This window comes from Micromonospora sp. NPDC049171, from assembly GCF_040648275.1.
In the GTDB taxonomy this organism is placed as follows: Bacteria; Actinomycetota; Actinomycetes; order Mycobacteriales; family Micromonosporaceae; genus Micromonospora.
Genome location: NZ_JBEZDJ010000001.1, coordinates 173,015 through 230,685, shown reverse-complemented (window position 1 = coordinate 230,685; position 57,671 = coordinate 173,015). Strand labels below are relative to the sequence as shown.

Here is a 57,671-nt window from a genome sequence, read left to right as displayed (position 1 = left end):
TTCACCGCGTCCTGGGCGCCGAGCGCGCGCATCAGGTCGGCCAGTTCGGCGATCGTGAAGCCGGCGCTGGCCGGGGCACGGCCGGCCAGGGCGACCAGGTAGACCGTCCTGCCGTCGGGGCTGACACCGGCGGAGCTGCGTACCGCGGCGGTCTTGGTGTCCAGGCCGGCCAGCGGCGCACCGTCGCGCAGGATCGGCGCGCCACCGACCGCGAAGGTCAGCTTGGGCTTGCCGGCGGACTCCAGCTTCTCGCGAACCTGCACCCGGTCGCCGACGGCGAGGTCGTCGAGCGTGTCGGCGCCGCCCTCGCGCCCGACCAGCACCTGGGTGTCGGCGGGGATCGCGCCCGCACCGGGGGTCCGGCCCACCGCCGTCACCACACCGTCGCGGATGGTCACCTCGTAGGTGTGGGTGCTGCACGGGTCGTTGCGGCTGGTGTCGGTGCCGCAGGTCGACCGGACCCGGGAGGCGGCACCCCAGTCGGAGGTGAACAGGCCGACGCCGTCGACCGGCAGCGCGTACTGGTTGAGGCCGCTGAGGGCGATCGTGCCCTTCCGGCTGCGCACCTCGCCGTCCAGGCTCAGGGTGTCGACGCGCGCCTTGCCGTTCACGCCCACGCCGAAGACGTCCCGGGTCGAGGTGCCGGGAGCGAGGCCGGGGCCGAAACGCTGCGCGGTGGGTACCGCGAACTTCAGCTCCTCGCCGTCGTCGATCTCCGGACCGGATGACGAGTAGGTGGGGGTTACGCCGGTGTGGGTCTCGCTGTTGTTGAAGAAGTCCCCGTTGACGCCGGCGACGGCGCCCTGGTCGTTCGTCATCGAGGAGACGACCTGGCGCTGCGCGACAGCGGCGGGGTGCAGCAGGTCCAGGGAGACCTTGTTCTTCTTCAGGTCGGCCGTGAGCAGGTAGCCGACGGTGACGCCCCGGGGCGTGCTCACCTGGAACGAGCCGTAGGTGACACCTGGGGCGAGCTGTTCGGTCGAGGTGACGGTGATCGGGGTGTCCGTCACGGACCCGGACGTCGCCGCGATGGCGGCCTGGGCGGCGCCGGGCGTCGCTACGAGTGTGCTCAGTCCCGCGGCGAGCAGCAGTGCCAGACTCGGGCGGACCAACGTCGATGGCCTCATCGCCGCTCCTTTCGTGATTCGGTCCCTGGCTCGCGCCGGGATGGTCGCGCCGGTTCCGCTGTCGACCGGACCAGCGTTGATCTTCCCGACGAGCCGATCACGTGCAGGTGAACACGGCGGACGATCCCGGTGAACCACCCGCACCCTCTTGATCAACGGTTGTGCGGGCCTGAGCTGCTCAGACTCCGAGTCGGCGGTCCACCCCGGGTGTGCTCGGCGCCCGGACCGCACGGAACGTGGTATGCCGCCGCAACCGGAAGCCGAGCGACTCGTACAGCCGGATCGCCGTGGTGTTGCTGGCCGCCGCGTGCAGGAAGGGTCGCTCACCCCGAGCGCGGATGCCGGCCGCGACGGCCCGCACCAGTCGGGTTGCCAGGCCCTGACCGCGGACCTCCGGTGCGGTGCACACCGCGCTGATCTCGGTCCAGCCCGGCGGGTGCAGGCGCTCGCCCGCCATCGCCACCAGCGCGCCGCCTCGCCGGATGCCGAGGTAGGTGCCGAGCTCGACGGTCCGGGGCAGGAACGGGCCCGGTTCGGTGCGGGCGATCAGAGCGAACATCTCCGGTAGGTCGGCAGCGGTGAGTCGCACCGCCTCCGAGTCGTCGGCCGCGTCGACCCCGACGTCGACCATCTGCACCCCGGCGATGGTGGCGTCGACCGCCCAGCCGTCGGGCAGGGGTGCGGTGGTCCCGGTCACCGCGACCACCGCGCCCGGCCCGACAAGCGTGGCGAGGTCGGCCCAGACACCGGGATCGTCATCCACACTGACGCAGGCGAACGGCGCGACGTCCGTCTGGTAACGGGCGGCCCGGCCGTGGATCTCGGCGAACCGCCGGTGTGGGCCGGTCAACGCGGCCCACACCGGGTTGTCCAGGGCTTCGTCGGTGTACGTGTCTGTCACTTGCCCTCGCTTGGCAGGCCCGGCGGGTTGATCTCCGACTTGGTGGTCGTCTCGTCGCCGAGGTTCCACCGGGCCAGGATCTTGCCGTAGTCGCCGGAACGGATCAGTTCGTCGATCGCGGCGGCGAGCGCGCCGACCAGGCCGCTGCCCTTCTTCGTGGTCAACGCGATCTTCCCTTGCAGCGCGGCGCCGGCACCCGAGTAGGTCCCGATGATCTCGGTCTCACCGGCGACCGCCACGTGATAGGCGACGCTGGGGTTCGGGCCGAGGTACGCGTCGATCTGCCCGGAGGCCAACGCCAGGTGGGTGGCCTGGTTGGTCTGGTAGTACTTGATGTCCACAGGTGCCAGACCCTGCCGCTTCGCCTCGGCGCTCCACTCGACGAGGATCTTCTCCTGGTTGGTGCCGGAGCCCACCGCGATTCGCTTGCCGGCGACGTCCCTGGGCCCGGCCGCCTTCCAACCCGCGCCCTTCTTCGCCTCGAACGCGAGGTTGTCCAACCGGTACGTGGCGAAGTCGTACTTCTGCTTCCGTTCCTCGGTGACCGTGATGTTGGAGGCGCCAACGGCGTACTTGCCGCTGTCCAGACCGACGAAGAGGTTCTCCCAGGAGGTGTTCTCCAGACGCGGTTCCAGGCCGAGGATCCCGGCCACGGCCACCGCGATGTCGGGTTCGTTGCCGATCAGAGTCTTGTTGTCGGTGGCGGTGAAAGCCAACGGTGGCGAGCCGGCACCCGCGGCGCCGACCCCGATGGCGAGCGTGCCGCCGGCGCGGATGTCCGCCGGCAGGAGCGCGGCGACGGCGTCGACCTTCGCGGGGACGATCCGCTTCTGGTCCGGGCTGTCGTTCACGGTGCCGGGGGTGGCGGCCGTCGCCCGGGGAGTCTCTTCCGGAGCGGCGCAGGCGGCGAGGCCCAGGGCGAGCACGGCGGCGAGCAGGAGGGGGCGGGTGCGCATGGTGCGTCTCCTCAGATCAGGACCTTGGACAGGAAGGTTCTGGTGCGTTCGTGGGTGGGTTTGTCGAGCACCTGCGCGGGCGGCCCCTTCTCGACGACACGTCCGGCGTCCACGAACACGACAGCGTCGGCGACCTCCCTGGCGAAGCCGATCTCGTGGGTGACGACGATCATCGTGGTGCCGGATCGGGCCAGCGCGCGGAGCACGTCGAGGACCTCACCGACCAACTCGGGGTCGAGCGCGGAGGTGGGCTCGTCGAAGAGGATGAGCTTCGGGTCCAGCGCCAGCGCACGGGCGATCGCCACCCGCTGTTGCTGGCCCCCGGAGAGTTGCCGTGGGTAGGCGTCCACCTTGTCGGCCAGCCCGACCCGGTCGAGCAACTCCCGGGCGTGGGTGAAGGCAGCCGCCCGCCGTCGGCGTCGCGTGGCCAGCGGCGCCTCGGCGACGTTGTCGAGGGCGGTCAGGTGCGGAAACAGGTTGAAGTTCTGGAACACGAAACCGATGTCGGCGCGTTGCCGCAGGATCTGACGTTCGCTGAGCTCGTACAGCCGGTCGCCGACCTCGCGGTAGCCGATGAGCTGACCGTCCACCCGGATCGTGCCTCGGTCCACCTTCTCCAGGTGGTTGATCGCCCGCAGGAGAGTGGACTTGCCCGAACCCGACGGCCCGAGGACCACCGTCACGCTGCCGGTCTGCACCGTGAGGTCGATGCCGCGCAACACCTCGTGCGTGCCGAACGTCTTGTGGACGTCACGCACGTCCACCATGACCGTCACCGCGTCACCGTCCGGCGCAGGACGACGCGCAGGCGTTGCAGCGGCGTCGGGGGCAGGGTCCGCAGCGCACCCCGGGCGAAGTGCCGCTCGACGTAGAACTGGAGGATCGACAGCAGCGCGGTGAGCACGACGTACCAGACGGTGGCCACCATGAGCAGGGGCACCACTCTGCCGTTTCGGCCGTAGACCACCTGGACCTGGTAGAAGATCTCACCGATCGCCAGCACGTAGACCACTGACGTGCTCTTCAGGAGGTTGATCAGTTCGTTGGCGGCGTTGGGCAGGATCGCCCGCATCGCCTGCGGCAGCACGATGCGGCGGAACTGGCGGTGCCGAGGTATGCCCAGCGCGGCGGCGGCCTCCAGTTGACCCTGGTCGACCGAGAGGATGCCGGCGCGGACGATCTCCGCCGCGTAGGCCGACTGGTGCAGGGTGAGGCCGAGCAGCGCGGCACCGAACGGTCCGATCAGGTTCGCCGTCTGCACCTGGTAGAAGCCCGGCCCGAACGGCACACCGAGTTGCAGTGTGTCGTAGAGGTAGCCGAGGTTCGCCCAGAACAGCAGCTGCACGATCAGCGGCACCGAACGGAACACCCAGATGTAGGTCCAGCTGACCGCCTGGAGGACGGGGCTGCGCGACAGCCGCATGGCGGCCAGCGCGATCCCGGCGAGGAAACCCAGCGCCGCGCCGGCCACCGTGAGTTCGATGGTGGTCAGCAGCGCGCGGAGCACCGACCGTTCGAGGAAGTAGCCGGCGAACGTCGGCCAGTCCCAGCCCGGGTTGGTGACGAGCCCGTGGGTGAACTGGGCCGCAAGCACCAGCGCGACGACGGAGGCGACCCAACGCCACGGATGGCGGGCCGGCACCACTGTCAAGGTGGGCGGGTCTGTCCTGATGGGGGCTGCGGCAGGCGCGGACAGGAGACTCACGGGCACCTCCGGGTCACGGTTGCCCATGACCATAGGGACGACCGGTTAACCACTCATCCCTATCTGAAAAATAGGTTATTACGCTGGACCCGACCGGCCGGCCTGTCGATCGACGATGTGCGACAGCCAAAAACTTTTGTGCACTTCCTACAACTGAGGGACTGTTGGTTCGGTGGTTGCGCCATAGCGCTGGCCGCCGCCAGACGGAAGGGTGATCACTGCTGGGAGCCGTCGTCTCGCGGCACGCAGTTCGAGGTCTAGTTAAGGGGTCAGTCGGGTGTTCAACCGTGTCGCCATCGTCAACCGAGGTGAAGCCGCCATGCGGCTCATCCACGCGGTCCGCGAGCTGGCTGCGGAAACCGGCAGACAGCTCGAAACCGTCGCTCTCTACACCGACGTCGACCGCACCGCCACCTTCGTCCGCGAAGCGGACATCGCCTACGATCTCGGTCCGGCATCCGCTCGCCCGTACCTCAACCTGGCGGTGCTGGAGCGTGCCCTGACCGAGACCGGCGCCGACGCCGCGTGGGTCGGCTGGGGTTTCGTCGCCGAGGATCCGGCGTTCGCCGAGCTGTGCGAGAAGATCGGCGTCACGTTCGTCGGGCCGAGCCCGGACGCCATGCGCCAACTCGGCGACAAGATCGGCTCCAAGCTGATCGCGGAGCAGGTCGGCGTGCCGGTCGCGCCGTGGAGCCGCGGCGCCGTCGAGACCCTGGACGCCGCCCGGGCGGCGGCGGCCGAGATCGGCTACCCGCTGATGTTGAAGGCGACCGCGGGTGGCGGCGGGCGCGGCATCCGCGTGGTCCGCAGCGAGGCCGAGCTGGTCGACGCGTACGAGCGGACCAGCCAGGAGGCGGCGCGGGCGTTCGGCAGCGGCATCGTGTTCCTGGAGCGGCTGGTCACCGGCGCTCGGCACGTCGAGGTCCAGGTGATCGCCGACGGGCAGGGCACGGCGTGGGCGCTCGGCGTCCGCGACTGCTCGGTGCAGCGACGCAACCAGAAGGTCATCGAGGAGTCGGCGTCGCCGGTGCTCGACCCGGCGCAGGCTGCCGAGCTCAAGACGTCGGCCGAGCGACTGGCCATCGCGGTCGGCTACCGGGGCGCGGCGACCGTCGAGTTCCTGTACCACCCCGGCGACCGGCTGTTCGCGTTCCTCGAGGTCAACACCCGCCTCCAGGTCGAGCACCCGATCACCGAGCTGACCACCGGGTTCGACCTGGTCAAGGCGCAGCTGCATGTCGCGTCGGGCGGGCGGCTGGAGGGTGCGCCACCGGCCGAGCGGGGGCACGCCATCGAGGCGCGGCTCAACGCCGAGGACCCCGACCGTGACTTCGCGCCGTCGCCGGGGCGTATCGCGCGGCTGGACCTGCCCAGCGGCCCCGGCATCCGGGTGGACACCGGCGTCAGCGAGGGCGACACCATCCCGGCCGACTTCGACTCGATGATCGCGAAGATCATCGCGTACGGCCGCGATCGTGACGAGGCGCTCGGCAAGCTGCGTCGGGCGATGGCGAACACCACGGTGATCATCGAGGGTGGCGCGACGAACAAGAGCTTCGTGCTCGACCTGCTCGACCAGCCCGAGGTGATCGACGCCAGCGCGGACACCGGCTGGATCGACCGCGTCCGCGGCGAGGGCCGGCTCGTCACGCACCGGCACTCCGCTGTCGCGCTGGCCGCCGCCGCCATCGAGGCGTACGAGGAGGACGAACGCATCGAGCGGCAGCGGCTGCTGTCCACGGCGTCCGGTGGACGCCCGCAGGTACAGCACGCCAGCGGCCGCCCGTTGGACCTCAAGTTGCGCGGCGTCGGCTACCGCACGCGCGTGGCCCGGGTCGGCGCGCACCGGTTCCGCGTCGGCATCGAGGTGGGCCCCGTGGTGCGCACCGCCGACGTCGAACTGGACCGCTTCGACCGGCACACCGGCCAGATCGTCGTCAACGGCATCCGCTACCGCCTGCTCACCGGCACGTACGGGCCGACCCACCTGGTCGAGGTGGACGGGGTCACGCACCGGGTCAGCCGCGACGAGGGTGGCGTCCTGCGTTCCCCGATGCCCGCGCTCGTCGTCGCCACGCCGCTGGAGATCGGCGCCGAGGTCGAGGCGGGCGCACCCGTGCTGGTGCTGGAAGCGATGAAGATGGAGACGGTGCTGCGGGCGCCGTTCAAGGCGCGGCTGAAGGAGTGCGCCGTCTCGGTGGGCAGCCAGGTGGAGGCGGGTGCGCCGTTGCTGCGCCTGGAGCCGCTCGCGGACGAGGCCGGCGAGACCGCGGCCGACCCGACCGCCGAGGCCGTCGAACTGGACCTGCCCACCGCCGCCGAGGACGTGCCGGCGTACGAGCGCAGCAGGCGCGGTCAGGAGGACCTGCGCGGCCTGCTGCTCGGCTTCGACGTCGACCCGCACGACGAACGGCGGGTGCTCGACGACTACCTCACCGCCCGACGGGCCGCCACCGAGGCCGGTCCGCGATCCTCGGGCGCGGCGACCAGCCGGCGGCCCCTGGCCGCCGAGCTCGACCTCATCGAGGTGTTCGCCGACCTCGCCGAGTTGAGTCGCAACCGGCCGACCGGCGAGGACGGCGGCGCCGCGTACGTGCACAGCGCCCGCGAGTACTTCCACACCTACCTGCAGAGCCTCGACGTCGAGCGGGCCGGGGTGCCGGACGCCTTCCAGACCAAGCTCGCCAAGGCGCTCGGCCACTACGGTGTCACCGACCTGGAGCGCTCCCCCGCCCTCGAAGCGGCGGTCTTCCGGATCTTCCTCGCCCAGCAACGCGCGTCCGCCGACGCCACGGTCATCGCGACGCTGCTGCGCGCCTGGCTGCGGGAGACCCCGCCGGACGAGGCGCTGCGCGAGCCCGCCGGTCTCGCCTTGGAACGGCTGATCGCCGCGACGCAGGTCCGCTTCCCCGCGATCGCGGACCTCGCCCGTGGCGTGGTGTTCGCCTGGTTCGCCCAGCCACTGCTGCGCCGCAACCGCGCCCGCGTCTACGCCGGGGTCCGTGGGCACCTGCGGCACCTGGACGCCCACCCGGACGCCGCGGACCGCGCCGAGCGCGTCGCCGAGATGGTCCGCAGCACCGAACCGCTGGTCCGGCTGCTCGGCCAGCGGCTCGTCCGTGACCACCTCGACAACGCGGTGATGCTGGAGGTGCTGACCCGGCGGTACTACGGCAACAGGGCGCTCACCAGCGTACGCACGCACCAGGTTGCGGGCTGCACGTTCGTCGTCGCCGAGCGTGCCGACTCCAGTGTCGTCTCCGCCGCGGTGCGCTTCGACGCGTTGGGCAGCGCGCTGCGCGGGTTGGCCGAACTGTCCGCCGACGAGGACTCCGTCGACGCCGACATCTATCTCGGCTGGGAGAACCAACCGGAGGACTTCGACGCGATGGCGGCGGCGCTGGCCGAGGTCATCGCCGCGCACCCGCTGCCGCCCCAGGTGCGTCGGGTCACCACCACCGTCGCGGGGCGCGGCGGGGCGGTCATGCACCACCACTTCACCTTCCGCCCGTCGGGCACCCAGCTCGCCGAGGACCGGCTGATCCGCGGCCTGCACCCGTACATCGCGCAGCGGATGCAGTTGGAGCGGCTGCACAAGTTCGACCTGACCCGACTGCCGGCGACGGACGAGGAGGTCTACCTCTTCCAGTGTGTGGCGCGGGACAACCGGGCGGATGACCGCCTCGTCGCGTTCGCGCAGGTGCGTGACCTGACCGAGCTTCGCGAGCAGGACGGCCGCCTGGTGGCGCTGCCGACGACCGAGGACGCCATCGCCGCCTGCCTCGACTCGATCCGCCGCGCCCAGTCGCGGCGACCGTCGAAGACCCGCTTCCACACCAACCGGATCGTGGTCTACGTGTGGCCGCCGAGCGAGCTGACCCGCGAGGAGATGGAGATGATCGCCGGGCGCGTCCGCCCGACGACCGTGGGTGCCGGCCTGGAGGAGATCCTGTTCATCGCGCGGCAGCGCGACCGCCGGACCGGCGAGCTGGCCAAGATCGCCGTACGGATCACGTTCGACGCCGCGGGCGGCGCGGAGCTGGCCGTCGGTGAGCCGCCGGTCGAGCCGATCGAGCCGCTGGACGAGTACCGGCTCAAGGTGCTGCGGGCCAGCAGCCGCAACACCGTGTACCCGTACGAGCTGACCGGCCGGCTCGGTGCCTTCGTCGAGCACGACCTCGACGCCGACCACGCGTTGGTGCCGGTGGACCGGCCGAAGGGGCGCAACAGCGCCGCCATCGTCGCCGGGGTGGTCACGACCCCCACCGAGCGGCACCCGCAGGGCGTCACCCGGGTGGTGCTGCTCGGCGACCCGACGAAGTCCCTGGGCGCCCTGTCCGAGCCCGAGTGCCGTCGCGTGATCGCCGCTCTGGACCTCGCGGAGCGGATGAACGTGCCGCTGGAGTGGTGGGCGCTGTCCGCCGGTGCCCGGATCTCGATGACCTCCGGCACGGAGAACATGGACTGGGTGGCCGCGGCGCTCAAGCGGATCGTCGAGTTCACCCAGGCCGGCGGTGAGATCAACATCGTAGTCGCGGGCATCAACGTCGGCGCGCAGCCGTACTGGAACGCCGAGGCCACGATGCTCATGCACACCAAGGGCATCCTGGTGATGACACCCGACTCGGCGATGGTGCTCACCGGCAAGCAGTCGCTCGACTTCTCCGGCGGCGTGTCCGCCGAGGACAACTTCGGTATCGGCGGCTACGACCGGGTGATGGGTCCGAACGGGCAGGCGCAGTACTGGGCGCCGAACCTGACGGCCGCCCGGGACGTGGTGATGTCGCACTACGACCACACGTACGTCGCGCCCGGCGAGGCGGCGCCCCGGCGGGCGGTCACCACCGACCCCGCCGACCGCGACATCTCCGGCTTCCCGCACAACGTGGCGGGCAGCGCCTTCGGCACCGTCGGGGAGATTTTCTCCGTCGAACACAACCCGGACCGCAAGAAGCCGTTCGACATCCGTACGGTGATGCGTGCCCTGGCCGACCAGGACCACCCGGTGCTGGAGCGGTGGGCGGGCATGGCGGACGCGGACACGGCGGTCGTGCAGGACATCCACCTCGGCGGCATCCCGGTCTGCCTGCTCGGCATCGAGTCCCGGTCGGTGCCCCGGCACGGCTTCCCGCCCACCGACGGCCCGGACACCTACACGGCGGGCACGCTGTTCCCCCGCTCGTCGAAGAAGGCCGCGCGGGCGATCAACGCGGCCAGCGGCAACCGGCCCCTCGTCGTACTGGCGAACCTGTCCGGCTTCGACGGCTCACCGGAGTCGATGCGCAAGCTGCAACTGGAGTACGGCGCCGAGATCGGCCGGGCGATCGTCAACTTCCGGGGGCCCATCGTCTTCTGCGTGATCTCGCGCTACCACGGCGGTGCGTTCGTGGTGTTCTCGAAGGCGCTGAACCCGAACATGACGGTGCTCGCGCTGGAGGGCTCGTTCGCCTCGGTGCTCGGCGGTGCCCCCGCCGCCGCGGTGGTGTTCTCCGCCGACGTCAACGCCCGCACGGCGGCCGACCCCCGGGTGCGGGACCTGGAAGCCCGTGCCGCGGCCGCCGCCGGCACCGAACGCGCCGCGCTGACCGCCGAACTCGACGAGCTGCGCTCGTCGGTGCGCGCCGAGAAGGTCGGCGAGGTGGCGACGGAGTTCGACCGGGTGCACAACATCCAACGCGCCGTCGAGGTCGGCTCGGTGGACGCCGTCATCCGCGCCGCCGAGCTGCGTCCGCGCATCATCGAGGCCATCGAGGCCCGCCTGGGGTAACGCCAGGGTGGTGGGGGAAATGCTCCACCACAGACACACCGCGGCGGTCCCGCCGATTGCACCCGGGTCAGGTGCAATCGGCGGCCGCCCCCGGGTGTGTCTGTGGTGGAGGATCCCCGACCGCAGGAGGTGCCGTGCGAGGCGACCAGCCGGATGACCGTGCCGCCTTCGACCGGTTCTTCCAGACCTGTTACGGCCGGATCAGCGCGCAGGTCCACGCCTATCTCGGCGACCGGGCCGAGGCCGAGGACGTGAGCCAGGAGGCGTTCCTGCGGGCCTGGCAGAAGTGGCGCGACATCTCCTCGTACGACGATCCGGTGGCGTGGGTGCGCCGGGTGGCCTGGAACCTCGCCACCAACCGGCTGCGCCGGCTCACCGTCGCGGCCCGCGCGTTACGCCGCCAGCCCATCGTGGCGCCCGTGCCGGCGGTGCAGCCGGACCACGTGGCACTTGTCGCCGCCCTGCGTACGCTGCCAGAGCGGCAGCGCCGGGTGATCGTGCTGCATTACATCGCCGACCTGCCGACCGCCGAGATAGCCGCCAGCCTCGGCGTGCCGCAGGGCACCGTGGTGTCGTGGCTGCACCGCGGCCGGGCGAAACTGGCGGAGCATCTGAGCGAAACGTCGAGCGGAGAGGCGGTCGCGTCGTGACACCCCCGGAGCCGGATCCCGGTCGAGACGACGTCACCGGTTTCGTGCTGCGGTCGTACGCCGACAGCGGCCATCTGTCGTTCGCCGCGCCATCGGCCGACGTGATCGTGCGCCGGGCCCGGCGTCGCACCAGGACGAAGGTCGCGCTGTCCTTCGCCGCGGTGGTGGCGGTCGCCGCCGGGAGCATCGCGACGATCACGAGGCTCGGTCCCGATCCGGACCGGGACCCACCGATCATCGGGCCCACGCCGACACCGTCGGTGAGCGTCTCCCCCACGCCGGCGGCACCGCCGACGCCGCCGACGACGTCGCCCTCGACTCCACCCGACCGGCGGACCCCGTCGCGGTCGGGGTCACCGACCGGCACTCCGAGCGCGACCGGCAGCGCTCCGACGCCGCTGGGCGTGCGCGGCGTCGACTGGGTGAACGCCACGATCACCATGACGGCATCGACGGGCGACGAGTGCCTGACCGGCAGGATCCGATTCGTCGACGGCAGGGGCGGCCAGCCGGGCGACGCTCCGCACATCTCCATCTCCTCCGCGTACGACGAGGGCGCCGCGACGTACGGTGACCTGAACGGCGACGGCCGCGACGAGGCGGTGGTGTACGGGTCCTGTCTGGCCGGCGCCGGCGACGAGGACGCCTCCGGTCAGGTGCTGGTCGTGACCGGGCGCACCGGTCAACTGGTCGGCAGTTGGGTCGGGCCGGTGGCCGAGGTGGTCAACGACGTGCGGGTCACCGGCGGGCGACTGGTCATCTCCTCGACCAAGAAGTACGCCGAGCCCGAGGTGCCGGTGGATCGCACCTACCGCTGGACGGGGACCCGTTACGCGCAGAGCTGAGCCCTCGACAGAGCGCCGAGGAGCGCGGCGGTATCCGCCCTCAGCCGGTTCGCTGCTCGCGGGTCGGGCCACCCTCGGCCTGCCAGGCGGCGACGAGATCCTCGCGGGCCCGGGCCACCCGGGAGCGGATGGTGCCGACCGGGCAACCGCAGACGTCCGCCGCCTCGGCGTAGGACAGGCCGAGCACCTGCGTGGCGACGAACGCCTCGCGACGCTCCGGGCTCAGGCCGGCGATCACCTGCTGGAGGGTGACGCCCTCGTCGGCGCCGGCGGTGATCGCACCGGCGGCCTCGGCCGCCGCCTGCCAGTCCGTCACCGAGGCCAACCGTGGCCGGGCGACCGCCGTCCGGACGTGATCCACGGCAACGCGTCGCGCGATGGTGAACACCCAGGTACGCGCCGACGACCGGCCGGCGAAGCCGGGCAGGTTGCGAAACGCCCGCAGGAACGTCTCCTGGGTCAGGTCGTCGGCCTCACCCGGCCCGGCCAGGTGCGACAGGAACCGCCGGACCTGATCCTGCAGGGCCCGGACGAACGCGGTGGCGGCCTGCCGGTCGCCCCGGCCCGCCTCCTGCGCCCACCGGGTCACCTGATCGTCGTCAGCGGCGCCGTTGCGCACAGACCACCGTCCTGGGTGCCACGGGCGCTCCTCCATGCCGAGTTGCCGTCGTCGGATCGCGCCGCTCAGCCGCGCACTCTGGTGGTCGGTGGCCGGCCCGGGAAAGTTCCCGGAACCTGATCGCACCTGTGCGAAAAAGGCGTGCGTACCTAACAATTAGCTGACATGCGGCGACCAAGCTGGCGCGCATGCACAAAGCGAATGTGAAGATCACCGGTTTGGCGGTTCTGCTGTTGTCGCTCGCGGCCTGCGGCGACGACCCGAAGGCGTCGGAGCCGCAGGTGGCCGCGCTCCCGGGCGCGACCACGTCGGCGAGTGCCGGCCCGGCCGCGTCGAGCAACGCCGCCGACCGCCAGCTCCCCCTCGGCGCGACCAAGCAGGAGGTCGACCGCCGCTACGAGGCCTACTACGCCTGTTGGACGCAGCACGGTGTGCCGTCGGCGCCGGCGCAGGGCGGAAACGGTGGTCCGCTGCTCAGCTACAAGATGGACGAGAAGAAGTATCAGCCGGCCGTGGACGCGTGCGCCGACAAGGAGCCGCTGGGCCCGCCGGAGCTCGACCCGCACCAGAACCCGAACTTCGCCGACGACCTGCGCGAGAAACTGCAGTGCGTCCGGGACCAGGGCCTGTCGATGGAGATCCGGCAGGGAGGCACGGACAACGCCAACATCTGGGTCGCGCCGGAGACCAAGGCCAACCTGGAGAAGGCGAACAGCGACGCGGGGCTGGAGATCCAGCGTCAGTGCGAGATCTCGGCCTTCACGCAGAGGTAGCCGACCGTGCAGACGAAACCCCTCATCATCACCATCACGTGCGGCGTGCTCGCGCTGGGCGGCGTGGCCTACGCCGTCCACGCCAGCGCCGGCGACGACTCTCCAGCCGCGCAGCCGGCCGCGGCCAGGGTGGCCACGGCCGAGGTGGTCCGGACCGACCTCTCCGACTACTGGGCCGAGAGCGGCACGGTCGGCTATCGCAAGCAGCGCACGCTGCGGGGTGTCGCGCCCGGGGTGCTCACCTGGTTGCCCCAGTCCGGCAGCACCATCGCCCGCGGCGACATCATGTACCGCTCCGGTGACCGCCCGGTGATCCTCTTCTACGGGTCGTCGCCGATGTTCCGCGACATCAGCGTGGTCGGCATGGTCGGCCGCGACGTCAAGGTGCTGGCCGACAACCTTCGGGCGCTCGGCTACCGGATCGGGTCCCAACCCGCACCGGGGACCCGGGTGACCGTCCAGGGCGGGCCACCACCGGCCGCGAACGACCCGGGTACGAACGACCAGGGTACGAACGGCGAGGCCACGAACGGAGGGGCCAACAAGCCGGGTTCGCCGCCGGCAGCCGCCGGCACCGGGGCGTACCAGACCGTCGTGACCAGCCAGGACGCCGTCTTCACCCGGTCACTCAAGGACGCCGTGAAGCGCTGGCAGACGGCCAAGGGGGTACGTCCGGCAACCGGCACCGTGACACTCGGCGACATTCTGGTGCTGCCCGGTGCGGTGCGGGTCGGCACGGCCGCGGCCCAACTCGGCGACGACGCCACCGGCAACCTGATGGCGATCAGCGATCAGGCCAAGGCGGTCACCGTCGAGATCGACGCCAGCCGGGCCGACGACCTCCGTGCCGGGCAGAAGGTGCAGATCACCCTTCCGGACAGCGCACACACCAGCGGCACCATCACCTCGGTGAGCAGCAACGTCCAGGCCGCCCAGTCCGACGGCGACAACCCGGGCTCGGAGGGCCCGAAGGTGCAGGTCGTCATCGCGGTGGACGACGCCTCGACGATCCAGAACATCAGCTCTGCCACCGTCGAGGTCCGGTTCACCGGCACCACCGAGCGCGACGTACTCGCCGTCCCGGTCGGCGCACTGCTCGCGCTCAGCGGTGGCGGTTACGGCGTACAGATCTCCGACGGCGCCCTGACCGCGGTGAAGGTGGGCCTGTTCGCCGACGGCATGGTGCAGATCAGCGGTACCGGCATCACCGCCGGCACCAGGGTGGTGACGACGTCGTGACCCCGGTGTTGGAGATCGACGGTGCCACCCGGCGCTACGGCGCGGACGTGACGGCGCTGCGCGACGTCTCGTTGCGGATCGACACGGGCGAGTTCGTGGCCATCCTGGGCCCGTCCGGGTCGGGAAAGTCCACCCTGCTCAACATCATGGGCACGCTGGACCGGCCCACCGAGGGTCGGGTACTGATCGGCGGGCGGGATGTCACCACCATGTCCGACCGGCACCTGTCCAGCCTGCGTGGCCGGTGGCTGGGTTTCGTGTTCCAGCAGTTCCACCTCACCGACGGGCTGACCGCGACCGAGAACGTCGCGACCGGTCTGCTCTACGCCGGCGTCCACCGCCGGCACCGCCGGGCGCTGGCCCTGGCGGCACTGGAACGGGTCGGTCTGGCCCACCGCGCCGACCACCACCCGCAGGCACTCTCGGGCGGTGAACGCCAACGGGTGGCGATCGCCCGGGCGCTCGTCAACCGGCCCGCGCTGGTGTTGGCCGACGAGCCGACCGGGGCGCTCGACGTGGCCACCGGCTCGGCCGTGCTGGACCTGCTGACCGAGCTGAACCGGGACGGGACCACGATCGCGCTGATCACCCACGATCACGAGGTGGCCGCCCGGGTGCCCCGACAGCTCCGCATCCTGGACGGCCGCCTGGTGTCCGACTCCGCGGCGGGCGGTGGGTCGGCATGAGGCGTACCCGGCAAGAGGCGAGGGTGGACCGGGACGCCGCACCGGTCCGACTGGCCCCGGCCGACCTGGTCGGCCTGGGTCTGCTCGGCATCCGGACGCGCACGGCGCGGGCCGCCCTGTCGGCGCTCGGCATCGCCATCGGCATCGCCACCCTGATCCTGGTCACCGGGATCCCGGCGTCGAGCCAGCGGGCACTGGAGGAGAAACTGGCCGCCCTGGGCACCAACCGACTACAGGTCACACCGGCGCCCAACCGCGAGCCACCGGTCCAGCTGCCCGTCGAGTCGGTGGACATGGTGTCCCGGATCGCGCCGGTGACGGTGGCGAGCGCGACCGCCGACTTCGGGCTGAACGTCGCCCGTTCCGACCGGACCGGCGCCGGCGACTACAACGCCATCGCGGTCGTCGCCACCAGGACGAACCTGCTCGCGGCGATCGACGGCCGGGTACGCTCCGGCCGGTTCCTGGATCCCGCGATGGAACGCCTGCCGACGGTGGTCCTCGGCTCGGTCGCCGCCCAGCGGCTCGGCTTCGCCACGGTCGACCTCTCCCAGCCGCTCCAGGTCCACCTCGGCGGGCAGCGGTTCAGCGTGATCGGCATCCTCGACCCGGTGCCCCTCGCACCCGAGATCGACCGCTCCGCGATGATCGGCTGGGAGGCGGCCAACCGCTGGCTGCGCTTCGACGGGCACCCGACCCGGATCTATGTGCAGACCACCGACGCCCAGGTGGTGGCGGTACGCCAGGTGCTGGCCGCCACGGCCAATCCGGAGCATCCCAGCGACGTGCAGGTCAGTCGTCCCTCGGACGGGCTCGCCGCCAAGCAGGCCGTGCGGCAGACCTTCAGCTCGCTGCTGCTCGGGCTGGCCGGGATCGCGTTGCTCGTGGGCGGCATCGGGGTGGCCAACACGATGTACATCTCGGTGCTGGAGCGACGCCGCGAGATCGGCCTGCGTCGGGCCCTGGGCGCCAACCGGGGCCAGGTACGCATCCAGTTCGTGACCGAGTCGATCGTGCTGTCGGCGCTCGGCGGAGTGGCCGGAGTGCTGGCCGGCGCGGTGGCCGTCGCCGGTTATGCCACCCTCCAGCACTGGCCGGTGACCATCCCACCGACGGCGGCCGCCGTCGGGCTGGGCGGTGCGCTGATCATCGGGGTGTTGGCCGGGGTCTACCCGGCGATGCGGGCGGCCTCGCTCGACCCCACCGAGTCGCTGTCCAGTGTCTGAGCAGTCGTTAGGAATCTGTCAGGTCGGGCCTGGAACCGGTTCGGTGCCGCAGCGCCGGCCTATCATCGCCGGCATGTGTGCGATGGTCTTGGTCGCTGACGACGATCCGCGGCACGCGGAGGGGATCCGCCGCTATCTCGTGGCTGCCGGCCACGAGACGATCGTGGTGCACGACGGGCGGGCGGCGCTGGACGCCGCCCGCCGGGCCCGGCCCGACCTGCTGATCCTGGACGTGATGATGCCGGGGTTGGACGGCTTACAGGTGTGCCGCACGGTGCGGCAGGAGTCGGACGTCCTGGTGCTCATGCTCACCGCGCGCAGCGCCGAGAGTGACCTGCTGCTCGGCCTGGAACTGGGCGCCGACGACTATCTGACCAAACCGTTCAGCCCCCGGGAGTTGGTGGCCCGCACCCGTACCCTGCTGCGCCGCGCGCCCCGGGGCGCGCCCGAGCCCACCGACCGGGGCATCCGGCAGATCGGTCGGATCGGCGTCGATCCGGTCGGGCACCACGTGACCGTCGACGGCGAGCGGATCGAGTGCACCCGTGGCGAGTTCGCCATCCTGGCCGCGATGTCCGAGCAACCGGACCGGGTCTTCACCCGAGCGCAGCTGCTGCACCACACCCGTGGCCTCGACCGCAGCTCGACCGAGCGCACCATCGACGTCCACATGATGAACCTGCGCCGCAAGATCGAGACCGACCCGAGACGACCCCGGCAGTTGCTCACCGTGCACGGGGTGGGCTACAAGTTGGCGCTGGGTCCGACACCGTGAGCGGGGACCAGGTGCCGCTGCGGCACAGCCTGGTGACCCGGCTGTTGGTCGCCGCCGTGGTGATCGCGCTGGCCGCGATCTCGGCCACCGCCTGGCTGGCGGCGACGACCACCACCCGCGCGATCAACTACGAGCAGGGCGGCGCGGTCGCCGACCAGAAGGCCGTCTACCAGGCGCTGCTCGGTTACGCGGCCACCCACCACGACTGGTCCGGGGCTGCCGCCCTGGTGCGATCGCGCGCCGCCGAGCTGGACCGCCGCATCACGCTCACCACCGACGACCACCGGGTCATCCTCGACTCGCAGACCGGGCCGGCGCTGCGGAACACCAGCCCCGCGGCCGTGGTGGATCCGCTCCAGGTCGACCTGGGCCTGACCGGCGGCGACGAGCACATCGACGAGCGGGCCGTCGGGCCCTACGTCGTGCCGACCGAAGACCGGTACGTGCTCAGCGAGGTGGCCAAGAACAGCCTGGCCTGCTTCCACAAGGTGGGCTACGACGGGGTCATCGAGGTCGCGACAACCGGCCGCCCGAGCGTCGTGCTCACCAACGTCCGCGCCGAGGCCGAGCGGCCCCTGACCCGGTCCGTGACCGAGAGCTGCGGGTTCGCGCTCGACAGCCTGGTCAGCGCAGCCGAGAAGAAGGCACTCCAGACGCTGACCACCCTGACCGCCCACTGCCTCAACCTCGGCGACCGCACCTCCGAGCTGCGCATCACGCCGACCTTCGATGCCTATCTGGGCGAATCGGCGGTCGTCCGGACCGCGCACGAGAAGACCGAGGTGAAGCCACCGTCGCTGCTCGAACCGGCCGGGCCGGTCGGCGTCGTGCGGGGCTGCGTCGAATCGGCGCGCAGAACCCAACTCCGGCCGTACGTGGCGCCCCGCGCGCTGCTGTTCGTCACCGCCCCCGGCACCGGCGACACCACGCTGCGCCTGTCCGGCGGCAGCATCGGGCGAATCGTGGCGGTCACCGGCGCGGTCCTGCTCGCCACCGTCGCGGCGACCGTGCTCGTCGGCCGGCGCCTGGTGCGGCCACTGCGCACCCTCACCGACGCGGCCGATCAGCGCACGCCCGCCCCGGTGTCCGGCCGCGACGAGATCGGCCGGTTGGCGCGCGCCCTCAACGACTCCACGCAACGCCGGGATCGGGCCGAGGCGCAACGCCGCACCATGGTCAACGACGTGGCACACGAGCTGCGTACGCCACTGAGCAACATCCGCACCTGGCTGGAGGCGGCGCAGGACGACCTGGCCCCGACCGACGCCCAGCTGCTGGCGCTGCTGCACGAGGAGGCGCTGCTGCTCCAGCACATCATCGACGACCTTGGCGACCTGGCCGCCGCCGACGCGGGCACGCTGCGCATCGACCCGGAACCGACCTACCTGCGGGACGTGCTCACGCAGGTGGTCGACAGCCACCGGGGCAGCGCGCTCGCGGCCGGGGTGCGCCTGGAACTCAGCGTCGTGTCCGACCCGGTGGTGCGGGCCGATCAGGTACGCCTACGACAGGTGGTCGGCAACCTGATCTCGAACGCCATCCGGTACACCCCGCCCGGCGGCTCGGTCACGGTCGGCGCGGACGGCACCACCATCTCCGTTCGGGACACCGGCAGCGGCATCGCCCCGGCCGACCTGCCGAAGATCTTCGACCGTTTCTGGCGGGCCGACGAGTCGCGCAGCCGGGTGACCGGCGGCAGCGGCCTCGGCCTGGCGATCGCGCGCCACCTGACCGAGGCACACGGCGGCACGATCGAGGTGCGGAGCGAGGTGGGCCGGGGCACGCACTTCACCATCCGACTGCCGGGCCCGACGACCACCAGGTGAGCGGAGCACGCGAGAGGGAGCGTTGACGCCAGCAGGCGCCTCCCTTTTCCCCGCACGCAACGCCGCGCGTTCAGCTCGGTGGACCATCCGGCGGCCGGCGTTTCCGGGTGGAGTGGGACCGGCCACCCTCGCGGAGTCGGGTGGCCTCGCGCAGCGCCACTTCGCGGCCGGTGTGGGCGAAGTCGGTCAACAGGCGCAGCTGGTCGTCGGTGAATCCGGCGATGCGCTCGGTCAGGTAGGTGGCCATCGGCTGGTAGAGCGCGGCCAGTTCGTCGGCCCGGTCGGGCCTGGCGTGCACGGTGATCCGGCGGCGGTCGTGCGGATCGTGCTCGCGGCGGACGAGTCGCTGCGCCTCCATCCGGTCGAGCATCTTGCTCACCGCACCGGTGGTCATGCCCATCCGTTCGGCGAGCTGAGTGGGTGTGACGGCGAGACCCGCGCTGACGAGGTTGAGGCAGTGCAGGTCGTTGACCGGTACGCCGAGCTGGTCGGCCACCGCCGACTGGAACAGCGCGGTGGCACTGACGAACTGCGGGATCTCCACCCAGGCAGCCGCCACGAGCGCCTCGTGCCCCGTTGACATGCCCACCTCTCCCCAGATAGCTTCCCAAAGAAGTAACTTCCTTGAGAAGTTACTTCTTTGGTGGGATGACCCCGCGGAAAGCCTAGAACAGGAGCGAGTGGACGTGACTCACGCACTGATCATCGGCGGTGGTGTCGCGGGTCCGACCGCCGCCATCGCACTACGGAAAGTCGGAATCGACGCCACCGTCTACGAGGCGTACGCCACCACGGCTCACGACGTGGGTGCCAGCATGGGCATCTCCCTCAACGGTCTCGACGCGCTACGCACCCTCGACGCGCACACCGTCGTCCGCGACGCCGGCTTCCCGGTGCCCCGCGGCGTCATGTGGCTCGGCAACGGCAGACGCCTTGGCGAGGGACACACCGGCACACCGCTGCCCGACGGGACGCTCCCGATCGTCATCGGACGCCACGACCTCTACGCCGCGCTGCGTCACGAGGCCCTGCGGCGCGGCGTGCCCATCCACCACGGCAAGCGCCTCGCCCACACCGAACACCGCGGTGACCAGGTCGCCGCGGTGTTCACCGACGGCACGGAAGCTGTCGGCGACCTGCTCATCGGCGCCGACGGCATCGGCTCGACGACCCGGCGCTTCGTAGCCCCACACGCACCACGACCTCGGGTACGTCGGGCTCATCGGCACGGGCGGGATCACCCGCGAGGTCACACCGCAAACCGAGCCCGGCGTGATGAACATGGTCTTTGGCAGGCGGGCGTTCTTCGCCTCCATGGCCAGCCCCGACGGCAGCGTCTGGTGGTTCGCCAATCTCCCCCGGGCCGACGAACCCACCGCAGCCGACCTCGCCGCGACCTCCGGCTCGCAGTGGCGCCAGCGGTTGCTGGAGGTCTTCGCCGGGGACAGGTCGCCGGCGGTGCCGCTCATCCGCGCGACACCGCCGGACTCCACGTGGTTTCCCCTGCACGACATGCGTGCCCCGAAGCGGTGGCACCGCGGACGCGTCGTCCTCATCGGTGACGCCGCGCACGTGAGCTCACCCAGCTCCGGTCAGGGCGCGTCGATGGCCTTCGAGGACGCCGTGCAGCTGGCCCGCTGCCTGCGGGACCGGGACGATCCGCCGGCGGCGTTCCACGCGTACCAACGGTTGCGGGCCGAACGCGTCAGCAAGGTGCTGGCGGGAGCCAGACAGGTCAACCGCAGCAAGGCGGCCACCGGCATGAGTCGAGTCCTGCGCGACGTGACGTTCCCCCTGTTCATGAGGAAGTTCAGCACCCCCGAGGCGTTTGCCTGGCTGTACGACCACCGCATCGACTTCCACCGGCCGACAGACGATCAGCCGGCCACCGTCAGCGGACCACCCCGATACCGGTAAACGACCTGTCGTACTCGGTGAACGACCGGTTGTTGTGCGGCGCGTAGATCCAGGTCCGCAGCGAGTTGGCAGCGGTGTCGACCTCGACCAGGCGGACCGGGTTGGTGGAGTTGGAGTGGAACGTCTGGAGGAACGAGTAGATCTTGTTGCCGTTGACCCCGGTGTCGACCCGGTTGCCGGCGATGCCGGTGTGCCCGGAGAAGACGAACCGGATGTTGGCGTACCGCTTGACCAGGTTGTCGAAGAGATACTGCGGGCTGGTCTCGCCGTAGCCGGCGCTCTGCTCGATGCTGCCGTTGCCGTCGATGTAGTCATGGGTGACCACTATGACGTTGTGCCGGGGGTTGGCGGCGACAACGCTTCTGGCCCAGTTCACGGCCGCGACCCGGGGCCACAGCTCCAGGGTCAGCACCAGCCACTGCGCGCCGCCGGCCTCGAAGGTCGAGTAGGAGTTGTCGACCTTGCCAGCCTCGAACTGCCCCTTGGCCGCGCGGTACTGGCTGACGGTGAAGTACCTGTTGAACACGCTGGTGTCGCGGATGAGTTCGCGGGTGCGGGCGGGGTCGCGGGCGGAGCCGCCGGGACCGGGCGCCTGGGTGTCGTGGTTGCCGACGGCCAGGGCGTACGGGATGGCGGCATTCTCGATCGGACGCATCGCGTTGCGGGCGAGGACGTACTGCGCGTGGTCCGCGGTGTCCCAGTTGACCACGTCACCGGAGGACGTCACGAAGCGCAGGTCCAGCGCGGACCGGTTCTGCACCAGCCAGTTCGTGCGGTTGAGGAAGCGGGTGTCGCTGCTGTTGAGCACCTCCTGCTGGGTGTCCGGCAGGACGGCGAAGCTGAACTTCGTGTCGGTGGCGTCGGCGGTCTCCAGCACCCGCCCGGAGCCGCTGACGCTCGTGGTGGCGTAACGGGAACTGCCCCACGTCCACGCGTGCGTTCCGGCGGCGTGCGCCGCGCCGCCGACGAATGTTCCCCCCGGCACGGCGAGTGCCACCGCCGCGGCCATCGCCCCGAACCTTGCCCTCGATCTTCTGATACGCACCGCTGGTCCTCTCCTGCCGACATAGGCCCAAGAACTGGACATTCGCAGCCTAGAGAGGATCGGGACGACACTGGTAAATGCGGTGAGACCTTCCTGAGTACCCGGGCCGCATTTTCCGTCACGCACGGGTCAACCTCGCGGAGGTCGCGCCCGCCGCCCGGGGAGGCGACCGGCTCCGCCCGGTCGTGCCCGCCCTAGCGCGGGCCGCCGCGTCGACCCGCGCCGGCCGTGGAGGGCCGGTGGGCGATGCGGGGAGCCCGCACCGCCGAGGAGGTGCCGGACCCCGGGCGGAAGTCCCGGGCCGCGCTTGCCACCATCTCGTCGGGATCGCGGGTGAGCGCCTGCCGGATGTGCGCCGGCACGATCTCGCTCGTCGCCATGGCCAGGCGGACCTGGACCGAGCGGTCGTCGAGCAGCAGCGCCAGGTCGGCCTCGCCCAGCTCGACCGCACGCACCAGCGCGGCACGGACGTCGACCACCGGGTCCGCGGCGAGCGCGCTGCGCTGCGCGGCGGTGGTCCGCGGGTTGCGGGCCAACCCCTTGCGTACGCGTGCGGTGCGATCGCCCAGCAGGGCGGTGATCGCGCCCGGGTCGTGGGTATGGGTGGCGAGTCGTTCGCGTACCTCGGGTGAGACGTCGTCGACGAGCCTGGCGGCCAGCTCCGGTTCCAGGTCCCGGCGCTCGGCGAGGAGACCGCGAAGCTCCTTGTCGGATGCCTCGGACATGGCTCGGCGGACCGACTCGTCACAGGCCGGGTTGCTGGCGACCGCCCACCGGATCCACCGGTCGGCGTCCTTGACCAGACGCATCAGGTTGGCGATCGAGGCCGAGGGGTTCCTCGCCACGGCCTCCCGGACCTGACGATCATGGTCGCGGGTCAGCGGGCGCAGTGCCTGCGCGGGCGCGTCGGCCCGAGCGGCGACCGCCTTGCGGACCACGGCCGACGGGTCGGACGCCAGGTCGATGAGGGTCATCTGCGGCGTGCTGGGGTCCTGTGCGAGAGCGAGCCGTGCGTCAGCGTCGCCACCGATCGGACGGTGGTCGGTGACGTCGGACCCGCTGTGACGGTCGGGCTCGCCGACGTCCTGCTGTTTCCCCATGGGCGTAATCATGTCACGGGCCGCCGGCCACCCTCAGGAGACGACCGCTCCTGGCCCGGCGGGGGCGGGTGCGGGGGCGACCCGGGCGGGTACCCGCAGGCCGGACATGCCGCCATCCACCGGGAGCGACGACCCGTTCACCGACCCGGTGGCGGGCGACGCCAGGTAGACGACGGCGGCGGCCACCTCGTCGGCGGTCACCAGGCGGCCTGTCGGCTGGCGGGACGCGAGGTGTCGTTTCTCCGCCGTCGGATCGTCCGCACCGGCGAGCAGGCGGGCCACCCAGGGCGTGTCCACGGTGCCGGGGGCGACACAGTTGACCCGGACTCCCTCCGCCACCAGGTCGGCGGCCATGGCGAGGGTGAGGGCGTGCACGGCGCCCTTCGACGCCGAGTACAGGGCGCGTTGGGGCAGGCCGACGGTCGCCGCGATCGAGGAGATGTTGACGATCGCCGCGGCCGACGACCGGCGCAGGTACGGCAGTGCGACGGCACTCGTGCGGGCCACCCCGGAGACGTTGACGTCGAGCACCCGGCTCCACACCTCGTCGTCGTCGTCCTCCACCGTGCCCACGGCGGAGATGGCGGCGTTGTTGACCAGGATGTCGATGCCGCCGAACCGCTCGGCGACCGAGGCGACGGCCGCACCGAGGGAGGACCGGTCGGCCACGTCCGCCCGGACGCCGTGGACGCGAGGATCCTCGGGGAGAGCCGACAGGTCCAGGTCCAGTACGCCCACCCGGGCGCCGGCGGCCACGAACGCCCGCACACAGGCGTGGCCGATCCCCGAGCCACCTCCGGTCACCACCGCCACGAGACCGTCACACCGCATCCTTCTCTCCCCTCTTGAGCAGTCCTCCGAGTCGACGCACCGTCGTCAGGCGCTGCGCAGCGTGTTGCGCTGCCGGCCGAGGCTGTCGATCTCGACCTCCATCACGTCACCGGCGGCCAGGTACGGGAACCGGCCGGAGAGCGCCACACCCTGCGGGGTGCCGGTGTTGATGACGTCGCCCGGGTCCAGGACCGTGTACTGGGACAGGTGCCAGACCAGGTACGCCACGTCGAAGATCATGTCTTTCGTGCTGGAGTCCTGGCGGGGCTCGCCGTTGACCCAGGAGCGCAGCCGCAGCGCCTGCGGGTCGTCGATCTCGTCGGCGGTGACCAGCCACGGGCCGAGCGGTTGGAACGTCTCGCAGGACTTGCCCTTCGACCACTGGCCACCGGAGACGGCGAGCTGGAAGTCGCGCTCGGAGACGTCGTTGGACAGCACGTACCCGGCAATGTGCGCGGCGGCGTCGGCCGGCGAGGCGAGGTAGCGGGCCCGACGGCCGATCACCACCGCCAGCTCCACCTCCCAGTCGGTCTTCGTGGAGCCACGCGGGATCAGGACGTCGTCGTGGGGGCCGACCACGGTGTTGGGCGCCTTGTAGAAGATGATCGGGGCGGTCGGTGGCTCGGCGCCCGACTCGGCGGCGTGCGCGGCGTAGTTCTGCCCGACGCAGAGGACCACACCGGGACGGGCGATCGGCGCGCCGACCCGCTGACCGGTGACGTCGATCTCGGGCAGGTCGGCGGCCTCGCGGACGCGCCGGACGCCGTCTCCGGCGAGGAACTCCGCGTCGATGTCGGCGGTCAGCGACGAGAGGTCGAAGTGCCGCCCGTCGACGTACAGGACGGGGCGTTCCCGGCCGACGGGGCCGACGCGCATGAATCTCACGAACCATCCTCCGGTGCCTGGTGGCGGCAGAGCCGTTTCCGATAGGATCTTGTTCGCCAGTGTGTACTCGCTCACACCAATACAGTCAAGGCGGGTCGACGCCGCCATGCGGATTGCCCTCTTCATCACCTGCGTCAACGACCTCGCCTATCCGGCCACCGGCATCGCGGTCACCCGCGTCCTGCGGCGGCTCGGCCACACCGTCGACTTCCCCACCGGCCAGACCTGTTGCGGGCAGATGCACGCCAACACCGGTTATCGGGCCGAGGCGATGCCGATGGTGCGCCACTTTGTCGACGTCTTCGACACCTACGACGCCGTCGTCGTGCCGTCCGGGTCGTGCACCGCGATGATCCGCGACCAGTACCCGCGGTTGCACCCGCCCGCCACATCGGTGGCCGGCCGCACCTACGAGCTGTCCGAGTTGCTCGTCGACGTCCTCGGCGTCACCGACGTCGGTGCCGAGTTCCCGGAAACGGTGACCTACCACCCCACCTGTCACGGCCTGCGGCTGCTGCGGCTGGGTGACCGGCCGCTGCGACTGCTGCGCGAGGTACGCGGCATCCGGCTGGTCGAGCTCGGCGACGCCGAGGAGTGCTGCGGTTTCGGCGGCACCTTCGCCCTGAAGAACCCGGACGTCTCCACCGCGATGCTCACCGACAAGTGCGCCCGGGTCGGCGAGACCGGGGCCCGGGTGCTCGCCGCCGCCGACAACTCCTGCCTGGCGCACATCGGCGGTGGCCTCGCCCGGCACCGGTCGGGCGTGCGGGCCCTGCACTACGCCGAGATCCTCGCCGCGACGGGAGCCACCTCGTGACGCGCCCGGTCGCACCGGCCACCGGAGCCGGGCGGATCCGCACCCCGCTGCCCTTCCCCACCGCGGCGAAGCCCGCCGTCGCCGACACGCAACTGCGGGCCAACCTGCACCGGGCCACCCGCACGATTCGTGGCAAGCGCGCCCGGGTGGTCGACGAGGTGCCCGACTGGGAGGCTCTGCGCGACGCCGGCTCGGCGATCAAGGCGGACGTCCAACGGCGGCTGCCGGAGCTGCTGGAGCAGTTCGAGGCGTCCGCCACCGCTGCCGGCGCCACCGTGCACTGGGCCCGGGACGCGGCCGAGGCCTGCCGGATCGTGGTCGAGCTGACCCGGGCCGCCGGGGCCGACGAGGTCGTGAAGGTCAAGTCGATGGCGACCCAGGAGATCGAGCTCAACGAGGCCCTGGAGACGGCCGGGATCGCCGCGTACGAGACCGACCTGGCGGAGCTGATCGTGCAGTTCGGCGAGGACACCCCCTCGCACATCCTGGTGCCGGCGATCCACTACAACCGGACGCAGATCCGGGAGATCTTCCTCCGTCGCATGCCGGACGCGCCGGCCGACCTCAGCGACGAGCCGGCCGCCCTGGCCGAGGCGGCCCGCGCGCACCTGCGACGGCGGTTCCTCTCGGCCCGGGTCGCCGTGTCCGGGGCCAACTTCGCCATCGCCGACACCGGCACGCTCGTGGTGGTGGAGTCCGAGGGCAACGGGCGGATGTGCCTCACCCTGCCGGAGACGCTGATCAGCGTCGTGGGCGTGGAGAAGCTGCTGCCGACCTTCACCGACCTGGAGGTCTTCCTGCAACTGCTGCCGCGCTCCTCGACCGGCGAGCGGATGAACCCGTACACCTCGATGTGGACGGGCGTCACCTCCGGTGACGGCCCGCAGGACGTCCACGTCGTGCTCGTCGACAACGGGCGGTCCGCGGTGCTGGCCGACCCGGTCGGGCGGCCGGCGCTGTCCTGCATCCGCTGCTCCGCGTGCCTCAACGTCTGCCCGGTGTACGAGCGGGCCGGCGGGCACGCGTACGGCTCGGTGTATCCGGGGCCGATCGGCGCGATCCTGTCGCCCCAACTGACCGGTGTGGCCGACAACGCCTCGCTGCCGTACGCGTCCACGCTCTGCGGCGCCTGCTACGACGTCTGCCCGGTGAAGATCAACATCCCGGAGATCCTGGTCCACCTCCGCCAGCAGGCCCCGCATCCACTGGCGGAACGAGCCACCATGCGCGTCCTGTCCTGGGTGATGCGCAGCCCTCGACGCTGGGCCGCCGCCCTGCGCCTGGCCCGCACCGGCGCGGGCCCGCTCGGCGCGTACCGGGAGCGGCGCACCGGTGCCCGGACGCTGCGCCGGCTGCCCTGGCCCGCCTCGGCGTGGACCCGCTCACGGGACCTGCCGCTGCCCGCGCCGCAGACCTTCCGGGAATGGTGGGACCAGCAGTGACCGCCCGTGACGAGATCCTGGCGCGACTGCGGACGGCCCTGGCCGACAACCCGCCCCCGGTGGCGGTGCCCCGCCGATACCGCCGGGCCGACCACCGCACCGACCTGGTCGAGGTCCTCGTCGACCGTCTGGTGGACTACCGGGCGACAGTCCACCGTGGGCTCGACGCCCTGGCCGGGCTGCTGGCCGAGGTCGACCGGCTCGCCGTCCCCACCGACGTCCCCGCCGACTGGCTGGCCGGCCACACCGGGCAGCTACACCGCGACGCTCCCCCGCTGACACCGGCCGAGCTCGACACGATGGACGCGGTCCTGACCGGTTGTGCCGTGGCGGTCGCCGACACCGGCACCATCATCCTCGACGCCGGCCCGACGCAGGGGCGGCGCGCGCTCACCCTGGTGCCCGACCGGCACCTCTGCGTCGTCCGCGCCGACCAGGTCGTGGGCCTGCTGCCGGAGGCGCTGACCCGACTGGACCCGCGCGCGCCCCAGACCTGGATCTCCGGCCCGTCCGCGACGAGCGACATCGAGCTGAACCGGGTGGAGGGGGTGCACGGCCCACGCCGACTGGAGGTCGTCCTGGTCGGCGGCGCCTCAGGGGCGTGACGCCACGGCCCGCAGTCGTCGCCGTCGCCGCGACACCAGCAGCACCCCGGCCGCGACCACCAGTGCCCCGCCGACGAGAGCCGCGGCCCCGATCCCCGGCAGGCCCGGCGGGACGGCGGTGGCGCTGCCACGGCGGGTGCGGACCACGGCCGGCGTGCCGTCGAGAATCCAGTCGTGCGAGTCCTCCCCCGCGCCGTACACCGCGCGTTGTCCGTCCGGGCCGGTGGCCGCCGCACGGTACGCGGGGTTGAGGTCGGTCAGCGTCCGCACCGCGACGGTGACCGTGTGGACCGGCCCGGGGCAGGTGTAGTCGATTGTGGCACCGGCCCGGGCCAGGGCTGTCGACTCGGCGAGCACGCCGAGGCAGCGACGCTCGCCGTCGGCCACGGTGATCTGCTTGAGCAGGTACGCGGAGAACCGCTCCGACGACGCGATCACCGCGGGGTCGGTCGTTCGGTAGTCGACCGCGCCGTCGAGCAGCACGCGGTCGGGCGGCAGCAGGCCGAGCGAGACGCCGAGCAGCGTCAGGTCGTCGGGTCCGCCGACGCGCCACCGTACCCGGACGACCTCTGGCCGCTGGTCGTCGCGCGCGACGGACACGGTCTGCGGGTCACCGGACGGGTGCCCGGACGCCGGGGCCGGCACGGCCAGGACCGCCGCGGCGACGGCGAGCACCGCCAGCGGGAGGGCTGTCGCCGCGCCGCGTCGACGACGTCTGGGCAGGGGCACGAAACGCTCCGGGATAGCGGCGGCAGGGATCGGGCCCACCGTGTCGAACGCCCGGAAACGGGCAGCTCCGGGCGGGTGTTCGGCACCAGGCCGCGACGTGAACAACAGTTGGTGATCGCCATGAGGCGCGACCTTGGTAGGTGCCAACCCCGCCATCACGGTCCGCGCCGCCCAGGGGCGGCAGGGTCAACCGACGTCGAGGGGGACCCGCCGAGCGCGGGAGTCGGGGCGGCCAGCGAGGATGCCGGCGAGGATCTCCGCGCCGTCGACGACCCGCGGGCCGGGGCGGTTGAAGTAGGCAGGCCCGTCGACCACCCACACCTGCCCCTGGCGAACCGCGGGCAGGTCCGCCCAGCCCGGTTGCGTCGCCGCCACCGACACCTCGACGAAGGTGCGCTCCGGCGTGAACCCGCACGGCCCGAACACCACCACCTCGGGAGCGAGGTCGGCGACCACCGACCACCGGTGCGGGGTGCTGTGCGCGCCCGGCCCGAGCAGCAGCGACCGCCCACCCGCGTAGGCGATCTGCTCCGGCACCCAGTGCCCGCCAGGCATCAACGGGTCGAGCCACTCGACGAACAGCACCGTCGGCGCGCCGGTCACCGGTCCCGGCAACGCGGCGAGGCGACGGCCGCCGTCGGCGCGGATCTCCGCCGCCCTGCCCTCGGTGCCGGTCAGCGCGGCCACGGCATCGACCGTGTCCAGGATGCCGTCGATGGTCCGCGCCTCCAGGGACACCACCCTGGTGTCGAGATCGATCAGACGCACCGCGTCGTTGACCCGCTCGTAGGAGACCGCGCACACATCGCACAGATCCTGGGTCAGGATCAGATCCGGCTTCAGGTCCTCCAGCATGGCGACGTCGAGCTGGTACAGCGACGATCCCCGGTGCGCGTCACCGGCGATCGCCGCCGAGATCTCCCGGCTCGTCAGAGCCTCGGGCAGGGAGGTCGCGGTCACCGCCGGGATGTCGGCCAGGGCCCCCGGCGGCCAGTCACACTCATGGGTACGCCCGACCAGATGCCCGGTCAGGCCAAGCATGGCCACGATGTCCGTGGCCGCCGGCAGCAGGGAGACGATGCGCACAACCGCCTGCCTACCAGGCACGACCGAGCCACGTCCACTCCCCTTCGAAACCATGGCGGCGATCAGCGGCTGCCGACAGCCTGGTCGAGCAGATCGGTGGGAGCCCGCACGATCAACCCGGGTCTGTCAGAGAATCAGTTCACGACCTCCTGGTTGTGCTGTCCAGGGAGGCTGGCCGAGGTTGTGTGACGACACGGTTTGAGGTCACCTGGCGGGCGCGCGGTCGACGGCAGAGGCGGATGCGGATCGACGGCATCGGTCAGGCGAGGAAACGGTGCAGCACGTTTGTCAGGGCGTCGGGGTTTTCCTCGGCGACATGGTGTCCGGACCGGATCGGTTCGCCGCGTAGGTCCGCGACCCAGGGCCGCCAGACGGCGAGTGGGTCACGATAGAGATCTTCCATGTCGTCACGGGTCGACCACAGGAACAACGTCGGACAACGGACGGTACGCCCGGCACGCCGGTCGGCCTCCTCATGCTCCCGGTCCACGCCGAGGCCGGCGCGGTAGTCCTCCAACATTGCCCGCACGGTCGCTTGATCGTGGATGGCCTCCCGCAGCTCCCGGTAGTTCTCGGCCCCCATCCGCTCCGGGTCGGCACTGTCGTACCAGGCGTCGGGATCGGCCATGATGGCACGCTCCGGCTTCTCTGGCTGGGCGAAGAAGAACCAGTGGTACCAGTCCCGAGCGAACCTCGCGTCGCATCGGGCGAGGGCCTCGCTGATGGGTACGCCGTCCATGACCACCAGCCGGCTGACCGCGTCGGCGTGATCGAGCGCCAGGCGCAACGCCACATAACAACCGCGGTCGTGCCCGACAGCGGCGAACCTCGGATGGCCGAGCGCGTTCATCAGACGGAGCATGTCCCCGGCCACCGCGCGCTTGGACTGCTGGGAGTGGTCGGGGCGGATCCGCGCCTTTCCGGACTGTCCGTAGCCACGCATGTCCGGGCAGACCACCGTGAAGCCGAGATCCACCAGTCGCGGCGCGACCCGGTGCCACGTCGATCCGGTACGCGGATGCCCGTGGACGAGCAGGACCGGTGGACCCTGTCCGGCGTACCGGACCCGCAGCTCCACTTCACCGACGTCGACCCGCTCGTCTGTGAAAACTTCGAACATGCGCAGGAGGTACCCCAGCGTCTCCTGCCTGCAACCTCCGCTCATCGGCAGGGCCGTCTCGGGCGGTGAGCGTAAGACGGTTGCGGATTTGAGCGAGGGACAGGAACGGCGCGGTCACGTTCACACCACGGCCCTGGACAGCGTCGACGAGTTGGGCGGCCAGGTAGATGGCCAGGGAAACCGGGGCTCGTTCGTACTCGGCTCGCAACTCCCGGCGGCGCCGGCGCCCTCGCTGAGCGGCCGGCGGGGTCCAAGAAGTCAGCCATAATCTGGGGAGTGAGATTGCTGCATGCGGTGTGGAACATTGTTGCGCCACTGGTCGGGCTCGCGCTTGTGATCGCCCTCGCAGTTGATGCTCGCAGGCGTCACCTTGCGCGAGCCGCTGTGGACGCACGGCCTTGGCCAGATCTGCCCAGGGGCACAATGCCGGTCGAGATGCCTCAATTGGGTCAGGAAGTCACGAGTGCAACGGTCATCCGGATCATGAAACACGCGGGCGAGCTGGTGCAGATTGGTGACGTGGTAGCGGAAGTGTCGACCGACAAGGTCGATACAGAAATCCCGGCAACAGTCGCCGGACTGATCGTGGCTGTGTTCGTTGGCGAGGGCGATGTGGTTCGGGTTGGATATCCGCTGCTCGCCGTGACCCCGTCAGCGGTGGCCAGACAGCAGATGTAGTCCTGAGGCCCCGCCGCCCCAACCCGCTGACCGGCGAGGAGATCATCCGGCTGCGAGGTGCCCGCCCGGCCGGACCACCCCACAACTCGCCACCGGACCCACCGGGGTGCAGCGGCGGGCCACCAACAGCGGAGTCGTCATGGTCGTCGGCCAGAAGATCGCCCTCGGCCGCGTGCACGCCGGCAAGACCGTCACCATCGACGTCACCGACACCACCCTCACGGTCGAATGCGACGATGGCCCCCGCACGTTCCGGCGGACCAACGACCAACCGGTCCGCAGCATCAAAGCCCACCGACCACGCAAGACCGACCATCTCCCGGTCGGATTCTGATCTTCAAAGAGGGGTGGCGTGGACCGCTTCGAGGGCCACTGCTGGCTGGACTGGTGGGCCAACACCTCCACCCTTCTCGGCAGTGTCGAAGTAGCCGTCGTGATCACCGCCAGCGACGCCGGCTAGGAGCAGACGCTCGATCACCGCTCGCTGAGGCTCGGTGAGCGGGCATCGCGTCTGGATCGGGAGCATTGCCTGTCAGCACACGCCCATAGCCGCGCATGGCGCCTGTGCAATGCGTCGTGTCCTCGGAATCCTTGACCTCGAGGTGACAGCCAAGCCCATCTGAGCAGCCATTACGCGTCGCTGAACTCAATTCGGACATCGCGCGACGTCCGTGGTAGTCCACGAGGGTGCGACTCTATCGTCAACCAGGAAGTCACTCGCCCGATCCGGGCTGACCAGGGTTGCTGCGGTCAGCCTGCATCATTCGAGCTAGACCTTCTACGCTGAATTTCTGCTCTGATCTCCAACGCCCGCTCCTGCAATGGCAGCGCTTCCTCTTCCTGTCCCAGAGTGCACAACGTGTGCGCCAGGTTGTCCAACCGGAGCGCGATGTCGGGGTGCCCCGCCGGCAACGCCGCCTCACTGATCGTCAACGCCCGCTCCTGCAACGGCAGCGCCTCCTCCTCCTGCCCCAGAGTGCACAACGTGTGCGCCAGGTTGTCCAACCGGAGCGCGATGTCGGGGTGCCCCGCCGGCAACGCCGCCTCACTGATCGCCAACGCCCGCCGCCGCAACGGCAGCGCCTCCTCCGCCTGCCCCAAAGCGCTCAACGTGTGCGCCAGGTTGTTCAACCGGGTCGCGATGGTGGGGTGCCCCGCCGGCAACGCCGCCTCACTGATCGCCAACGCCCGCCGCCGCAACGGCAGCGCCTCTTCCTGCCCCAGATCCCCCAATGTGGACGCCAGGTTGTCCAACCGGAGCGCGATGTCGGGGTGCCCCGCCGGCAACGCCGCCTCACTGATCGCCAACGCCCGCCGCCGCAACGGCAACGCCTCCTCCGCCTGCCCCAAAGCACCCAACGTGTGCGCCAGGTTGTCCAACCGGGTCGCGATGTCGGGGTGCCCCGCCGGCAACGCCGCCTTACTAATCGCCAACGCCCGCCGCCGCAACGGCAACGCCTCCTCCGCCTGCCCCAAAGCACCCAACGTGTGCGCCAGGTTGTCCAACCGGAGCGCGATGGTGGGGTGCCCCGCCGGCAACGCCGCCTCACTGAGGGCCAACGCCCGCCGCTGCAACGGCAGCGCCTCCTCCGCCTGCCCCAAAGCACCCAACGTGTGCGCCAGGTTGTCCAACCGGAGCGCGATGGTGGAGTGCCCCGCCGGCAACGCCAGCTCACTGATCTTCAACGCCCACTTTTCAGCCTGTACGGCCTGGTGGTACCTGGCCTGCGTGTAGTGATAGAACCCCAGTTGGCCCAGCAGGTAAGCGAAGGTGAGATCTACGGTGTCCTCGGGAAAGTGTCGGGCGATCGCTTCGGCGTGTGGGGTGAACACCCTCCACTGCGGCCAGGCATCGACTTCCTCTGATGGGTTGCCTGATGGGCGGGCTTGGTCGAGTAGGGCCAACGCGTGATCAACGACCTGCTGCCACAACGACTCGGACAGGTCGCCGCGCTCGTCGTGGCAGTCAACCTCCGCCGGCGTCTGCGCTTGGCTGCGGACCACCGTCTGGAGAAGTCGGTGAGTGCTGACTGTCGTCAGGGTCAGCGTGACCAGGTTGTACGACGCCAACGCCGACAGCGCCTCGTCAACAGCACCGGCCTGGTCGGCATATCCGGCCAAGATCGAGCGCGGCACGTCGTCGGGTGCGTAGCACGACAAGATCCGCAGTAAATCGATCGCTGCCGGCCGGACTTTGCGCAGCCGGCCGAGGGTAAGTAGCCACACCTGCGCCACCGCCCGCTCTGCCTGGTCTCCCTCCGCGATTGTGTTCAATACTTCGGCAGGCTGCGCTCGCAGCCGATCCAGATAGACCGACACCGGGAGGCGGGTCTGCCTTAGATAGCCGGCTGCCTGTTGCAACGCCAACGGCAGGTACCCCAACTCGTCGGCCAACACCGCCGCCGCCAACAGATCCTGCTGTTCCCCCCGCTCCAGCAATAGCCGCACCGCGGACTCACGATCCAGCATGTCCAGACGCAGACACCCGTCAACCAGCGTCTCCCAGTTCACATCACGCCGCGTCGTGATCAAAAGGTGCCCGGTGTCCAACTGCGCCAACAGCGGCTCCACATCCGAGCGCTGCTCCACGTTGTCCAGCACGAGCAACCAACCGGACTGGTTCTGCAACCAGCCGACCGCCCAGCCCGCAGCCTCCGCTGCCGTCGCCGTCAGCACCAACTCCGGATTCACCCGGGCCGCCAACGCCGCCAAGCCGCTCTCAATCGCCGCCGGGCTATCAGCAGTAACCCACCACCGCACCAGATATCGGTCGCGCCACCGGTGGGCGTACTGCAACGCCAACTCGGTCTTACCCACGCCACCCAGACCATGCACCGCCTGACAGATCACCCCACTACCGGCGGACAACACCTCCTCCAGCTCAGCAAACTCCTCCTCACGCCCCACAAACAACCGCATCGCCGGCTTGGGCAGGTTGTGCAACCGCCTCCCCGTATCGGGTGCCGCCGACGCCCGATGCAGCTCGATCCGTCGCGCATCGATCTTCGCGTCGTCCCCCGTGATGGCAAACCCGCTGATCTCACCCGCCGCGACCGACCGGCCGCCCTCAGCGCTCACCCCACCAGGGCCGGCAACATTCCGATCGGTCACCGAGTCACCTGGCCGCCATCCCCGGTGATCACCACCCCGCTAATCGTCTGCCCCGCGACAGACCGTCCACCCGATGCTGTGATCGTCACCCCAGCCGAAGCCAGCATCTGCGACAACTCGACAGCTAACTGGCTATCGGCAGCCGCCGCCTTGCGGATCTGCAACCGCAACGCCGCCAACCGATCCTCATCAGCCGGGTCCTCGGCCACATCCATCACCGCCGCCTCCACCATCGGAGCCGACTCCTCGCGCCCCAGCAATCGACGCAACAGCCGCCCACCCAGGCCAACCGTCGCGTCTGCCGCCACCTCCTGCACCCGCGCCACTACACCCGCCCCATACGCTCCGGCAGCCGCCGCCACGTACGGCACCACCGCACCAGCCAACCAAGTCACATCCGGATCCATAAGCCCTCACCCCTCCGAGCCGGATATCAGCAACCTCGATCAGTACCACACCGATGCACGCACAGTCACACCACCCAGAGACCAACCACGAGCCGCTGTACAAGCAGGAAGGCCACCTCCCAGGACTGGGAAGTGGCCTTTATCTGCGTAGGCGATGCTGGCATCGAACCAGCGAACTCTTCGGTGTGAAACAGGACGCCGGAGCTCGCCCCGGGCCGCCAACCGCCGACCGATCGTGGGCTGCCGGCCAGTGTTTGGTTGGCGACAGCGCTGGCTCTCCCGCAGCCGCTTCGGTCGATCGGGCAGCACGCTCACGATCACCGCGCCTTGCCAGCGACAGACGAGGGTGCTCCTGCTGGATTCGTGCCGATTCGCTTGCGCCATGCTGGTTCCCGTCGATCACCCGGGCACTGCGGTCGGCCTCCTTGAGGGTCCCGGGACGCGACGATCTTCGGATGGCCCGCCTTCCAGTAGACAGGTCGGAGCCGGCCGGCCGTACCCGACAGGCCCACCCGCGGAAGACCAGGGCTCGGTGTCGTCGGAAAACCTCTCGATTCGAGCGACGGAGGTCGACCACAATACGACCGTGGAACGCGAGCACCTGGTGAAGTTGAGCAAACGGATGTCGAAGGCACTCCGGCACGATCCCGACCGGGTCGGCCTGGTGCTCGACCCGGCCGGTTGGACTCCCGTCGACGCCCTGCTCGCCGCCCTACGGATCGAGCGGGCCGAGCTGGACGCGGTCGTCGCCGGCAACGACAAGCAGCGGTTCGCTGTCGAGCGCGGCACCGACGGGGTGCTGCGGATCCGGGCCAACCAGGGTCACTCGGTCCCGGTGGACCTCGGGCTGCCCCCGGTGACCCCACCGGACCGGCTCTATCACGGCACCAGCGCCGGTGCGCTGGAGTCGATCCGGGCCACCGGTCTGCACCGCGGTGGCCGGCACCACGTCCACCTTTCCGCCGACACCGAGACCGCCCACCGGGTCGGCACCCGACGGGCCGGCCGGGTCGTGATCCTCACCATCGACGCGGCGGCGATGGCCGCCGACGGGCACGTGTTCCACCGCAGCGCCAACGGCGTCTGGCTCACCGACGCCGTCCCTGCCAGCTATCTGCTCGCCTAACCCTGGCCAGTCCTGGACCGCTGTTTCCGGCGGAGTGCGTGCGGCTCGAACGGGATGCGACACCAGACATCCGGCTCGGCGGTAGTGCCCCGGCAGCCCTCAACGTTTTGCTCCCACAACGGCGCTCCCGTCTGGGGGTCCAGTCGAACCAGACGCGAGTGTCGCTCCGCGACAAGAAGCGCACCGGACGCCGCCGCGCTCGAACGCAGGTGCAGAAGCCGTCACCACAGCACCTTCAGCCGTTGATCCACGAGTCTAGTGTCGCGCACGGTCCCGAGTGGGCTACGTGCCGGCGGCCTGCCGCAGGAGTTCGAACATGAGCTGGTTGTGCGGCTTCAGGGCCCCCCGGCTCTTGTAGTTCGTCTCGCGGAACAGCAGTTGCCGCTGACCGTTGCCGACCTCCCGGTCGAGCATCCGCCGCAACGACCGCTCCACCCGGGCGTTGACGTCATCCGCCGGCCGGTCGGCCAACAGTGACAGGGCACGGTGCAGGGCGGCCTCGGCGTTCGGCACGTACAGGTAGTCCGGGCCGCCCGGCAGGCGCTGCCGAGTCAGGTCCACGCCGAAGCGGAACGCCGTACCGACCAGGTCGGCGGCGGAGAAATCATTGCCGTGAAATTCGTTGGATTCCCGCAGCACAAGCTCCCGATACCCCGGCGGTTCCGCCCGCCCCTGCCTCGCCAGAAACGCCAGATCGCTGGCGAACTGCTCCGCGGAGCCGGGCGGCGGAGCGCCCCAGAACGTCGTCGACCTGATCCGCCCGGAGAAGACGCAGTCGACAAGCTCCAAATGGCCCGCCGTCAGATCACGGATGTCCGCGTCGCGAAAGGTGCAACCAACAAGCCGGGAGTAGCCAGCCACTCCGGTCAGCACCGCACCGTCGAAGGAACACTCGACGTACTGCGACAACTCCATACCCGCGCCGAGCGCGACGTCCTGGAACCGCAATCCGTCGAAGCGGCACCGCTCGAAACGGGCACCGACGCCAACGAGCCCAGTCAACCCCTGACCGGAAAAGTCGACCCCCACAATTTCCTCGTGCTCGACGATCAACCGGTTGCCCTGCTCACCTGCCACGATCTGCCCTTACCACTCGCATCCGCTACTTCTTCCAGCTGTACAAGGCGTAGTCGCACGTCTCGTAACCGAGGCCTTCTCGACGTGCCGCTTCTTCGAGGCCTGGTCAACTGGATCAGCTTGCCGGTCAGTGTGTCGAGGAAACCGGCCCGACCCAGCGATAGACGAGAGGCGCTACGGCGCGCCGTGGCGGCCGGCGCCGCTGCCATCCAGGTCGTGTCCAAACCGGCACTGCCGGTCGCGAACAGTACCTTTGAACAGAACGGCTTCAGGCAGGAGGCCCGGGGATCCACGCCGGGCGTTCCATTCCTAACCCCCAGCTCCCGCCTCAGTGGAGTGCCGGCAATACGGCGCACGGCGGCGGTATGCCCGGGACGACCAGGCGCACTGTCGTCGGCAAGGTCGCGCCTCGCGCGTCGACTGTTACTCAAACTGACGCCTGGTCGGCGGCAGATGAGCGCACCGAGTTCGTCCCCCACGCACCACGGATCCGTCAGGGCGGTGCTGGCGACCAGCCCTGTTCGGCAAGCCGCTGCCCGATGACAGTGGCGATGGCCCGAGACCTGGCCGCTCCCTCGGCGTCGGACAAGCGCACAGCGACCTCTGCCCAGTAATGCAAAGCGAAGATAACCAGGTTCCATTGGACGTTGGTTAGCACCATCGTCGCCGTTTGTCCAGAAGCCGGCCATGTTCGGAAGCCCTCGGCATCATGTGGCCACCCCGGAATCTGGTCCCACCCCGCCTGCCGAATGCTGCTACCCAGCTGGGCCACCGTCGGCAGTCGCGTCGTCTCTGTCTCCGCTTCGGCATCCCACCTCGGCAGTTCCTCCCGGCCGTCGGGAACAGCACCATCGATGGCCGACTGGACGTGGCTGTCCATGGTCCCGTCGATAAGCAACCAGTCGCTGATCAGCACCTGGATCGAGTACGCCGCGTGTTGCGAGGCAGCCGTCATGCCCCGATCATGACTTGCGGGTACGACACTCTGATGCTCTTGTCATCCAGCGCGGGAACCGACCACGCGCGGAGATCGACTCTGACCTTCGGAAACGTGGAGCCGCAGGTAGAGCGCCGGTTGTCCGGCGCCGCTCCCGGCCCGTCGGCGGATCGCCAGCTCAGGCGACCGACGGGCGGCCGATGTCGAAGATGTCTATCTGCGCACGTTCGAACAGGTCTTCCAAGGCGTCAGCGCCGTGCCGCCGCCGGTAGTCCGCCTCCCCTTCGGAGATCGGCAGAGCCAACAGCCAAGCCACTGTCTTGTCGCCCACCACCCGGGAGGGCAATTCGTCTTCCCAGAGGAAGGGCGGTGCCAGGAGGAGGTGGTTGAGGGCCGTCTCCAGGTGCGCGGAGACCACCCCGGGAAAGACCGCGCCGGGCTCACAGCGCCAGCCCGAGTTGATTACCTGGAAAGCAGCCCGGGCAAGCACCTTCGGATAAGCGGCAATGTCGCTGTAGCAGACCCCGACGAGTTCCACCCCCAGCGGGGGAACGACCCGTCCGGGCAAAGGCGTATCCGACAACCCGATGGTCGCGTAGGACGTCACCCCCTCCTGCGGCTGGCCGGCACTGGTCAGGATCTCGACGTGTGACTCGTGGCTGCCATCCCAGAAGCGGGTGACCCTCGGCCGTCCGCCGAAGACCGCCCCCACCGTCCGCGCTAGAGACCTATTCGCCTCGGTCACCTCTGCCACGCCGCCACCCTACGGACCCAGGTAAAGATCATGTCCTCACCCTCGTGGGGCGCCGTGACGTCACCGACGTTGATCAACGCGCCGCCGTCGCCCAGCAGCGAAACGGTGGTGGGCAGTGTGACCGCGGTACCGCCGACCAGGGTGGGCAGGTAGACCTTGGCCCTCTGTCTCGGCTAGACGGATCGCGGCGTCGCTTGAGCTGCCGTTGGTACGCGGCCGAATCGGCGGCCAGGTTGGCGTGAAGCGCCTGAATCGCGGCCTGGGTGGCCGACGGTTCGCTCCGGGTACACGGTCAGGACTCAGTCGGAAGCGAACGGTCCCTCGGTCCGGACGGACCGAAGTCCGGACCGGTCAGGTCGACCGTGACGGAAACCCCGGAACTGGAGAGGAAGCCGGCTTGCGTACCGGCGACATTGATCTGGACGAATGGGTTCGCGTTCTCAAGGTAGACGACCCACATCAATTCCCGGCTCTGGTCGAGGCGAGCGAAGAACCCCTCGGATCCGTAGGACCCCTCCCCGCAGCAGAGGTAGCCGGCGCGGTCGGGCAGCTCGCGCTCCCCCGTCACCATGATCGAGGTCGTCTCCTCCGGGTCCGGCTCGAGGAACGCCTCGAGGTTGAAGGACTCCAGCAGCGCCAGCCCACCGGAAACCATCTCGTCAACGCGCACATCCCGGGCCGAGCCGTCCGACCGATACAGGCCGTCCCGGATTGGCAGGCGCTCCGCGAGCCACAGTCGGGTGATCGCTTCCATCACTCTCCATTCGTGGAGGCGACGTCAGCCGGATCTTCAGCGTCGGCCGGCCGGCTCGTTGTGCCTGCTCAGGGCGGTGGCGAGCAGACCATCCAGGGTTGCACGGTCCAGGTTGGCCCCGACCTCGTCGCCCACCACGGCAAGCGCCGCGACGATCCTGGAGGTCACAGGCAGGAGGGCCGCGACCCGTGGCCGTAGCGGTCCATCCACGTAGACGGCCCCGCCGGGCTCGAACATCTCCATCGTCCGCCCGTCGACGACGTCACGCACGATAACCATCCCGTCGCCGCTCTTGACGACCTGCAGCATTCACGTGCCTTCCGACAGGCGCGTGATCGCCGACGTCCTGTTCGCGATCGGGGCCCGGTCCTCGAAGCAGAAAACCCAGTTGCCGAACGCGCCGAGTCGGATCAGCGCCCCGGGCCCGCTGATTGGGTGGGCCTGCTCCGCCTCGGCCAGTGTCATCAGCGTCAGGGAGTCGGCGCCGAGCGACGCCGCGACTGCGGCCGGTTCTCGATTCTGCACGAAGGTGAGGCAAAAGCCCGCAAAGCGCTCCTGCCCCGCCCACCTCCACTGTTCCACGTCCACCTGAGCAGGGTATGGGCCGTTTGTGCTTGGGGTGAACCGGCTTGTTCGGGTCACACTTCCCGATCAGGCGACATAGAGAGCTACTCCCCTGCTCCCCGGCTCCCCCGATCCCCGCTCGTGACCGGGCTGCGGCCACCGGAGCGGAGACGGAGAGTCCCGCAGGTGTTCTCAACAGATCGCCGTTACTGGCCTGGGCGGATGCGACCAGACCGTCCTGGTCGACCTGTTCGACGCCGCCAGCCTGGAGCGGGTCAGCCGACTTCCCACCTGTCGGGCCCGCCGAGAGGGTGGGCCGCCCCCGCATGGTGCGGCCCACCCGAGCCCGTCGTCCACAGCCGACGAAGACACCCGACGGACTCCGAGACGTCAGGCCGACGCCGCTGGCTGATACGCGCAGTCGAGCGCACGCGCGACGTACAGACCGTGGTTGAGGTAAGTCAAAAGGGCATCGATGGTCCCGTCGTCGAGCGCCACCTGCGCGGCCGCCCGCACGTTCTCCCCACCCTTCGGCATCGTCTGGTTCGCCGCGATCCGCAGGTCCGTAGTCCAGCTGACCCACAGGCCCGTCTTGAGGAACGCACGGAGATCGCCCGCAGTGCCGTCCAGCCCCACCTGGATCCGGCCGGGCAACGTGGTCAACGAGTCCCTGACCGCCGCAGCCATGATCTGGTTGGCCAGGACCCGCACCTCGGTGTCCGAGGCAATATCGAGGTCGACGGTGACAAGCTCGCGAACATCCGTGAACAGCTTGAGGGACCCCGCGTCGAGCGCACGCGCGATGTAGAGGCCGTGGTTCAGGTAGGTCAGAAGGGCATCGATGGTCCCGTTGTCGAGCGCCACCTGCGCGGCCGCCCGCACGTTCTCCCCACCCTTCGGCATCGTCCGGTTCGCCGCGATCCGCAGATCCGTAGTCCAACTGACCCACAGGCCCGCCTTGAGGAACGCACGGAGATCGCCCGCAGTGCCATCCAACCCCGCCTGGATCCGGCCGGGCAACGTGGTCAACGAGTCCCTGACCGCCGCAGCCATGATCTGGTTGGCCAGGACCCGCACCTCGGTGTCCGAGGCGGTATCGAGGTCGATCGTGACAAGCTCGCGAATATCCGTGTACACGATCGCCTGGCAGGATGCTTCGGCGGCCCCGAGCGATCTGGTTTGAGCCACCGCCGATGTCGCCGGGGCCAGGAGGGCCAGTGCCAGGAGGATGCCGGCGGCAATCTTTAGTCGCATGTGGACCAATTGTTCCCTTCGCTCACGTGGATGATCTTCAGTGCGAAACATACAAGGTTTCCGAGATCCGCACGGACCCCTGCGCCTGCCTGAGCCCCTAGAGCACCGGCCCCGTCGGTTGGCCGAGCGCAGCCCGGGAGCAGCAGCAGGCCCCGACAACTTCGCTGTACACGAGAAGGGCAAGCCGGTCAGGCCAGGCTTGGTGCGAGGTCAGACGGCTTGCTGACGCGCTTGCCGGCTCGGTGCGGCCGGCACGGTTGCTGCACTTCGCTGCGGTACTGCTGGGTCAGACGAGCCGCTGGATGCTGACCTTCGGGCGCTCGTTACTTAAGGGGTGTCTCGTAACTGAATGAAGGCGTTGCCCTGGGCCGGACCCGGTGGTCAGCCGGTGAGGACTACCTCAGTCGATATCTGCTCAGCTTCGGCCTGCGTCCGGCCCTGGACCGGGCTACCGCGCCGGTGATCGTGAACGTAGCTGGTGTCGGGGTCACCAAAGGCAAGGTGCACTGGGCCGACCCGCAGCCGACGTCGGGCTACTCGGCCATCGCCGCACAACTGCAGGCCGGTCGAGCCAACGACCTGCTCGGCGTGGGCTTCGGCCAACAGTCCGGCAGCCGCGCCCGATACGTGCTCTACCATCCCGGATTCACCAAGAGCGGCGATCGAAGCGCACTCCCGCTGGTGGTCCGAGGACTGCTGGCGGTGGCGGCAGTGGCGGCCCGACCTGTCGCAGACGCGGTGGCGCCGATTCACCAGTTCCTGGATGCGCCGCCGGCCGCGCCGGTGACCGCCGTCGACCGGGGCAAGCGACTCCCGCCCAGTTTCCCGACCCTCGACCCCCGCGACGCCGAGCGGTTGATGGACCTCACGGAAAAGCTTCTGAGCTGAGGCCCCCTCTCCGCCCCCACGCACACCGCCCGGCAGCAGGCCGACCTTCCTGGCGTCACGCAGCAGCTCTCCACAGTTGTGCGGGCGCACTCAATTCGGCTACTTGTTTCATTGACCCGGTCGTGGCCTGAACCCGGGCCGTGCAGCCCCTACGCCCGGAAAGCGACCAGCACGGCGAGGACGGAGTGCCGCTCGACAAGGTCGATCATGGTCGGCACGCTACCCAACCTGCGCGCGATGCGCGTGCACATATCGCCGGGGACAGGGCCCCGCAGGGAGATCAGCCGGAGGTGCCGGCAGATCCGGCCGGCACGGACGGGCCGCCGTCACATAGGGGCCCGTCCGTGCCTGCCGCCGGCCGGAGGGTGAACTCCGCCGGCTGGCGGTCAGGCGACGTCCGGCCCCTGCCGACGGAGGTCGTCCACCGTGGTCATGGCCTGGCGCAACTGGGACAGCCAGTCGTCGGTGTGCCGGCCGACCAGCCGGACGCACCAGGCGAGCGCCTCCGAGCGGGACCGCGCGACGCCCGCGTCGACGAGCGTGTCGAGGATCTGCCGCTCGGGCTGACGCAGTCGGGTCATCACCGGCGCGGCGAGGTGGGTGAAGAGCTGTGCGGTGTCGCCGCAGCGGATGCCCCAGCCCACTTTGCGCTGGTAGCGGTGCTCGGCCTGTCGGGCGACCCGGATCCGGTCGTCGCGAGTGTCCTCGCGGAACTGGTGGATCCGGCCGGCCTGGGCGGCGGTCCGGTCGGCGTCGGTGGCGTCGTCGGCCAGGTAAGGCTCGGGGAGACGCCCCCAGATGATGATCTCGTCACGGTCGATCACCACCTGCGGTGGCTCGGAGAACCATCCGTCCGGAATCGCGCCGGTGATCCAGCCGGTGGCGTCGTCGGCGGGCGGTGGGTCCTGGCGTGCTCCGGGTGGGGCGAGACGAGGGGACATGGCAACCTCCTACGCTGTCTTGATTACATGCTTACACGATTACAGCGTTGCGCGCGACGCCTTCCGCTGAGCGCGAACGCGACCCCAGCCGTACGTGCGGCCCTGGCACCGCGGCACCCGGCCGGCTCCGGCGGCGCCGATGGCATGCGCGATACTCACCCGCGGCATCGTCCGCGGTGGATTTGTCTCGTCACGGGGAGGTTCAGAGTGTCGACCAGCTCGATCGGCAGGTTGCCGGACCGGATCCGTCGGCCCGCCCGCTGGCTGCCGTTTGCCATGCTCGCCCTGCTCATGCTGATGGTTCTGGCCGCACCGCCGGGTGCCACCGGCCGGGTGCCGGCCAGGGTGCCGGTCGCGGCAACGCACGGCCCGTTCGACGTCGGCTTCGCCGAGGGCAGCGGACTGCTCGACACCAGCCTCGACCGCAGGCTGGACGACATGGTCGCCTACCTGCCCGGTCGCACGCCGATGATCCGCATCGACCTCGACTGGTGGTACGTGCAGCCGTGCCGCACCTGCGCGCTGCGCTGGGACCGGCTCGACCCGGTGGTGGACGCCGCCCGCGACCGGGGCATCCGGGTGCTGATGGTGCTCGCCTACGCACCACCCTGGGCCAACGGCGGAAACACCACCGACAAGTGGTTTCCCACCGTCGACGCCGACTGGACCACGATCGTCGACAAGACCGTGCAGCATTTCAGCGGCCGGGTGCACGCCTACGAGGTGTGGAACGAGCCGAACATCGGGCGCTCCGGCGACTACGAGGGCTTCGGCAACTACGCCACCGACCGCAAGACCCGCTACTGGCAGTTGGTCCAGCTCGCCCATCCCCGCATCCACGCCGCCTGCTCGGACTGTGTGGTGCTCGCCGGCGGCTCAGGTAACGGCTCCCCGGTCACCAGCACCGGCAACCCGAACGAGTCGGCGCTCTGGCTGGACTGGGCCTACCGCAACGGGTACGGCCGGTACTTCGACGCGGTGGCGCACCACCCGTACCCGGCGTGGAACTCCGGCCTGGGCCCGGCCAAGGCCGAGTGCGTCAACCGTTGGTGGAACCTCTTCGGCCCGTCCGGCGAGAATCCGCCCTGCGGTGAACTCGCCTACGTGCACTCGGTCATGGTCAAGCACGGTGACGGCGCGAAGAAGATCTGGGGTACTGAGTTCGGCTACCCCACGTCCGGGGCGACCGCGCTGAGTCGGGAGACCCTCCGGGATCACCTGGTCCAAGGTGTGCACCTGTGGCGCACGCTCAGCTACACCGGGCCGCTCTTCCTGTTCTCCTACCGGGACGCCTGCGTCGACTCCGGCAACCCGGAGTGCAACTTTGGTGTGGTGACGCGGGACTACGCCCCAAAGGAGCCGATCTTCAGCGATCTGTCGGTCCGGCTGTCGGATTCCGTACCGGCCAACCTGCGTACCGGGCAGGCCCTGCGCCGCTGGGCCGGCCTGCGCTCCTCCGACGGCCGCTTCGAACTCTGGGTGCAGGACGACGGCAACACGGTGCTCTACCGACGCAGCACCGGCGCCGCGCTCTGGGCGACCAACACCCGCGACGGCGTACGGCTGGTCAACGCCTCCGACGGCAACCTCGCACTCTACCGGGCCGACGGGACTATCACCTGGTCCACCAGGACCGGTGGTCGCGGCGCCTCGACCCTGTGGATACAGGAGGACGGCAACCTGGTCCTCTACCGCGACAGCGACGCAACGCCCACCTGGGCCAGCAACACGATGGTCGGCTGACCAGACCGACCGCCCGGTTCCTCCCGACGGAGGAGCCGGGCCTTCGGCGTCGGCGGCCTACCGCGGTACGGCACGGAACCACGCCTCCCGGTCGCCCGGATCGGGTCCGCGCCGGGGCAGCGCCGGCGGGTCCTGACCGGTCACCGGCGCGTAATGGTCGAACGTGGTGGTCAGGACGGCCTCGCCGCCAGTGAGGTCGGGAAGCGCGGCGACGACCCGCGGCACCCGGGAGGACGGCAGGGTGCCGCTCACCTCCAGGTAGCCGCCGGCGACGGTGGTGTCGTCCACCACCGCTCCCAGTCGGCCGAGCAGCGCCAGCACCGCCTCCACCGCGTGCTGCGGAAGGTTGACGTCAAACCGCTCGACCGGGTGGCACACCCGGGTGCCGGCCCGGCGTAGCGCCGCCGCGACCACGACCGGCGCGAGATTGCGAAAGTCGGCAGCCACGGACGAGATCGACCTGTCGAACTTCTGGTGCGGCTTGCTCTGTCGCGGCCAGTAGCGCGAAGCCGCCATGGTGACCACGCAGTCGGTGACCGGCCAGCCGTACCGGCCCTGCCGGAGCGCGGCCCGCACGCCCTCCTCCGTGGCGGCGACGAATGCCGGCGGCAGCCGGCCGGGCTCGATGCCGGGTCGGAACTCGACGCCGTGCCCGACCGGTGCGGCCTCGACGCGCAGCCCCAGACCGGCCAGGTACGGGTTGCCGCGCTCCTGCACCCGCTCCTCGGCGGCTCCGGTGCCGGCGACCCGTTCGATGCAGGCCGTCAGCGTGCCGGAGAAGCGCACCCGCACGCCGTACCGATCCTTCAGGAGAGCGGCCAGCACCTCCTTCTGCACCTCGCCGTGCAGGCGGATCACCGCCTCCGACTGCTGCTCGTCGAGCCGCAGGTCCACCAAGGGGTCCTCGTCGGCCAGCTCGGCCAGGCCGGCGAACATCGCCAGACGCTGGGCGGGGTCGACGGGTTCGACGATCGCCTGCCGGGTCGGCGGCGGGAAACGGTAGACGTGCCGCCGCGGCGGGTCGCCGACGTGCTGGCCGATCCGGGCCGACACGCCGCGCACTGCGGCGATCTGCCCGGCGGACACCGAGGGGCGCACGACCACGCCGTCGGGCTCGCTGACCGCGATCTGGGTCACCGTCTCGGGGCGGGCTCCGGCGAGCTGCACCCGATCCCGTACGCGCAGACGCCCGGACCACAACCGCACCCAGGCCCGCCGGCCGTGCCCGTCCCGGTCGACGGCGAAGACCGTACCCGCCAGCGGACCGTTCCGATCCCTGCCGTGCGGCAGCAGGTCGGCGAGAAGGTGGGACAGTTGCCGCACACCGGCTCCGGTGATCGCCGAGCCGCACGCCACCGGAGTGAGGACCGAGCGGCGTACCGCCGTGCGGATGGCGCGCCGAACCTCGCGGACGCGCACCGGCTCGTCGGCCAGCCACCGTGCCGCCAGCGCGTCGTCGACCTCCGCCACCGCCTCCACCAGCGGGTCGGCGTCGAGGGCGACGGCCCGGACCTGGGCGGCGTGCCCGCCCTGGCCGGTGACCCTGGTGAGCACGACGGGACGCGCGCCGAGCCGCTGGCGTAGCTGGGCCACCACCCGGTCGACATCGGCGCCGCGGCGGTCCACCTTGTTGAGGAAGAACACCGTAGGCACGCCGATGCGCCGCAGTGCCCGCCAGATGGCGACGGTCTGCGGCTGCACCCCCTCCACGCACGAGACCACGAGTACGGCGGCGTCCAGCACGGCCAACGACCGCTCGACCTCCGCGATGAAGTCGGGATGGCCGGGGGTGTCCAGCAGGTTGATGCTCAGATCACCGATCGTGAGCGACGTGACGGCCGCCCGGATGGTGATGCCGCGCCGGCGCTCCAACTCCATCGAGTCGGTGCGCGTCGTGCCGGCGTCGACGCTGCCCATCTGGGCGACGGCGCCGGCCTCGTAGAGCAGACGTTCGGTCAGGCTGGTCTTTCCGGCGTCAACATGGGCGACGATCCCGAGGTTCAACAGGGCCACAGCAGCACTCCACGGTCAGACGGTCAGGGGTCCGGAGCGTGGAAGCTGCTCGCATTGTCACTCCTCGTGGTGGCCGAGCGCCTGCCGCGCCCATCTGCGGCGGCGAATGATTCCCCAGGTCTACCGGGCCGCTGCCATCGCCGCCACCGAATTCGGTCCGGAACAGCGACGCATCGGCCTGTTCGCCCAGCCCACAACCAGCACACGAACCGCGCTCGTGACCGGCGGTTGACCGCGAGCCGGTGGAACGGCGTGGCGGTGGCCGCGTCAGGGGGTGTCAGACCGGCCGCCCATGGTGTCGCGTGACGAGTTCAGCGATCGCGGTCTACGGGCTGCGGAAGGCGTACCCGCGCGGAGCTCACCACCGCGGCTGCCCTCGGCGATCCGCGCGGTGAGCGTCGCTGTCCTTGTCTCCCGGGCCAGCACATCGTCCTGGCCGCCGAGATCCTCGGCGGGCAACGCGTCGGCATCCGCACCGACAAGACACTGAGCTTCTTCGACCTCGACACCCGCCAGCTGCTACGCGTCCGGCCCAACCGCTCACCCTCGCCGAGGCGGCCAGGCTGCGCGGCGCGGTCCCGGAGGCTCCCCAACCCCTTTCCGCGGTGCCGCGATCAGCCGCCCGCATGTCGCAAGATCGAGTGCACCCACATCGGCTAATGTGCGGGACGACGCCCTACTGCCTCCGCAGGGGCGCCAACGCTGACGCCTTCGGGTCCGCCGAAGAGGTCTCCAGCCTGAAGATCCTGGTCAGGGCACTGCCCGTGGGATCGGTGTCTCGAATGACGGAACTACGGCGGACTTCAGCAAGCTCACCCGCAACGCCACTGCTCCAGCAAGCTGTTTGAGGCGACCGCCGCAGGTTCACCCACCACGACGGTCACCGCCAACCCCGATGGCCTGGTCGAATTGACCCAGAGCGCCGTGCCGACTCGCAAACGTATCGACGGCCAGTGGAAGGACCTTGGTCAGCCCTTAACGGAGGGCCGAGGCGCTAACGGATGGTGAAGGTCAGCGGGTTCGAGATGCCGAGGCCGCCGTGGGAATCGTGGACCCGCACGGTGAAGGTGGACGACGTGCCGGCCGACAGGGCCGTCTGGAACTGGTAGCGCTGTCCGCTGTTGGTCGGCGTCACGGCCAGCCGGGTTGCGCCGAGGTAAAGCTCCACCCGGCTGACGAGGTCCCCGGGATCGGTGTCGGCGACGTCGGCGACCAGCGTGACGGTCGTCGGCTCGAGGAAGTAGGTCTGCCCGCCGGGGGTGCTCAACGCCACCGCCGGCGGGTGGTTGGTGCCGGTGGACGCCGGCGTCACCACCGTGACCAGCAACGGCGGCGCAGCGCCAGACAGCGACTGGTCGGTGCCGGCCGAGACGTACAGCACGAAGGTGGTGCTGGTGCCGGGCTCCCCGATCGGTGGTGTCCACAGCGCCTCGTACCGGTCACCGGTCGTCCTCACCCCCCGGGCCACCGTGACGCCGTCCACCCGGAACGACACCGAGGTGATGCTGTGGCCGCCTCCCACGGTCGCGGTCGCCGCCAGCGGCACGGTTCCCGGCGTGGTGTACACCGCGCCGGCGGTCGGGCTGAGCCAGGTGACAATCGCCGGGTAGTCAGCGACCGGCGGTGTGGTCGTCCGGGTCGGCGTCACGCTGGGCAGGACGCCGCCGGTGCACGTGACGCCGTTGAGCGTGAACGACGCCGGTATGGGGTTGCTGCCCGACCAGGCGCCAACGAAACCGATGTTCGCGGAGCCATTGGTGCCCAGGGTCGCGTTCCAGCCCAGATTGGTCGCGCTGACCTGCTGGCCCGCCTGGGCCCAGGTGGCGCTCCAGGTTTGCGTGAGCCGCTGGTCGACTGCAGGGAACGCGAACCGCAGCGTCCACCCGTTGACCAGGTCACCCAAGTTGGTGACCGCGATGTCGGCGTGGAAGCCACCGGTCCACTGGCTGGTGACGACGTAGTTCACCCGGCACCCGGCCGCCGCGTTCGCCGCACTGGCGTGCGAGATCGCGGCCATCATCGCGACCATGGCAACAGCGATGGCGGCCACAGCAGTCAGCGACCTCCGCATGGCACACCTCGCCGTAAATAGCTGGACGTCTATGAGAATGTCGACTGTCCTGCTGCTCCGCCTTCCTGTCAAGGCACGCACGGCAGTCCTGCCGCCGGCAGGACAACGGACAGCCCACCCATGGCTGATCGGTAGCGGCCACAGCGCCGAGCAGGCAGAAGAGTGGACTGCTAAAGACCACCAGCGACCCAAAACCCCTGCACTACCTGGTAGGCCACTTCGGGTCCGCCGAAGAGGTCTTCACCCCGAAGCGCCTGGTCAGGGCGTTGCCCGTGGGATCGGAGTCTCGAATGACGGAACTGCAACGGACTCCACCAAGCTCACCCGCAACGCTCCACATCGATCTGACGCAGACCTATAGGCGTGGCCTTAGGCGAACCGAGAGGTCGGCCGGCACCAGCCATCCCGGGAGCAGCAACGCCTGACCACTTCGACATCTACTGGGAGGTCACACCGCACCGTTTGACCGCATCACCGCAGGTCAGAGCCATCGTCTCTGTCCGGCGTCGGTGAGCACCTCGGGCGCGGAGACCGCTTCGCCAACCTGCACCCAATCTGCTCCCAGTTGCAAGGCCGGGCCAGCCAACGGCTCCTTACCGCCTTGACCTGCGCACACCTCCCTGCCAGGCAACATAGAGCGTTGTCGACCGCTGCGCAGAACCGCTGAGCACTCCGCGGTGAACGAAGGGCTCTACTCAATCAGCGACGGCCACGATGACCTTGCCTTCGGCGGTGCCGCTGGCGACCAGCCGGTGGGCGTCCACGACCGTGTCGAGGGTGAACGTGCGTGGGTCCAGTCGCGGGCGCAGCGCTCCGGCATCGGCCAACGTCGCGATCTCGCGCAGGATGTCGCCGTGGCGTTCGCGGCCCCGCCCGGTCAGCATCGGCAGCAGGGTGAACACCCCGGAGTAGGTCGCGCCTCGGAACGACAGCGGGGCGAGCGAGTGTGAGCCCCAGCCCAGCGCGCTGACGACATGCCCGTGATAGGTGCGCACCGCCGCGAACGACGCGTCGAGCGTCGGGCCACCGACGTTGTCGACGATGATGTCGAACCCCTCGCCGTCGGTGTATCTCTGCACGTACTCCTCGACGTTGCTTGTGGTGTAGTCGATCGGCACGGCGCCCAGGCTCTCGATGACCCGCATGCTCGCCGGCCCGCCCGTGGCGTACGCCTCGGCGCCGCGCGCCTGGGCGAGCTGCACGCCCACGTAGCCGACACCGCCGGCACCGCCGTGCACCAGCACCTTCTGCCCGGCGCGGACCCCGGCCCGGTCGACGAGCCCCTCCCAGGAGGTGATCGCGGCCAGGGGCAACGCGGCGGCCTCCCGCATCGAGAGGGTGTCCGGCTTGCGGGCCAGCAGCCGCACGTCCACGGCCGCGTACTCGGCCAGCGAACCCTGCAGGTCGCCCACGCCCCCGCACAGCCCGTACACCTCGTCTCCGGGCGCGAAGCCGGTCACCTCCGTGCCGATTGCCGCGACGACGCCGGCGAGGTCCAGGCCGAGCACCGCAGGAGGCTGGACACGCGCGTGCGCGGCCTTTCCTGCCTGGATCTTCGTGTCGAGCGGGTTGACGCCGCTGGCGACGATCCGCACCAGCACCTGCCCGCGCCCGGGGGTGGGTTGATCGATCTCCTCGATCGTCAGTGGAACGTCGAACTCCCGCAGCACCGCAGCGCGCATAACCATCCACACTCTCCGTGATCGAGTCTTCACGTGGACGTTATCCGACCGGACCGGCGGCGGGGCGGGTTCCTCGGACCACGCCAGCGCCGCCACGGGCGGGCCGGGCGCGGGTCAGTCCTCTTCGGCACCGTCGAGCAACGCGCGTCGCAGCGCCAGCCGGTGCTTCCGGCGGATCTCCGCCTCCCGGTAGCGTCGCCGGTCCCCGTCGGTCTCCGGTAGCAGCGGCGGCACGGTACGAGGCTGGCCGTCGTCGTCGATGGCGACCATGACCAGGTGGGCGGTGGCCACGTCGGTGGGTGGCACCGCCCGGTCCCACCGGTCGGCGGTGACCTTGACGGCCACCTCCATCGAGCTGCGGCCGGCCCAGGTGATCCGGGCGTCGACGTGTACGACGTCGCCGACCCGCACCGCGCGTAGGAACGCCGTCTCGTCGATGGCGGCGGTCACCGCCGGCCCGTCGGAGTGCCGGGCGGCGACCACACCGGCGACGGAGTCGATGAGGTTGAGGATCCGGCCGCCGTGCACCGTACCCATCAGGTTGGTGTGGTGCTGGTCCATGATCTGCGACAGGGTCAGGTGCGACGCCGACGGCGCTCGGCCGGCGATGGTGGCGGTGTCGTGCACAGCGGTAGTCCGTCCCTCGGAACCCACACCGCCGGTTCGCGGACACGCTGACGAGGATCTGGCCGCGCACCACACGCACGGCCGGTCACCCGCTCAGCCCACCCGCGAGGCCGACGGCAGCGCACACGGTTGTGTACGCGGCGCCGGCAGGTCTTCGGACTCGCGGGCCCGACCGGTCGTGCCGGTCCCCTACTGGCCGTCGCTTCCCGGGCCACTGGCCCAGTGCTGATGACGGCGGTCGTTCCCACTCACCGCTGCGGGGCAGCCCCGGATTTCCACCGGGTTCCCTCTTACGACGCCCAGCCGGTCACGACGGGGCGAACCAGCGCCGCGGGGAGCATAGCTGGCCTGGGGATCTGTCCACCCGGGGCGTCCGGCCGCGGCGGCGGATGACCGCATCGTCGACTTTTGTCGTTCGAGGAAGAAGATCGTCACCTCTTGAAAAAAGTCTCGCGCGGGTGAGGATATCCAGATGCGTCGTCTCCCCCAGACTTGCGGGCGGGTGGTCTCGGGCCTCCTCGCGTTCCTCCTCGCCTCGGCGGTCGCCCTCCTCGCGTCCACCCAACCCGCCGCGGCGCACGGGACCCTCGCCACGTCCACACCGGCGAGCGGCGCCACCGTGCGCGAGCCGTTGACGTCGGTGCGGCTCCTCTTCACCGAGAAGGCCGCCGCCAACGCGTTCTTCACGATCACCGCCCCGGGCGGCACCCGTGTCGACAACGGCTGGTCGCCGGGGGAGCCGCAGCCGCTGGAGAAGCCGGTACGGGAGTACTTCCTGGTCAACGGGAAGTTCGAGCCTCGGGAGTACACGACGGGGTTCCCCGCGGTGGTGGCCGTCGCCCACCTGCCCGCCAAGGGCCAGTATTCGGTGAGCTACCTGTCGGTCGCCTCGGACGGCGACGCCGTGCGGGGCACCCTGACCTTCCGTTACGAGGGGCGGGTGACGGCAGCGCCGAAGGGGTGGAGCCCGCCGTCGACCCAGCCGGACCCGGCGCTGGTGGCCGCGGCCGAGCAGCACAACACGTCCGGGCAGGCGTCTGCGGTGCCGACCACGGCGGACGATCCGTCGACCCCGCCGGCTGCGGCGGCTCCGGAGACCGGGTCGACCGACAAGAGCGGTCCCGGCGCACTGGCCTGGACCGGGTTGGCGTTGGTCGCGGCAGTCGGGGCGGTGGCCGGGTTCGTCGTCTGGCGTCGCCGATCGGCTTCCGCCGGCACACCCACCGGCCGGGGCCGTACCTCGGCGGCGACCTCCGGTCGACGCGGCGGTGGCACCCGTGCTCCGAACCGGGCCGGCGCTGGTAAGACCACCGGCGGCAAGACCGTCGGGGGTAAGGCCGCCGGGGACCGGACCGGCGGAGGCAAGACCGGCGCTGGCAAGACCGGCGCTGGCAAGACCGTCGGGGCCCAGGCCGGCGGCGGCAGGACCAGCGGGGGCACGGCCGGCGAGGTCGGCGCGGCGGCCGGCGTCGTCGCGCGTACCGCTAGCGACAGGCGGCGGCCCGCCACCGTGCCGGCGGCGCGCAAGGGTGACACGGTCGTCACGGCCCGCACGGGCGTCACCGTCGAGCCGACGCCGACCGATCAGGTGGAGAAGCCCCTCGCCAGCACGGACGACGAGCCGGCGGTCGATTCCGGACCACGGCCCGACACCGACCTCGCCGCCGCGACGCCCGGGTCCCGGCTGAGCAACACCCACCTGGCGCTGCTCGTCGGCGGGCTGGTGCTCGCCCTGCTGGCCGGGTTCGGGCTGGCCCGCATCGGGACCGGCGACGAGACCCCGGCGGGCCGCGACGCCCGACAGCCCGCGGGCGGTCCGGCCACCGCGGGGCAGGAGGGCTCCGCGACCGATGGGCACCAACACTCGTCCGGTACGGGGCCGCACACGCATCGGGGTGACGACGCGACGGGCGCGGCGCTGGCGACCGGCACGACGGTGAGCGCCGGCGGCTACACCCTGCAACCGCTGGAGCGGACCCAACCCCCCGGTGTACGCGCCGACTACCGGTTCCGCATCGTCGGGACCGACCGGCAGCCGGCGACCCGCTTCGCGGTCGTGCACGACAAGCCGTTGCACATGATCGTGGTCGGCCGCGACCTGTCCGGCTACCAGCACCTGCACCCGACGATGGCGCCCGACGGCACCTGGAGCGTCCCCCTGACGCTGGCCCGGCCCGGCGGCTACCGCGTCTACGCCGACTTCTCCGTCACCGCGACCAACGGCACGCAGATCCCGCTCGTGCTGGGCGTCGACCACACCGTGCCCGGCGCGCACACCCCGACCGCGCTGCCGCCGGTGCGGGCCGAGGCGACGGCCGGGCCGTACGCGGTGTCGATGAACGGCACCCCGACGGTGGGGGTGACAGCGCCGATGCACTTCCAGGTCAGCGCCGACCCGACCATTCCCGCCCAGTTGGAGCGGTACCTGGGCGCGTACGGGCATCTGGTCGTCGTCCGTGAGGGCGATCTCGGGTACGTGCACGTCCACCCCGAGCAGGAGTTGGTCGACGGGTCGGTCAAGTTCTGGCTGACCGCCCCGAGTTCGGGCCGGTACCGGGCGTTCTTCGACTTCCAGATCGCCGGGAAGGTGCACACCGCCGAGTTCACGATCAACGTGCCCTGAGACCGGAACTTTCTCCCCGCTGCGGCCGACCAAACAGCCAGCAGCGATCAACGGAGGAAGAACACATGCGCACCACCAGCCCGCTCGGTTTACGCCGCTCGGTCACCGTCCTCGCCGCCGCGATCCTGGCGGCGGGTGCGGCGGGTTGCGGCTCGTCCGACTCCCCGGCGACCGCACAGCCGGGCCCGTCCGCGTCGGCCTCGGCCAACCCGGACGCCGGCGTGGTCGGCATCCGTGACCCGTGGGTGAAGGCGGCCGACAAGGGCATGACGGCGGCGTTCGGGACCCTGGTCAACAACGGCGACAGCGATGTCACGGTGACCCGCGCCACGACCTCGGTGTCGTCGATGGAGCTGCACGAGATGGCCATGCAGGACGGCAAGATGGTCATGCGGCAGAAGCAGGGCGGCATCGTCGTCAAGGCCCGGGGCACGCACGCCCTGGAGCCCGGCGGCGACCACCTGATGCTGATGAACCTCACCAAGCCCGTCCAGGCCGGCGACGAGTTGTCAGTCACGCTGACCTTCGCCGACGGCAGGACCCAGCAGTTCACCGCGGTGGTCAAGCCGTTCACCGGCGCGCAGGAGAGCTACGCCCCCGGGCACGGCGCGCCCGTGACCGGCATGAGTGCCACGCCGGGAATGAGCATGAGCCCGGCGTCGTGACCGAGTCACCACCCGTGCGGCCGGTGAGCAGGCGTGGACTGCTCACCGGCGGAGCCCTGGCCGCCGGTGGAGTCCTGGCCGGCGGGGCCGCGATCGCCGCGACCCGCGCTGGGAGGACCGAGCCACCGCCGGCGACCGCCGCCGACACGACGTTGGCGGCGACCGTCGGCGGCCTGGTCGAGCCGTTCCACGGCCCCCGGCAGGCCGGCGTGGCCACCGAGCCACAGGCGCACGCCTCGTTCGTGGCGTTCACCCTGCGGGCCGGCACCGACCGGGCCGCGCTGGGTCGGATGCTGCGGCTGCTCACCGACGACGCGGCCCGTCTCACCCAGGGCCAACCCGCGCTTGCCGACACCGAGGCCGAACTCGGGCTGCTGCCGGCACGGCTGACCGTGACCTTCGGCTTCGGGCCCGGCCTGTACCGGGCCGCCGGTGTGGACGACCGCCGGCCGGCCTCGGTCACCGACCTGCCCTCGTTCCGCGTCGACCGCCTCCAGCCGGCCTGGTCCGGCGGTGACCTGCTGGTGCAGATCTGCGCGGACGACGCGGTCACCGTCGCCCACGCCCAACGAGTCCTGATCAAGGACAGCCGGCCGTTCGCCACCGTCCGGTGGGTCCAGCAGGGCTTCCGGCGCAGCCCCGGCGTCGAGCTGGGCGGCCACACCCAACGCAACCTGTTCGGCCAGCTCGACGGCACCGCCAATCCCCGGCCCGGCACCCCACTGGACACCGCCCTCTGGGTGCCGGACGGCCCGGCGTGGCTGCGCGACAGCACCACGCTTGTGGTGCGGCGGATCAGCATGAACATGGAGACCTGGGACCTGCTCGGTCGCGCCGATCGCGAGCTGGCCATCGGGCGGCGGCTCGACACCGGCGCCCCGCTCACCGGCACCGCCGAGCACGACGAGCCCGACTTCGCCGCCACCGGCGCCGACGGGCTCACCGTCATTCCCGACTTCTCGCACCTCACCCGGGCGCATGTCACCGACGACCGGCTGAAGATCCTGCGCCGGCCCTACAACTACGACGGGGTGCCGACGGCCGAGGGCCACGCCGACAGCGGGTTGATCTTCACGTCGTACCAGGCTGACATCGCCCGGCAGTACCTGCCCATCCAACGCCGACTGGCCGACCGGGACCTGCTCAACGAGTGGACCACGCCGATCGGGTCCGCCGTCTTCGCCGTCCCGCCCGGCTGCCAACCGGGAGGATGGGTCGGCGAGCAGGTGCTCGGATGAGTCAGCCAACCCGGAGAATCGCCATGACCGTACCGCCGTCCCGCCCCACCGCCGTCCGGCTCGGCGCGGCGGTGCTCGCCGTCCTCGTGGCGCTGCTCGTCCCGGCCGCCCCGGCCTGGGCGCACAACTCGCTCAAGTCGGCGACGCCGGCTCGGGACGCGACAGTACCGAGCGCACCGACCGAGGTCGCCCTGGAATTCATGCAGCGGCTCGACCCCGCGTTCACGACAATCGTGCTCACCGACGCCGCCAAGCGGAAACTCGCCACCGGCGAGCCGGTGGTCGCCGGTGCGAAGAGCACGGTCCAGGTGACCGACACGCTGCCGAACGGGACGTACACCGTCGCCTACCGGGTGGTCTCCGTCGACGGGCACCCGGTGCAGGGGTCGTACCCCTTCACGGTGGCCGACCCCGCGTCCAGCGCCGCGCCGACTGCCGGCGCCGGTACGTCGGCGGCCACCGCTTCCGCCGCCGCCGGGGTGCAGAGCGACGGCGGCCCGGGTGCCGGCGTACTCGTCGCGGGGGCCGTGCTTGCCGTCCTCGCCGTGCTGGCGGCCGGGCTGCTGTGGCGGCGACGGGCCACCCGTCGCTGATCCGACCGCTCGCCCGCGATCCTGGCCGACCCGATCTTCCCCATCGTCCGGGAACCACCGGGGTCGATGACCCGACTACCAGACTGGGCCGACGCGACACGGCACCGGGCGACCAGACCAGGACGGGAAACGCCTTCGGGTGCGTCCCGACTCTTCCGATCGGATCACCATGTCTCTTACCGAGCTGTCCGGCACGCCGAGGCCGGAAACCTCCACACCCGACAGACCGGCCCGGCCGCCCCGGCGCACCTCACCGTTCGGCGCGCTGCTGCTGCGGCTGCACTTCTACGCCGGCATCCTCGTCGCCCCGTTCCTGGTGGTCGCCGCGCTGACCGGCCTGGCCTACACCACGACCCCGCAACTCGACTCGTTCCTCTACGGCGACAAGCTGAGAGTCGCCCAGGTGGGTGAGCGTCAGCTCCCGTTGGCCGAGCAGGTCGGGGCCGCGCGGAACGCGCACCCCACCGGCAGCATCACCGCCGTGCAGCCCGGCGACGGCGACCGGACCACCAAGGTCGTGTTCTCCCTGCCGGAGCTCGGCGAGAACCAGCACACCGTCTACGTCAACCCGTACACGGCCGAGTCCCAGGGGCAGCTCACCACCTGGTTCGGCTCCACCCCGGCCACCACCTGGCTGGACGACCTGCACCGCCACCTGCACCTGGGCACGGTCGGCGAAAACTACTCCGAGCTGGCCGCGAGCTGGCTGTGGGTGCTGGCGCTCGGCGGAGTCATCCTCTGGTGGCGTCGACGCGGCGCCGCCCGAGCCACCGCCCGGCACCTGCTCGTGCCGGACCTGTCCACCGGCAGGGGCGTCCGCCGCACCCGGGGTTGGCACGCCACCACCGGCATCTGGCTCACCGTCGGCCTGCTCTTCCTCTCGGCCACCGGCCTGACCTGGTCCCGCTACGCCGGCGCGAACTTCGCCTCCGGTCTGGACGCGCTCAACGCCCGCACGCCGGAGATCTCCACAAGCCTCGCGGCCGTTCCGAGCGAGACCGGCGGCGGTCACCACCACGGTGACGCCGGGGCGGGCGGGACCGTCGAGTCGGCGGCCTTCGACCGGGTCCAGACGGTCGCCCGCGACGCGGGACTCTCCGGGCCGGTCGAGATCATCCCCGCGCCGGAGCCGGGCTTCGCCTGGACCGTCACGCAGATCGACAACACCTGGCCGGTCGCCAAGGACCGCATCGCCGTCGACCCGGCCACCAGCACGATCACCGCCCGCAGCGACTTCGCCGACTGGCCGCTGC

51 protein-coding genes, 2 pseudogenes and 1 riboswitch (2 of these 54 running past the window's edge) are annotated in these 57,671 nt (G+C 70.7%); of the genes and pseudogenes, 24 read left to right on the top strand and 29 right to left on the bottom strand.

Translation table 11 applies throughout. The features are described from left to right. The 5 genes from AB0B14_RS00870 to AB0B14_RS00850 form a co-directional block, all read right to left on the bottom strand. Positions 1-1,127, bottom strand: the 5' portion of a protein-coding gene (locus AB0B14_RS00870; protein ID WP_357520405.1) for a phosphodiester glycosidase family protein. Its footprint begins 136 nt before the window's first position; 1,127 of the gene's 1,263 nt are visible here — the first part of the coding sequence; the start codon lies at positions 1,125-1,127; its stop codon lies beyond the left edge, outside the window. A 178-nt stretch (positions 1,128-1,305) separates the two neighbouring features. Beyond that, on the bottom strand, positions 1,306-2,028 hold the full coding sequence (locus AB0B14_RS00865; protein ID WP_357064412.1) for a GNAT family N-acetyltransferase: 723 nt from the start codon (positions 2,026-2,028) through the stop codon (positions 1,306-1,308). After that, positions 2,025-2,984, bottom strand: a complete 960-nt coding sequence (locus AB0B14_RS00860) for an ABC transporter substrate-binding protein (protein ID WP_357064415.1) — start codon at positions 2,982-2,984, stop codon at positions 2,025-2,027. The genes AB0B14_RS00865 and AB0B14_RS00860 overlap by 4 nt, the downstream gene beginning before the upstream one ends. Before the next feature lie 11 nt (positions 2,985-2,995). After that, the gene (locus AB0B14_RS00855; RefSeq protein WP_357064506.1) at positions 2,996-3,751 is read right to left on the bottom strand and encodes an amino acid ABC transporter ATP-binding protein; all 756 of its coding nucleotides are present in this window, start codon (positions 3,749-3,751) and stop codon (positions 2,996-2,998) included. Positions 3,752-3,756: 5 nt separating this feature from the next. Next, positions 3,757-4,626, bottom strand: a complete 870-nt coding sequence (locus AB0B14_RS00850; RefSeq protein WP_357064417.1) for an amino acid ABC transporter permease — start codon at positions 4,624-4,626, stop codon at positions 3,757-3,759. Positions 4,627-4,966: 340 nt separating this feature from the next. On the opposite strand from AB0B14_RS00850, the gene AB0B14_RS00845 reads away from it, so the two are divergent. The 3 genes from AB0B14_RS00845 to AB0B14_RS00835 all read left to right on the top strand — a co-directional run bounded on the left by AB0B14_RS00845 (position 4,967) and on the right by AB0B14_RS00835 (position 11,951). Next, entirely contained in the window at positions 4,967-10,456 is a 5,490-nt protein-coding gene (locus AB0B14_RS00845) for a carboxyl transferase domain-containing protein (protein WP_357520403.1), read from the top strand. Between the two features lie 134 nt (positions 10,457-10,590). Beyond that, the gene (locus AB0B14_RS00840; RefSeq protein WP_357064420.1) at positions 10,591-11,106 is read left to right on the top strand and encodes a SigE family RNA polymerase sigma factor; all 516 of its coding nucleotides are present in this window, start codon (positions 10,591-10,593) and stop codon (positions 11,104-11,106) included. Beyond that, positions 11,103-11,951 (top strand): hypothetical protein, encoded by an 849-nt coding sequence (locus AB0B14_RS00835; RefSeq protein WP_357064421.1) that lies wholly within the window; start codon positions 11,103-11,105, stop codon positions 11,949-11,951. The genes AB0B14_RS00840 and AB0B14_RS00835 overlap by 4 nt, the downstream gene beginning before the upstream one ends. Before the next feature lie 40 nt (positions 11,952-11,991). Here AB0B14_RS00835 and AB0B14_RS00830 read toward each other — a convergent pair whose 3' ends face one another. Next, positions 11,992-12,606, bottom strand: a complete 615-nt coding sequence (locus AB0B14_RS00830; RefSeq protein WP_357064507.1) for a sigma-70 family RNA polymerase sigma factor — start codon at positions 12,604-12,606, stop codon at positions 11,992-11,994. Positions 12,607-12,758: 152 nt separating this feature from the next. Here AB0B14_RS00830 and AB0B14_RS00825 point away from each other — a divergent pair, with 152 nt between their 5' ends. The 6 genes from AB0B14_RS00825 (at position 12,759) to AB0B14_RS00800 (ending at position 19,095) form a co-directional block, all read left to right on the top strand. Beyond that, positions 12,759-13,343, top strand: a complete 585-nt coding sequence (locus AB0B14_RS00825; protein WP_357064423.1) for a hypothetical protein — start codon at positions 12,759-12,761, stop codon at positions 13,341-13,343. A 6-nt stretch (positions 13,344-13,349) separates the two neighbouring features. Then, positions 13,350-14,582 carry an efflux RND transporter periplasmic adaptor subunit gene (locus AB0B14_RS00820; protein ID WP_357064424.1) on the top strand — a complete coding sequence of 411 codons (1,233 nt, stop codon included), beginning with the start codon at positions 13,350-13,352 and terminating at the stop codon, positions 14,580-14,582. Further along, the gene (locus tag AB0B14_RS00815; protein ID WP_357064425.1) at positions 14,579-15,268 is read left to right on the top strand and encodes an ABC transporter ATP-binding protein; all 690 of its coding nucleotides are present in this window, start codon (positions 14,579-14,581) and stop codon (positions 15,266-15,268) included. The genes AB0B14_RS00820 and AB0B14_RS00815 overlap by 4 nt, the downstream gene beginning before the upstream one ends. Beyond that, on the top strand, positions 15,265-16,494 hold the full coding sequence (locus AB0B14_RS00810) for an ABC transporter permease (RefSeq protein WP_357520401.1): 1,230 nt from the start codon (positions 15,265-15,267) through the stop codon (positions 16,492-16,494). The genes AB0B14_RS00815 and AB0B14_RS00810 overlap by 4 nt, the downstream gene beginning before the upstream one ends. Positions 16,495-16,567: 73 nt before the next feature. Next, the gene (locus AB0B14_RS00805; protein ID WP_357064428.1) at positions 16,568-17,269 is read left to right on the top strand and encodes a response regulator transcription factor; all 702 of its coding nucleotides are present in this window, start codon (positions 16,568-16,570) and stop codon (positions 17,267-17,269) included. After that, entirely contained in the window at positions 17,266-19,095 is a 1,830-nt protein-coding gene (locus tag AB0B14_RS00800; RefSeq protein ID WP_357520399.1) for a HAMP domain-containing sensor histidine kinase, read from the top strand. Before AB0B14_RS00805 ends, AB0B14_RS00800 begins: the two co-directional genes overlap by 4 nt. A gap of 70 nt (positions 19,096-19,165) precedes the next feature. On the opposite strand, the gene AB0B14_RS00795 is transcribed toward AB0B14_RS00800, so the two are convergent. Continuing rightward, positions 19,166-19,678, bottom strand: a complete 513-nt coding sequence (locus AB0B14_RS00795; RefSeq protein ID WP_357064431.1) for a MarR family transcriptional regulator — start codon at positions 19,676-19,678, stop codon at positions 19,166-19,168. On the opposite strand from AB0B14_RS00795, the pseudogene AB0B14_RS00790 reads away from it, so the two are divergent. After that, positions 19,677-20,213: pseudogene (locus tag AB0B14_RS00790) on the top strand (FAD-dependent monooxygenase); the annotation flags it as partial. The gene AB0B14_RS00795 and the pseudogene AB0B14_RS00790 overlap by 2 nt on opposite strands. Positions 20,214-20,409: 196 nt before the next feature. Next, a complete protein-coding gene (locus AB0B14_RS00785) occupies positions 20,410-21,012 on the top strand; it encodes an NAD(P)/FAD-dependent oxidoreductase (RefSeq protein WP_357520397.1) in 603 nt (200 codons plus the stop codon). Here AB0B14_RS00785 and AB0B14_RS00780 read toward each other — a convergent pair. The 4 genes from AB0B14_RS00780 to AB0B14_RS00765 all read right to left on the bottom strand — a co-directional run bounded on the left by AB0B14_RS00780 (position 20,987) and on the right by AB0B14_RS00765 (position 24,873). Further along, the gene (locus tag AB0B14_RS00780; protein ID WP_357520396.1) at positions 20,987-22,021 is read right to left on the bottom strand and encodes a metallophosphoesterase; all 1,035 of its coding nucleotides are present in this window, start codon (positions 22,019-22,021) and stop codon (positions 20,987-20,989) included. The genes AB0B14_RS00785 and AB0B14_RS00780 overlap by 26 nt on opposite strands. 230 nt (positions 22,022-22,251) lie before the next feature. Beyond that, on the bottom strand, positions 22,252-23,157 hold the full coding sequence (locus tag AB0B14_RS00775; RefSeq protein ID WP_357064436.1) for a hypothetical protein: 906 nt from the start codon (positions 23,155-23,157) through the stop codon (positions 22,252-22,254). A 33-nt stretch (positions 23,158-23,190) separates the two neighbouring features. Beyond that, the gene (locus AB0B14_RS00770) at positions 23,191-23,988 is read right to left on the bottom strand and encodes an SDR family oxidoreductase (RefSeq protein ID WP_357064437.1); all 798 of its coding nucleotides are present in this window, start codon (positions 23,986-23,988) and stop codon (positions 23,191-23,193) included. Positions 23,989-24,033: 45 nt separating this feature from the next. Next, the gene (locus AB0B14_RS00765; RefSeq protein ID WP_357064438.1) at positions 24,034-24,873 is read right to left on the bottom strand and encodes a fumarylacetoacetate hydrolase family protein; all 840 of its coding nucleotides are present in this window, start codon (positions 24,871-24,873) and stop codon (positions 24,034-24,036) included. 106 nt (positions 24,874-24,979) lie between these two features. Between AB0B14_RS00765 and AB0B14_RS00760 the strand changes: the two genes are divergently transcribed. From AB0B14_RS00760 to AB0B14_RS00750, 3 genes are read left to right on the top strand one after another with little or no spacing between them, the layout of a single operon-like run. Then, positions 24,980-25,690, top strand: coding sequence for a (Fe-S)-binding protein (locus AB0B14_RS00760; RefSeq protein WP_357520394.1), 711 nt, complete (start codon positions 24,980-24,982; stop codon positions 25,688-25,690). Further along, complete coding sequence (locus AB0B14_RS00755) at positions 25,687-27,132, top strand: lactate utilization protein B (RefSeq protein ID WP_357520392.1); 1,446 nt, start codon at positions 25,687-25,689, stop codon at positions 27,130-27,132. The genes AB0B14_RS00760 and AB0B14_RS00755 overlap by 4 nt, the downstream gene beginning before the upstream one ends. Continuing rightward, on the top strand, positions 27,129-27,737 hold the full coding sequence (locus AB0B14_RS00750) for an LUD domain-containing protein (protein ID WP_357520390.1): 609 nt from the start codon (positions 27,129-27,131) through the stop codon (positions 27,735-27,737). Before AB0B14_RS00755 ends, AB0B14_RS00750 begins: the two co-directional genes overlap by 4 nt. On the opposite strand, the gene AB0B14_RS00745 is transcribed toward AB0B14_RS00750, so the two are convergent. From AB0B14_RS00745 to AB0B14_RS00730, 4 genes and pseudogenes are all read right to left on the bottom strand, one after another. After that, positions 27,726-28,466 (bottom strand): hypothetical protein, encoded by a 741-nt coding sequence (locus AB0B14_RS00745; protein WP_357520388.1) that lies wholly within the window; start codon positions 28,464-28,466, stop codon positions 27,726-27,728. The two genes, AB0B14_RS00750 and AB0B14_RS00745, sit on opposite strands and share 12 nt — an antisense overlap. Positions 28,467-28,652: 186 nt before the next feature. Next, the gene (locus AB0B14_RS00740) at positions 28,653-29,552 is read right to left on the bottom strand and encodes an ABC transporter substrate-binding protein (protein WP_357520386.1); all 900 of its coding nucleotides are present in this window, start codon (positions 29,550-29,552) and stop codon (positions 28,653-28,655) included. A 259-nt stretch (positions 29,553-29,811) separates the two neighbouring features. After that, positions 29,812-30,672: an alpha/beta hydrolase gene (locus AB0B14_RS00735; RefSeq protein ID WP_357520384.1), complete on the bottom strand. Its 861-nt coding sequence runs from the start codon at positions 30,670-30,672 to the stop codon at positions 29,812-29,814. 133 nt (positions 30,673-30,805) lie between these two features. After that, a pseudogene (locus AB0B14_RS00730) lies at positions 30,806-30,892 on the bottom strand (flavin reductase); the annotation flags it as partial. Between the two features lie 56 nt (positions 30,893-30,948). Here AB0B14_RS00730 and AB0B14_RS00725 point away from each other — a divergent pair. Together AB0B14_RS00725 and AB0B14_RS00720 are read left to right on the top strand one after the other, a co-directional pair. Beyond that, complete coding sequence (locus AB0B14_RS00725; protein WP_357520382.1) at positions 30,949-31,350, top strand: lipoyl domain-containing protein; 402 nt, start codon at positions 30,949-30,951, stop codon at positions 31,348-31,350. A gap of 139 nt (positions 31,351-31,489) precedes the next feature. Continuing rightward, on the top strand, positions 31,490-31,684 hold the full coding sequence (locus AB0B14_RS00720; protein WP_357064453.1) for a hypothetical protein: 195 nt from the start codon (positions 31,490-31,492) through the stop codon (positions 31,682-31,684). Between the two features lie 416 nt (positions 31,685-32,100). Here AB0B14_RS00720 and fxsT read toward each other — a convergent pair whose 3' ends face one another. After that, positions 32,101-34,461, bottom strand: coding sequence for an FxSxx-COOH system tetratricopeptide repeat protein (gene fxsT / locus AB0B14_RS00715; protein WP_357520380.1), 2,361 nt, complete (start codon positions 34,459-34,461; stop codon positions 32,101-32,103). After that, the gene (locus AB0B14_RS00710) at positions 34,458-34,778 is read right to left on the bottom strand and encodes a hypothetical protein (protein ID WP_357520378.1); all 321 of its coding nucleotides are present in this window, start codon (positions 34,776-34,778) and stop codon (positions 34,458-34,460) included. Before AB0B14_RS00710 ends, fxsT begins: the two co-directional genes overlap by 4 nt. A 676-nt stretch (positions 34,779-35,454) precedes the next feature. Between AB0B14_RS00710 and AB0B14_RS00705 the strand changes: the two genes are divergently transcribed. Further along, on the top strand, positions 35,455-35,994 hold the full coding sequence (locus AB0B14_RS00705) for an RNA 2'-phosphotransferase (RefSeq protein ID WP_357520376.1): 540 nt from the start codon (positions 35,455-35,457) through the stop codon (positions 35,992-35,994). 282 nt (positions 35,995-36,276) lie between these two features. Here the strand turns inward: AB0B14_RS00705 and AB0B14_RS00700 are convergent, their stop codons facing one another. From AB0B14_RS00700 to AB0B14_RS00670, 7 genes are all read right to left on the bottom strand, one after another. Next, on the bottom strand, positions 36,277-37,071 hold the full coding sequence (locus AB0B14_RS00700) for a hypothetical protein (RefSeq protein WP_357520375.1): 795 nt from the start codon (positions 37,069-37,071) through the stop codon (positions 36,277-36,279). 493 nt (positions 37,072-37,564) lie between these two features. Beyond that, entirely contained in the window at positions 37,565-38,026 is a 462-nt protein-coding gene (locus tag AB0B14_RS00695; RefSeq protein ID WP_357064463.1) for a hypothetical protein, read from the bottom strand. A 160-nt stretch (positions 38,027-38,186) separates the two neighbouring features. Then, a complete protein-coding gene (locus AB0B14_RS00690) occupies positions 38,187-38,762 on the bottom strand; it encodes a suppressor of fused domain protein (protein WP_357520374.1) in 576 nt (191 codons plus the stop codon). Between the two features lie 292 nt (positions 38,763-39,054). Beyond that, positions 39,055-39,516: a hypothetical protein gene (locus AB0B14_RS00685; protein ID WP_357520372.1), complete on the bottom strand. Its 462-nt coding sequence runs from the start codon at positions 39,514-39,516 to the stop codon at positions 39,055-39,057. Between the two features lie 36 nt (positions 39,517-39,552). After that, a complete protein-coding gene (locus tag AB0B14_RS00680; RefSeq protein WP_357520370.1) occupies positions 39,553-39,825 on the bottom strand; it encodes a hypothetical protein in 273 nt (90 codons plus the stop codon). Then, positions 39,826-40,104, bottom strand: a complete 279-nt coding sequence (locus AB0B14_RS00675; RefSeq protein WP_357520368.1) for a hypothetical protein — start codon at positions 40,102-40,104, stop codon at positions 39,826-39,828. It lies immediately after the preceding gene. 366 nt (positions 40,105-40,470) lie between these two features. Then, positions 40,471-41,334, bottom strand: coding sequence for an ALF repeat-containing protein (locus AB0B14_RS00670; RefSeq protein ID WP_357064470.1), 864 nt, complete (start codon positions 41,332-41,334; stop codon positions 40,471-40,473). 459 nt (positions 41,335-41,793) lie between these two features. Between AB0B14_RS00670 and AB0B14_RS00665 the strand changes: the two genes are divergently transcribed. Further along, a complete protein-coding gene (locus AB0B14_RS00665) occupies positions 41,794-42,222 on the top strand; it encodes a hypothetical protein (RefSeq protein ID WP_357520366.1) in 429 nt (142 codons plus the stop codon). 386 nt (positions 42,223-42,608) lie between these two features. Here AB0B14_RS00665 and AB0B14_RS00660 read toward each other — a convergent pair whose 3' ends face one another. Continuing rightward, positions 42,609-43,163 (bottom strand): hypothetical protein, encoded by a 555-nt coding sequence (locus AB0B14_RS00660; protein ID WP_357520364.1) that lies wholly within the window; start codon positions 43,161-43,163, stop codon positions 42,609-42,611. Between the two features lie 207 nt (positions 43,164-43,370). Here AB0B14_RS00660 and AB0B14_RS00655 point away from each other — a divergent pair, with 207 nt between their 5' ends. After that, positions 43,371-44,906: a hypothetical protein gene (locus AB0B14_RS00655; protein ID WP_357520362.1), complete on the top strand. Its 1,536-nt coding sequence runs from the start codon at positions 43,371-43,373 to the stop codon at positions 44,904-44,906. Positions 44,907-44,963: 57 nt separating this feature from the next. Here AB0B14_RS00655 and AB0B14_RS00650 read toward each other — a convergent pair whose 3' ends face one another. The 4 genes from AB0B14_RS00650 to AB0B14_RS00635 all read right to left on the bottom strand — a co-directional run bounded on the left by AB0B14_RS00650 (position 44,964) and on the right by AB0B14_RS00635 (position 51,299). Next, positions 44,964-46,919, bottom strand: coding sequence for a translation factor GTPase family protein (locus AB0B14_RS00650; protein ID WP_357520360.1), 1,956 nt, complete (start codon positions 46,917-46,919; stop codon positions 44,964-44,966). A 994-nt stretch (positions 46,920-47,913) separates the two neighbouring features. Continuing rightward, a complete protein-coding gene (locus AB0B14_RS00645) occupies positions 47,914-48,990 on the bottom strand; it encodes a cellulose binding domain-containing protein (protein WP_357520358.1) in 1,077 nt (358 codons plus the stop codon). Positions 48,991-49,685: 695 nt separating this feature from the next. Continuing rightward, positions 49,686-50,678 carry a zinc-dependent alcohol dehydrogenase family protein gene (locus tag AB0B14_RS00640; protein ID WP_357080668.1) on the bottom strand — a complete coding sequence of 331 codons (993 nt, stop codon included), beginning with the start codon at positions 50,676-50,678 and terminating at the stop codon, positions 49,686-49,688. A 108-nt stretch (positions 50,679-50,786) separates the two neighbouring features. Beyond that, a complete protein-coding gene (locus tag AB0B14_RS00635) occupies positions 50,787-51,299 on the bottom strand; it encodes an acyl-CoA thioesterase (protein WP_357080665.1) in 513 nt (170 codons plus the stop codon). A gap of 127 nt (positions 51,300-51,426) precedes the next feature. Beyond that, positions 51,427-51,641, bottom strand: a riboswitch (cobalamin riboswitch). Between the two features lie 130 nt (positions 51,642-51,771). On the opposite strand from AB0B14_RS00635, the gene AB0B14_RS00630 reads away from it, so the two are divergent. From AB0B14_RS00630 to AB0B14_RS00610, 5 genes are all read left to right on the top strand, one after another. Further along, positions 51,772-53,922 carry a copper resistance protein CopC gene (locus AB0B14_RS00630; protein ID WP_357520356.1) on the top strand — a complete coding sequence of 717 codons (2,151 nt, stop codon included), beginning with the start codon at positions 51,772-51,774 and terminating at the stop codon, positions 53,920-53,922. Positions 53,923-53,987: 65 nt separating this feature from the next. Continuing rightward, complete coding sequence (locus AB0B14_RS00625) at positions 53,988-54,587, top strand: copper chaperone PCu(A)C (RefSeq protein ID WP_357080659.1); 600 nt, start codon at positions 53,988-53,990, stop codon at positions 54,585-54,587. Positions 54,588-54,610: 23 nt separating this feature from the next. Continuing rightward, positions 54,611-55,825 (top strand): Dyp-type peroxidase, encoded by a 1,215-nt coding sequence (locus AB0B14_RS00620; protein WP_357080656.1) that lies wholly within the window; start codon positions 54,611-54,613, stop codon positions 55,823-55,825. A gap of 23 nt (positions 55,826-55,848) precedes the next feature. After that, positions 55,849-56,418 (top strand): copper resistance CopC family protein, encoded by a 570-nt coding sequence (locus tag AB0B14_RS00615; protein ID WP_357080653.1) that lies wholly within the window; start codon positions 55,849-55,851, stop codon positions 56,416-56,418. Between the two features lie 169 nt (positions 56,419-56,587). Beyond that, positions 56,588-57,671, top strand: the 5' portion of a protein-coding gene (locus tag AB0B14_RS00610; RefSeq protein WP_357520354.1) for a PepSY domain-containing protein. 380 nt of this gene lie beyond the right edge of the window; only the first 1,084 of its 1,464 coding nucleotides appear in the window; the start codon lies at positions 56,588-56,590; its stop codon lies beyond the right edge, outside the window.

Excerpts from the sequence above, each read along its gene's own strand:
- AB0B14_RS00825 (WP_357064423.1), top strand. The coding sequence starts at position 12,759 with ATGCACAAAGCGAATGTGAAGATCACCGGTTTGGCGGTTCTGCTGTTG.
- AB0B14_RS00720 (WP_357064453.1), top strand. The coding sequence starts at position 31,490 with ATGGTCGTCGGCCAGAAGATCGCCCTCGGCCGCGTGCACGCCGGCAAG.
- AB0B14_RS00670 (WP_357064470.1), bottom strand. The coding sequence starts at position 41,334 with ATGCGACTAAAGATTGCCGCCGGCATCCTCCTGGCACTGGCCCTCCTG.
- AB0B14_RS00735 (WP_357520384.1), bottom strand. The coding sequence starts at position 30,672 with ATGTTCGAAGTTTTCACAGACGAGCGGGTCGACGTCGGTGAAGTGGAG.
- AB0B14_RS00770 (WP_357064437.1), bottom strand. The coding sequence starts at position 23,988 with ATGCGGTGTGACGGTCTCGTGGCGGTGGTGACCGGAGGTGGCTCGGGG.
- AB0B14_RS00805 (WP_357064428.1), top strand. The coding sequence starts at position 16,568 with ATGTGTGCGATGGTCTTGGTCGCTGACGACGATCCGCGGCACGCGGAG.
- AB0B14_RS00785 (WP_357520397.1), top strand. The coding sequence starts at position 20,410 with ATGGCCAGCCCCGACGGCAGCGTCTGGTGGTTCGCCAATCTCCCCCGG.
- AB0B14_RS00615 (WP_357080653.1), top strand. The coding sequence starts at position 55,849 with ATGACCGTACCGCCGTCCCGCCCCACCGCCGTCCGGCTCGGCGCGGCG.
- AB0B14_RS00780 (WP_357520396.1), bottom strand. The coding sequence starts at position 22,021 with ATGGCCGCGGCGGTGGCACTCGCCGTGCCGGGGGGAACATTCGTCGGC.
- AB0B14_RS00810 (WP_357520401.1), top strand. The coding sequence starts at position 15,265 with ATGAGGCGTACCCGGCAAGAGGCGAGGGTGGACCGGGACGCCGCACCG.
- AB0B14_RS00795 (WP_357064431.1), bottom strand. The coding sequence starts at position 19,678 with ATGTCAACGGGGCACGAGGCGCTCGTGGCGGCTGCCTGGGTGGAGATC.
- AB0B14_RS00630 (WP_357520356.1), top strand. The coding sequence starts at position 51,772 with ATGCGTCGTCTCCCCCAGACTTGCGGGCGGGTGGTCTCGGGCCTCCTC.
- AB0B14_RS00685 (WP_357520372.1), bottom strand. The coding sequence starts at position 39,516 with ATGGAAGCGATCACCCGACTGTGGCTCGCGGAGCGCCTGCCAATCCGG.
- AB0B14_RS00760 (WP_357520394.1), top strand. The coding sequence starts at position 24,980 with ATGCGGATTGCCCTCTTCATCACCTGCGTCAACGACCTCGCCTATCCG.
- AB0B14_RS00695 (WP_357064463.1), bottom strand. The coding sequence starts at position 38,026 with ATGACGGCTGCCTCGCAACACGCGGCGTACTCGATCCAGGTGCTGATC.
- AB0B14_RS00860 (WP_357064415.1), bottom strand. The coding sequence starts at position 2,984 with ATGCGCACCCGCCCCCTCCTGCTCGCCGCCGTGCTCGCCCTGGGCCTC.
- AB0B14_RS00645 (WP_357520358.1), bottom strand. The coding sequence starts at position 48,990 with ATGCGGAGGTCGCTGACTGCTGTGGCCGCCATCGCTGTTGCCATGGTC.
- AB0B14_RS00660 (WP_357520364.1), bottom strand. The coding sequence starts at position 43,163 with ATGTCCCCTCGTCTCGCCCCACCCGGAGCACGCCAGGACCCACCGCCC.
- AB0B14_RS00830 (WP_357064507.1), bottom strand. The coding sequence starts at position 12,606 with ATGGAGGAGCGCCCGTGGCACCCAGGACGGTGGTCTGTGCGCAACGGC.
- AB0B14_RS00680 (WP_357520370.1), bottom strand. The coding sequence starts at position 39,825 with ATGCTGCAGGTCGTCAAGAGCGGCGACGGGATGGTTATCGTGCGTGAC.
- AB0B14_RS00625 (WP_357080659.1), top strand. The coding sequence starts at position 53,988 with ATGCGCACCACCAGCCCGCTCGGTTTACGCCGCTCGGTCACCGTCCTC.
- AB0B14_RS00775 (WP_357064436.1), bottom strand. The coding sequence starts at position 23,157 with ATGGGGAAACAGCAGGACGTCGGCGAGCCCGACCGTCACAGCGGGTCC.
- AB0B14_RS00640 (WP_357080668.1), bottom strand. The coding sequence starts at position 50,678 with ATGGTTATGCGCGCTGCGGTGCTGCGGGAGTTCGACGTTCCACTGACG.
- AB0B14_RS00855 (WP_357064506.1), bottom strand. The coding sequence starts at position 3,751 with ATGGTGGACGTGCGTGACGTCCACAAGACGTTCGGCACGCACGAGGTG.